The 57,671-nt window shown below is 36.3% G+C and carries 45 protein-coding genes, 9 tRNA genes, 7 rRNA genes and 1 other annotated feature (2 of these 62 running past the window's edge); of the genes, 59 read left to right on the top strand and 2 right to left on the bottom strand.

Annotation, left to right across the window (positions count from 1 at the left end; genetic code table 11):
• The 35 genes from glmU to rrf (NST35_RS11080) form a co-directional block, all read left to right on the top strand.
• On the top strand, positions 1-1,259 hold the 3' portion of the coding sequence (gene glmU / locus NST35_RS11250) for a bifunctional UDP-N-acetylglucosamine diphosphorylase/glucosamine-1-phosphate N-acetyltransferase GlmU (protein ID WP_002458674.1). 97 nt of this gene lie to the left of the window's left edge; only the last 1,259 of its 1,356 coding nucleotides appear in the window; its start codon lies off the left edge, out of view; the stop codon is at positions 1,257-1,259.
• 144 nt (positions 1,260-1,403) lie between these two features.
• The gene (locus NST35_RS11245; protein ID WP_001832233.1) at positions 1,404-2,369 is read left to right on the top strand and encodes a ribose-phosphate diphosphokinase; all 966 of its coding nucleotides are present in this window, start codon (positions 1,404-1,406) and stop codon (positions 2,367-2,369) included.
• Positions 2,370-2,538: 169 nt separating this feature from the next.
• Positions 2,539-3,198 (top strand): 50S ribosomal protein L25/general stress protein Ctc, encoded by a 660-nt coding sequence (locus NST35_RS11240; RefSeq protein ID WP_002458675.1) that lies wholly within the window; start codon positions 2,539-2,541, stop codon positions 3,196-3,198.
• Positions 3,199-3,457: 259 nt separating this feature from the next.
• Positions 3,458-4,030 (top strand): aminoacyl-tRNA hydrolase, encoded by a 573-nt coding sequence (gene pth, locus NST35_RS11235; protein WP_002458676.1) that lies wholly within the window; start codon positions 3,458-3,460, stop codon positions 4,028-4,030.
• A 5-nt stretch (positions 4,031-4,035) separates the two neighbouring features.
• Complete coding sequence (gene mfd, locus NST35_RS11230) at positions 4,036-7,536, top strand: transcription-repair coupling factor (protein WP_002458677.1); 3,501 nt, start codon at positions 4,036-4,038, stop codon at positions 7,534-7,536.
• Positions 7,526-9,067: a polysaccharide biosynthesis protein gene (locus NST35_RS11225; RefSeq protein ID WP_020363487.1), complete on the top strand. Its 1,542-nt coding sequence runs from the start codon at positions 7,526-7,528 to the stop codon at positions 9,065-9,067. The genes mfd and NST35_RS11225 overlap by 11 nt, the downstream gene beginning before the upstream one ends.
• Entirely contained in the window at positions 9,064-10,254 is a 1,191-nt protein-coding gene (locus NST35_RS11220; RefSeq protein ID WP_002458679.1) for a MazG nucleotide pyrophosphohydrolase domain-containing protein, read from the top strand. Before NST35_RS11225 ends, NST35_RS11220 begins: the two co-directional genes overlap by 4 nt.
• A complete protein-coding gene (locus NST35_RS11215; protein WP_002447891.1) occupies positions 10,251-10,514 on the top strand; it encodes an RNA-binding S4 domain-containing protein in 264 nt (87 codons plus the stop codon). Before NST35_RS11220 ends, NST35_RS11215 begins: the two co-directional genes overlap by 4 nt.
• A gap of 23 nt (positions 10,515-10,537) precedes the next feature.
• Positions 10,538-10,939, top strand: coding sequence for a cell division protein DivIC (gene divIC / locus NST35_RS11210; RefSeq protein WP_002458680.1), 402 nt, complete (start codon positions 10,538-10,540; stop codon positions 10,937-10,939).
• A 93-nt stretch (positions 10,940-11,032) separates the two neighbouring features.
• Entirely contained in the window at positions 11,033-11,434 is a 402-nt protein-coding gene (locus tag NST35_RS11205) for a S1 domain-containing RNA-binding protein (RefSeq protein WP_002447893.1), read from the top strand.
• A gap of 277 nt (positions 11,435-11,711) precedes the next feature.
• The gene (gene tilS / locus NST35_RS11200) at positions 11,712-13,007 is read left to right on the top strand and encodes a tRNA lysidine(34) synthetase TilS (protein WP_002458681.1); all 1,296 of its coding nucleotides are present in this window, start codon (positions 11,712-11,714) and stop codon (positions 13,005-13,007) included.
• Positions 13,007-13,546 (top strand): hypoxanthine phosphoribosyltransferase, encoded by a 540-nt coding sequence (hpt, locus tag NST35_RS11195; RefSeq protein WP_002458682.1) that lies wholly within the window; start codon positions 13,007-13,009, stop codon positions 13,544-13,546. The genes tilS and hpt overlap by 1 nt, the downstream gene beginning before the upstream one ends.
• 274 nt (positions 13,547-13,820) lie before the next feature.
• Entirely contained in the window at positions 13,821-15,923 is a 2,103-nt protein-coding gene (gene ftsH, locus NST35_RS11190; protein ID WP_002458683.1) for an ATP-dependent zinc metalloprotease FtsH, read from the top strand.
• A gap of 254 nt (positions 15,924-16,177) precedes the next feature.
• A complete protein-coding gene (hslO, locus tag NST35_RS11185) occupies positions 16,178-17,059 on the top strand; it encodes an Hsp33 family molecular chaperone HslO (RefSeq protein ID WP_002458684.1) in 882 nt (293 codons plus the stop codon).
• A gap of 336 nt (positions 17,060-17,395) precedes the next feature.
• Positions 17,396-18,328 (top strand): cysteine synthase A, encoded by a 933-nt coding sequence (gene cysK / locus NST35_RS11180; RefSeq protein ID WP_001832242.1) that lies wholly within the window; start codon positions 17,396-17,398, stop codon positions 18,326-18,328.
• A 296-nt stretch (positions 18,329-18,624) separates the two neighbouring features.
• Positions 18,625-19,443, top strand: coding sequence for a dihydropteroate synthase (gene folP, locus NST35_RS11175; protein WP_002458685.1), 819 nt, complete (start codon positions 18,625-18,627; stop codon positions 19,441-19,443).
• Positions 19,421-19,786 (top strand): dihydroneopterin aldolase, encoded by a 366-nt coding sequence (gene folB / locus NST35_RS11170; RefSeq protein ID WP_001832204.1) that lies wholly within the window; start codon positions 19,421-19,423, stop codon positions 19,784-19,786. Before folP ends, folB begins: the two co-directional genes overlap by 23 nt.
• Positions 19,787-20,266: a 2-amino-4-hydroxy-6-hydroxymethyldihydropteridine diphosphokinase gene (gene folK, locus NST35_RS11165; RefSeq protein WP_002458686.1), complete on the top strand. Its 480-nt coding sequence runs from the start codon at positions 19,787-19,789 to the stop codon at positions 20,264-20,266.
• A gap of 346 nt (positions 20,267-20,612) precedes the next feature.
• On the top strand, positions 20,613-22,100 hold the full coding sequence (lysS, locus tag NST35_RS11160; RefSeq protein ID WP_002458687.1) for a lysine--tRNA ligase: 1,488 nt from the start codon (positions 20,613-20,615) through the stop codon (positions 22,098-22,100).
• A 485-nt stretch (positions 22,101-22,585) separates the two neighbouring features.
• A 5S ribosomal RNA gene (gene rrf / locus NST35_RS11155) occupies positions 22,586-22,700 on the top strand.
• A gap of 10 nt (positions 22,701-22,710) precedes the next feature.
• Positions 22,711-22,786, top strand: a tRNA-Val gene (locus tag NST35_RS11150).
• A gap of 6 nt (positions 22,787-22,792) precedes the next feature.
• A tRNA-Thr gene (locus tag NST35_RS11145) sits at positions 22,793-22,868 on the top strand.
• Positions 22,869-22,874: 6 nt separating this feature from the next.
• Positions 22,875-22,947 (top strand) — tRNA-Lys (locus NST35_RS11140).
• A gap of 18 nt (positions 22,948-22,965) precedes the next feature.
• Positions 22,966-23,040: transfer RNA gene (locus NST35_RS11135), tRNA-Gly, on the top strand.
• An 11-nt stretch (positions 23,041-23,051) separates the two neighbouring features.
• A tRNA-Leu gene (locus NST35_RS11130) sits at positions 23,052-23,140 on the top strand.
• Positions 23,141-23,153: 13 nt separating this feature from the next.
• A tRNA-Arg gene (locus NST35_RS11125) sits at positions 23,154-23,230 on the top strand.
• 26 nt (positions 23,231-23,256) lie between these two features.
• Positions 23,257-23,330: transfer RNA gene (locus tag NST35_RS11120), tRNA-Pro, on the top strand.
• 14 nt (positions 23,331-23,344) lie between these two features.
• Positions 23,345-23,420: transfer RNA gene (locus NST35_RS11115), tRNA-Ala, on the top strand.
• A gap of 122 nt (positions 23,421-23,542) precedes the next feature.
• A 16S ribosomal RNA gene (locus tag NST35_RS11110) occupies positions 23,543-25,093 on the top strand.
• A 263-nt stretch (positions 25,094-25,356) separates the two neighbouring features.
• Positions 25,357-28,278 (top strand): 23S ribosomal RNA (locus NST35_RS11105).
• A 70-nt stretch (positions 28,279-28,348) separates the two neighbouring features.
• Positions 28,349-28,463: ribosomal RNA gene (gene rrf, locus NST35_RS11100) — 5S ribosomal RNA — on the top strand.
• 229 nt (positions 28,464-28,692) lie between these two features.
• Positions 28,693-30,243 (top strand): 16S ribosomal RNA (locus NST35_RS11095).
• A gap of 96 nt (positions 30,244-30,339) precedes the next feature.
• Positions 30,340-30,416: transfer RNA gene (locus tag NST35_RS11090), tRNA-Ile, on the top strand.
• 183 nt (positions 30,417-30,599) lie between these two features.
• Positions 30,600-33,521 (top strand): 23S ribosomal RNA (locus tag NST35_RS11085).
• 70 nt (positions 33,522-33,591) lie between these two features.
• Positions 33,592-33,706 (top strand): 5S ribosomal RNA (gene rrf, locus NST35_RS11080).
• Together the 16S, 23S and 5S rRNA genes with 9 tRNA genes alongside form the textbook arrangement of a ribosomal RNA operon.
• Positions 33,707-33,954: 248 nt before the next feature.
• Here rrf (NST35_RS11080) and pdxR read toward each other — a convergent pair.
• Complete coding sequence (gene pdxR, locus NST35_RS11075) at positions 33,955-35,319, bottom strand: MocR-like pyridoxine biosynthesis transcription factor PdxR (RefSeq protein WP_002458657.1); 1,365 nt, start codon at positions 35,317-35,319, stop codon at positions 33,955-33,957.
• Between the two features lie 96 nt (positions 35,320-35,415).
• On the opposite strand from pdxR, the gene pdxS reads away from it, so the two are divergent.
• Complete coding sequence (gene pdxS, locus NST35_RS11070) at positions 35,416-36,303, top strand: pyridoxal 5'-phosphate synthase lyase subunit PdxS (protein WP_001830030.1); 888 nt, start codon at positions 35,416-35,418, stop codon at positions 36,301-36,303.
• 2 nt (positions 36,304-36,305) lie between these two features.
• Positions 36,306-36,863, top strand: coding sequence for a pyridoxal 5'-phosphate synthase glutaminase subunit PdxT (pdxT, locus tag NST35_RS11065; protein ID WP_032594185.1), 558 nt, complete (start codon positions 36,306-36,308; stop codon positions 36,861-36,863).
• Positions 36,864-37,181: 318 nt separating this feature from the next.
• Here the strand turns inward: pdxT and NST35_RS11060 are convergent, their stop codons facing one another.
• Positions 37,182-38,396 (bottom strand): NupC/NupG family nucleoside CNT transporter, encoded by a 1,215-nt coding sequence (locus tag NST35_RS11060; protein WP_002438658.1) that lies wholly within the window; start codon positions 38,394-38,396, stop codon positions 37,182-37,184.
• Positions 38,397-38,552: 156 nt separating this feature from the next.
• On the opposite strand from NST35_RS11060, the gene NST35_RS11055 reads away from it, so the two are divergent.
• The 22 genes from NST35_RS11055 to rpoB form a co-directional block, all read left to right on the top strand.
• Complete coding sequence (locus NST35_RS11055; RefSeq protein ID WP_001832288.1) at positions 38,553-39,014, top strand: CtsR family transcriptional regulator; 462 nt, start codon at positions 38,553-38,555, stop codon at positions 39,012-39,014.
• A gap of 20 nt (positions 39,015-39,034) precedes the next feature.
• Positions 39,035-39,598, top strand: coding sequence for a UvrB/UvrC motif-containing protein (locus tag NST35_RS11050; RefSeq protein ID WP_002469112.1), 564 nt, complete (start codon positions 39,035-39,037; stop codon positions 39,596-39,598).
• Entirely contained in the window at positions 39,588-40,595 is a 1,008-nt protein-coding gene (locus NST35_RS11045; protein WP_002438663.1) for a protein arginine kinase, read from the top strand. Before NST35_RS11050 ends, NST35_RS11045 begins: the two co-directional genes overlap by 11 nt.
• 13 nt (positions 40,596-40,608) lie before the next feature.
• Positions 40,609-43,062, top strand: a complete 2,454-nt coding sequence (locus tag NST35_RS11040; protein WP_002445729.1) for an ATP-dependent Clp protease ATP-binding subunit — start codon at positions 40,609-40,611, stop codon at positions 43,060-43,062.
• A gap of 490 nt (positions 43,063-43,552) precedes the next feature.
• Complete coding sequence (gene radA, locus NST35_RS11035; RefSeq protein WP_002458651.1) at positions 43,553-44,926, top strand: DNA repair protein RadA; 1,374 nt, start codon at positions 43,553-43,555, stop codon at positions 44,924-44,926.
• A gap of 53 nt (positions 44,927-44,979) precedes the next feature.
• The gene (locus NST35_RS11030) at positions 44,980-46,038 is read left to right on the top strand and encodes a PIN/TRAM domain-containing protein (RefSeq protein ID WP_002458650.1); all 1,059 of its coding nucleotides are present in this window, start codon (positions 44,980-44,982) and stop codon (positions 46,036-46,038) included.
• 410 nt (positions 46,039-46,448) lie between these two features.
• Positions 46,449-47,903, top strand: a complete 1,455-nt coding sequence (gene gltX, locus NST35_RS11025; RefSeq protein ID WP_002438667.1) for a glutamate--tRNA ligase — start codon at positions 46,449-46,451, stop codon at positions 47,901-47,903.
• Positions 47,904-48,287: 384 nt separating this feature from the next.
• A complete protein-coding gene (gene cysE / locus NST35_RS11020; RefSeq protein ID WP_002438669.1) occupies positions 48,288-48,917 on the top strand; it encodes a serine O-acetyltransferase in 630 nt (209 codons plus the stop codon).
• Positions 48,901-50,301: a cysteine--tRNA ligase gene (gene cysS / locus NST35_RS11015; RefSeq protein WP_002445731.1), complete on the top strand. Its 1,401-nt coding sequence runs from the start codon at positions 48,901-48,903 to the stop codon at positions 50,299-50,301. Before cysE ends, cysS begins: the two co-directional genes overlap by 17 nt.
• Before the next feature lie 4 nt (positions 50,302-50,305).
• Entirely contained in the window at positions 50,306-50,692 is a 387-nt protein-coding gene (locus tag NST35_RS11010) for a Mini-ribonuclease 3 (protein ID WP_002469321.1), read from the top strand.
• A 7-nt stretch (positions 50,693-50,699) separates the two neighbouring features.
• A complete protein-coding gene (rlmB, locus tag NST35_RS11005; RefSeq protein ID WP_002458646.1) occupies positions 50,700-51,449 on the top strand; it encodes a 23S rRNA (guanosine(2251)-2'-O)-methyltransferase RlmB in 750 nt (249 codons plus the stop codon).
• The gene (locus tag NST35_RS11000) at positions 51,446-51,973 is read left to right on the top strand and encodes an NYN domain-containing protein (protein WP_001832317.1); all 528 of its coding nucleotides are present in this window, start codon (positions 51,446-51,448) and stop codon (positions 51,971-51,973) included. The genes rlmB and NST35_RS11000 overlap by 4 nt, the downstream gene beginning before the upstream one ends.
• Positions 51,974-52,042: 69 nt before the next feature.
• Positions 52,043-52,618, top strand: coding sequence for a sigma-70 family RNA polymerase sigma factor (locus NST35_RS10995; protein WP_002458644.1), 576 nt, complete (start codon positions 52,043-52,045; stop codon positions 52,616-52,618).
• Positions 52,619-52,741: 123 nt separating this feature from the next.
• On the top strand, positions 52,742-52,885 hold the full coding sequence (gene rpmG, locus NST35_RS10990; RefSeq protein WP_001832285.1) for a 50S ribosomal protein L33: 144 nt from the start codon (positions 52,742-52,744) through the stop codon (positions 52,883-52,885).
• A 62-nt stretch (positions 52,886-52,947) separates the two neighbouring features.
• Complete coding sequence (secE, locus tag NST35_RS10985; RefSeq protein WP_002438679.1) at positions 52,948-53,130, top strand: preprotein translocase subunit SecE; 183 nt, start codon at positions 52,948-52,950, stop codon at positions 53,128-53,130.
• A 10-nt stretch (positions 53,131-53,140) separates the two neighbouring features.
• Complete coding sequence (nusG, locus tag NST35_RS10980) at positions 53,141-53,689, top strand: transcription termination/antitermination protein NusG (protein WP_002458643.1); 549 nt, start codon at positions 53,141-53,143, stop codon at positions 53,687-53,689.
• A 330-nt stretch (positions 53,690-54,019) separates the two neighbouring features.
• The gene (gene rplK, locus NST35_RS10975; RefSeq protein ID WP_001832298.1) at positions 54,020-54,442 is read left to right on the top strand and encodes a 50S ribosomal protein L11; all 423 of its coding nucleotides are present in this window, start codon (positions 54,020-54,022) and stop codon (positions 54,440-54,442) included.
• Positions 54,443-54,654: 212 nt separating this feature from the next.
• Positions 54,655-55,350: a 50S ribosomal protein L1 gene (gene rplA, locus NST35_RS10970; RefSeq protein WP_001832314.1), complete on the top strand. Its 696-nt coding sequence runs from the start codon at positions 54,655-54,657 to the stop codon at positions 55,348-55,350.
• Positions 55,351-55,437: 87 nt separating this feature from the next.
• Positions 55,438-55,585 (top strand) — a sequence feature (ribosomal protein L10 leader region).
• Positions 55,586-55,624: 39 nt separating this feature from the next.
• Complete coding sequence (gene rplJ, locus NST35_RS10965; RefSeq protein WP_001832306.1) at positions 55,625-56,125, top strand: 50S ribosomal protein L10; 501 nt, start codon at positions 55,625-55,627, stop codon at positions 56,123-56,125.
• Between the two features lie 37 nt (positions 56,126-56,162).
• Positions 56,163-56,531 carry a 50S ribosomal protein L7/L12 gene (rplL, locus tag NST35_RS10960; protein WP_001832283.1) on the top strand — a complete coding sequence of 123 codons (369 nt, stop codon included), beginning with the start codon at positions 56,163-56,165 and terminating at the stop codon, positions 56,529-56,531.
• A gap of 191 nt (positions 56,532-56,722) precedes the next feature.
• On the top strand, positions 56,723-57,331 hold the full coding sequence (locus tag NST35_RS10955) for a class I SAM-dependent methyltransferase (RefSeq protein WP_002458642.1): 609 nt from the start codon (positions 56,723-56,725) through the stop codon (positions 57,329-57,331).
• Between the two features lie 215 nt (positions 57,332-57,546).
• A protein-coding gene (gene rpoB / locus NST35_RS10950) for a DNA-directed RNA polymerase subunit beta (RefSeq protein WP_001833083.1) crosses the window boundary here: on the top strand, positions 57,547-57,671 show its start. 3,427 nt of this gene lie beyond the right edge of the window; the window shows 125 of its 3,552 coding nt (coding positions 1-125); the start codon lies at positions 57,547-57,549; its stop codon lies off the right edge, out of view.

Below are 57,671 nucleotides of genomic sequence, written 5' to 3'. Positions count from 1 at the left end.
TTGAACATGTGCTTAACAACGTAAAACAAGCTGGCGTTGATCAAATTGTAACTATTATTGGTCATGGCGCCGAGAGTGTGAAAGATACATTGGGTAATCAATCATTATATAGTTTTCAGGATAAACAACTTGGAACAGCTCATGCTGTGAAAATGGCACATGAACATTTAGCAGATAAAGAAGGAACTACTTTAGTAGTATGTGGAGATACACCTCTTATTACATACCAAACTCTACAATCACTTATTGAACATCATGAAAGTACACAATCACAGGTTACTGTATTATCTGCTTCTACTATCAATCCTTATGGTTATGGACGAATTATAAGAAATCATAATGGAATATTAGAGCGTATTGTTGAAGAGAAAGACGCAAATGAATCAGAACGTGCGATTAAAGAAATTAGTTCAGGTATTTTTGCCTTTAATAATCGAGTTCTATTTGAGAAGTTAGAACAAGTTAAAAATGATAATGCTCAAGGAGAATATTATTTACCTGATGTTTTGTCTTTAATTTTAAAAGACGGAGGTAAAGCGGAAGTTTATTGTACCGAAGATTTTGATGAAATCATTGGTGTTAATGATCGTTTGATGTTAAGTGAAGCTGAAAAGGCTTTGCAACAACGTATTAATCGCTATCATATGGAAAATGGTGTGACCATCATTGATCCAAGTTCAACATTTATTGGAACAGATGTGAAAATTGGAATAGATACAACTATTGAACCAGGCGTGCGAATCGGAGGTCATACAACGATTGAAGAAGATGTGTGGATAGGCCAATACTCTGAAATTAATAACAGTACAATTCATTCGAATGCTAACATAAAACAATCGGTTATCAATGACTCTATTGTTGGAGAGAACACAACAGTTGGACCTTTCGCTCAACTACGTCCAGGATCTAATTTAGGTTCTGAAGTTAAAGTAGGAAACTTTGTTGAAGTGAAGAAAGCAGATATTAAAGATGGTGCTAAAGTATCACACTTGAGTTACATTGGAGATGCTGAAATAGGCGAGCGTACAAATATCGGATGTGGTTCTATCACTGTAAACTATGATGGTGCTAACAAATTTAAAACAATAGTAGGTAAAGATGCCTTTATAGGATGTAATACGAACCTTATAGCACCTGTAACAGTAGGCAATCATACTCTTATTGCAGCTGGATCCACAATTACAGATAATATTCCTGAAGATAGTTTAGCATTAGCGCGTGCAAGACAAGTAAATAAAGAAGGCTACTTAAAAAAATAGTTCTTGCCCTTGAATTGCTATCGTATATGCAGTTTTAAATGAATTTATAAAATTGTAATTATTTTGATTGTACATCTATCATAGTAAAAAAGCGCTATTTTCTATATAATATAAATGTCTAAGTAAATAATTGGAGGACTATAAATGTTAAATAATGAATATAAGAATTCATCAATGAAGATCTTTTCGCTCAAAGGAAATGAACCTTTGGCACAAGAAGTAGCAGATCATGTAGGGATTGAATTAGGTAAATGTTCTGTAAAACGTTTTAGTGATGGAGAAATTCAAATAAATATTGAAGAAAGCATTCGTGGTTGTGATGTTTTTATTGTTCAACCAACTTCATACCCAGTCAATCTTCATTTAATGGAGTTACTTATTATGATTGATGCGTGTAAACGCGCGTCAGCAGCAAATATTAACATCGTAGTACCATACTATGGTTACGCTCGACAAGATAGAAAAGCCCGTAGTCGTGAACCTATTACTGCTAAATTAGTAGCTAATTTAATCGAAACAGCAGGTGCCAATCGTATGATCGCATTAGACTTACATGCACCTCAAATCCAAGGATTTTTCGATATTCCTATTGATCATTTAATGGGTGTTCCTATCCTTGCACAACACTTTGAGAATGATCCTGATATTAATCCAGAAGAATGTGTAGTTGTGTCCCCTGATCATGGTGGGGTAACGCGAGCACGTAAATTAGCCGACATTTTAAAAACTCCAATTGCGATTATCGACAAAAGACGTCCGAAACCTAACGTGGCAGAAGTTATGAATATTGTGGGTGATATTGAAGGACGTACTGCAATTATTATAGATGACATTATTGATACTGCAGGAACAATTACTTTAGCTGCTCAAGCCTTAAAAGATAAAGGTGCTAAAGAAGTCTATGCTTGTTGTACACATCCAGTGCTTTCTGGGCCAGCAAAAGAAAGGATTGAAAACTCTGCAATCAAACAACTTATAGTAACAAACTCAATTCAATTAGAAGAGAATAGAAAACCTAATAATACAAAAGAACTTTCTGTTGCTGGTTTAATTGCTAAAGCAATTATTCGTGTATACGAAAGAGAATCAGTAAGTGTATTATTTGACTAAAATTTACAATTGAATTTGACGTATCCTATATCAACATGTATAATACTAACGTTCGTAGAATTGCGAACAAATAAACACTTACAAGCAACAGTAATGTTGATGGGTAAGTGAGGAGCAGGTTAGACGCATCTAATGTCTAAACCGCGAAATTCGAAAGGTGGAAATACGAATGGCTTCATTAAAGTCAATCATTCGTCAAGGTAAACAAACACGTTCTGACCTAAAACAATTAAGAAACTCAGGTAAAGTACCTGCAGTTGTGTATGGTTACGGTACAAAAAATACTTCAGTTAAAGTTGATGAAGTTGAATTTATCAAAGTAATCCGTGAAGTAGGACGTAATGGTGTTATCGATTTAGGCGTAGGTTCTAAAACAATTAAAGTAATGGTTTCAGATTATCAATTTGACCCATTAAAAAACCAAATCACTCATATCGACTTTTTAGCAATCAACATGAGTGAAGAACGTACTGTTGAAGTACAAGTTCAATTAGTTGGTGAAGCTGTAGGTGCTAAAGAAGGCGGCGTAGTTGAACAACCATTATTCAACTTAGAAGTTACAGCTACACCTGAAAATATTCCTGAAACTATCGAAGTAGATATCAGTGAATTACAAGTTAATGACAGCTTAGCAGTTTCTGATGTTAAAATCTCTGGTGATTTCACAATAGAAAATGATCCAGAAGATTCTATCGTAACAGTAGTTCCTCCAACAGATGAACCTTCTGAAGAAGAAGTTGAAGCTATGGAAGGCGAATCAGCAACTGAAGAACCTGAAGTTGTTGGTGAAGACAAAGAAGACGATGAAGAAGAAAATAAAGAAGACTAATCTTCGTGTCTCTTAAGTAGGTATTCTCATTAGTTGAGATTACAGATTTAAAGGCGAGCACTGTGCTTATGTTAATAAGCATAGTGCTTTTTGTGTTATTATAGGGAATGATTAATTATTTAAGACGGTTTTAGAGGTGGTTGACATATATCATATATCAGTGGTCAATCATTTTTACGTCCTTTATTTTAAAATAAACACAGCAATAGCATTTGAAAATATGTGAAGATACATAATATTAATAGTGGAGGTAACAATAATGAAATGCATTGTCGGTCTTGGCAACATTGGTAAACGTTTTGAATTAACAAGACATAATATTGGTTTCGAAGTTGTCGATGATATTCTAGAACGCCACCAATTTACTTTAGACAAACAAAAATTTAAAGGTGCATACACTATTGAACGTTTAAACGGCGAAAAGGTATTATTTATTGAGCCAATGACTATGATGAACTTATCTGGTCAAGCTGTAGCTCCTTTAATGGATTATTATAATGTCGATGTTGAAGATTTAATCGTTTTATATGACGATTTAGATTTAGAACAAGGACAAGTGCGTCTGCGCCAAAAGGGGAGTGCAGGCGGTCATAATGGTATGAAATCGATAATTAAAATGCTTGGTACAGATCAATTTAAACGTATTCGAATTGGTGTTGGCCGTCCAACAAATGGGATGTCTGTTCCGGACTATGTTTTACAAAAATTTTCAAAAGAAGAAATGATCATTATGGAAAAGGTAATTGAACATTCTGCAAAAGCTGTAGAATTTTTTATTGAAAGTTCTCGTTTTGATCATGTTATGAATGAATTTAATGGTGAAGTCAAGTGAAATCAATGATTGCAAATTACATTAGCGAAGATAAACGTTTTCAAGAATTAGATGAAGTCTTCGGCCAAGAGAATATTTTAGTTACGGGATTATCCCCGTCAGCGAAGGCAACAATTATTGCTGAAAAATATTTAAAAGATCATAAACAAATGCTACTCGTAACTAATAATTTATACCAAGCAGATAAAATCGAAACTGACATTTTACAATATGTAGATGACTCAGAAGTTTATAAATATCCTGTTCAAGATATAATGACTGAAGAGTTTTCTACTCAAAGTCCACAATTGATGAGTGAGCGTGTTAGAACGTTGACTGCGTTAGCCCAAGGCGAAAAAGGGTTATTTATTGTGCCTTTAAACGGATTTAAAAAATGGTTAACACCGGTTGATTTATGGAAAGATCATCAAATGACGATTAAAGTAGGCCAGGATATTGATGTTGATACGTTCTTAAATAAATTAGTTAATATGGGTTATCGTCGAGAAAGTGTAGTGTCACATATTGGTGAGTTTTCATTGCGTGGTGGAATTATAGATATATATCCATTGATAGGAACACCTGTGAGAATAGAGCTATTTGATACTGAAGTAGATTCCATCAGAGACTTTGATGTAGAAACACAACGTTCTAACGATAATATAAATCAAGTTGAAATCACAACAGCTAGTGATTACATTATTACTGATGAAGTGATACAACACTTACAAAATGAACTTAAAAAAGCATATGAATATACACGCCCTAAAATTGAGAAGTCCGTACGGAATGATTTAAAAGAGACATATGAAAGTTTCAAGTTATTTGAATCTACCTTTTTCGATCATCAATTGTTACGACGTCTTGTTGCATTTATGTATGAAAAACCATCAACCCTTATTGATTATTTCCAAAAAAACGCGATTGTTGTAGTTGATGAGTTTAATCGTATTAAGGAAACAGAAGAAACACTCACTACAGAAGTTGAAGATTTTATGAGTAACTTAATTGAGAGTGGAAATGGATTTATCGGACAAGGATTTATGAAGTATGAAAGTTTTGACGCATTACTAGAGAAACATGCCGTTGCATACTTCACATTATTTACATCTTCGATGCAAGTGCCATTACAACATATTATTAAGTTCTCTTGTAAACCAGTTCAACAATTTTATGGTCAATATGACATTATGCGCTCGGAATTTCAAAGATACGTGCATCAAGATTACACTGTCGTAGTTCTTGTTGAAACTGAAACAAAAGTTGAACGTATTCAATCAATGCTTAACGAAATGCATATTCCAACAGTATCAAATATTCATGAAGATATTGATGGTGGTCAAGTTGTAGTGACGGAAGGTAGTCTTTCTGAAGGCTTTGAATTACCTTATATGCAGTTGGTAGTCATCACAGAAAGAGAATTATTTAAAACGAGACAAAAGAAACAACGTAAACGTACAAAAACGATTTCTAATGCTGAAAAAATAAAATCATATCAAGACTTAAATGTGGGCGATTATATTGTGCATGTGCATCATGGTGTCGGACGATACTTAGGTGTTGAAACACTAGAAGTTGGAGATACACATCGCGACTATATTAAATTGCAATATAAAGGAACCGATCAATTATTTGTTCCAGTTGATCAAATGGATCAAGTTCAAAAGTATGTGGCTTCTGAAGATAAGTCGCCTAGATTAAATAAATTAGGCGGGACAGAATGGAAAAAAACAAAGGCGAAAGTTCAACAAAGTGTTGAAGATATAGCTGATGAATTAATTGATTTGTATAAAGAACGTGAAATGTCTGTAGGTTATCAATACGGCCAAGATACTGCAGAGCAATCAGCATTTGAGCATGATTTTCCATATGAATTAACGCCCGATCAAAGTAAGTCAATCGATGAAATTAAAGGTGACATGGAAAGAGCAAGACCTATGGACCGCCTTCTTTGTGGTGATGTGGGATATGGTAAAACTGAAGTGGCTGTTCGTGCAGCGTTTAAAGCTGTCATGGATGGTAAGCAAGTTGCGTTTTTAGTACCAACAACGATTCTTGCACAGCAACACTACGAAACACTACTTGAACGTATGCAAGATTTTCCGGTCGAAATTCAATTGGTAAGTCGATTCCGCACAGCTAAAGAAATAAGGGAAACTAAAGAAGGGCTCAAATCAGGATATGTTGACATTGTCGTAGGTACACATAAATTATTAGGTAAAGATATTCAATATAAAGATTTAGGATTGCTTATTGTTGATGAAGAACAACGTTTTGGAGTACGACATAAAGAACGCATTAAAACTTTGAAAAAAAACGTTGATGTACTGACGCTTACTGCAACACCAATACCAAGAACTTTGCATATGAGTATGTTAGGTGTACGTGACTTATCAGTGATTGAAACACCACCTGAAAATCGTTTTCCTGTACAAACTTATGTCTTAGAGCAGAATACGAACTTTATTAAAGAGGCATTAGAGCGTGAATTATCTCGTGATGGACAAGTATTTTATTTGTATAACAAAGTGCAGTCCATTTATGAAAAAAGAGAACAACTTCAAATGTTAATGCCTGACGCTAACATTGCTGTAGCACATGGCCAAATGACTGAACGCGATTTAGAGGAAACGATGTTAAGCTTTATTAATCATGAGTACGATATTTTAGTAACGACAACAATTATTGAAACAGGTGTAGACGTACCAAATGCTAATACTTTAATCATAGAAGAGGCCGATCGTTTTGGATTAAGCCAGCTATACCAATTAAGAGGGCGTGTAGGACGTTCAAGTAGAATCGGTTATGCTTATTTCTTACATCCAGCTAACAAAGTGTTAAATGAGACTGCTGAAGAGCGATTGCAAGCTATTAAGGAGTTTACCGAACTAGGTTCAGGTTTTAAAATCGCTATGCGAGATTTAAATATTCGTGGAGCAGGCAATTTACTCGGTAAGCAACAACATGGCTTTATTGATTCGGTTGGTTTCGATTTATACTCTCAAATGTTAGAAGAAGCTGTAAACGAAAAACGTGGCATTAAAGAAGAATCGCCGGATGCACCAGATATTGAAGTTGAATTGCACTTAGATGCTTATTTACCAGCTGAATATATACAAAGTGAACAGGCTAAAATTGAGATATACAAAAAACTTCGAAAAGTAGAAACAGAAGAACAACTTTTCGATGTCAAAGATGAATTAATAGATCGTTTTAATGATTATCCAATTGAAGTCGAACGATTATTAGATATTGTTGAAATCAAAGTCCACGCTCTACATGCGGGTGTCGAATTGATAAAAGACAAAGGAAAATCTATACAAATCATTTTATCACCTAAAGCGACTGAAGATATTAATGGAGAAGAATTGTTTAAACAGACGCAACCTCTTGGTAGAGCAATGAAAGTTGGCGTGCAAAATAATGCAATGAATGTAACGCTAACAAAATCAAAACAATGGTTAGATAGTTTGAAATTCTTAGTTAGATGTATTGAAGAAAGTATGGCGATTAAAGATGAAGACTAAGAGTGAGACGGCGTTTAACGGCGTCGTTATACTTACCTTAGCATTAATTATTGTGAAGACACTAAGTGCCATTTATCGCATTCCGTATCAAAATGTTTTAGGTGATGACGGTTTATATGCCTATCAACAAATATATCCTGTCGTAGCACTAGGAGTTATTTTATCTATGAATGCCATTCCAAGTGCTGTGACTCAAGTGATAGGTGTTAATCGACCCGATGAAGTCTATACAAGGGTTATGTTTCGATTACAATGCATAGGTTTTATTGTCTTTATTTTGCTTTATATGTTTGCGAATATGATTACCCGATGGATGGGCGATTCAAATTTAGCACCCATGTTAAAAATGGCCAGTTTTAGTTTTATTTTAATAGGTGTCTTAGGAGTGTTAAGAGGATTTTATCAATCAAAGCAAGTAATGACCATACCAGCAATTTCACAGGTTATAGAACAGGTAGTTAGAGTTAGTTTAATCATTGTTGCAATTATTATGTTTTCAATGAAACATTGGTCTATTTATCAAGCAGGAGCATTAGCTATATTGGCATCTTCGATTGGTTTTTTAGGTTCAATATTATATTTATTACTTAAAAAACCATTTAAACTTAAGTTAAACTATCGCTTTAATACTACTTCCATTCAATGGAAACAGTTGTTTATTTCCATATCCATCTTTGCATTGAGTCAACTTATCGTTATTTTATGGCAAGTTGTGGATAGTTTTACAATAATACGTTTATTACAACATAGCGGTATTGCTTTTAAAGAAGCAATTACTCAAAAAGGTATTTATGATCGAGGTGCTTCATTTATACAAATGGGTTTGATTGTAACTACGACTTTTAGTTTTGTTCTTATCCCATTACTTACGCAAGCAATTCGTGAACATAATCAAATTCATATGAATCGTTATGCAAATGCATCAATTAAAATCACAGTAGTAATAAGCACAGCAGCTAGTATAGGATTAATTAATCTGCTTCCACTCATGAATATTGTATTCTTTAAAAGTAATCATTTAACGTTAACCTTGAGTATTTATATGTTTACAGTGATATGTGTTTCATTAATAATGATGAACATCGCATTTTTACAAGTTCTAACCAGTATTCGTCCCATTATTATGGGCGTGATGATAGGAATACTGTCCAAGATTATTTTAAATGTTATATTAATACCTTTTTGGGGTATCGTGGGTGCAAGTGTGAGTACAGTCTTATCACTACTACTTTTTGTCATAATATTGCAAGTTGCAGTCTTAAAGTACTATCATTTTAATCGTATATCTTTATTTATCGTTAAACTTATTTTAGGTATGATAATTATGAGTATAGTTGTTCAAACTGTCATGCTTATCTTACCTTCGAAAGGTAGGATGTTAGGATTACTAGAACTTATAGTTAGCTCAATGATAGGCATAGTGATTATAATGTTGTATATTGTTATATTTAATGTACTAGGATACAAAGAAATAAAACACTTACCCTTTGGAGACAAATTATATCAAATGAAGAGAGGAAGACGGTCATGACCCATACAATTACAATAGTTGGTTTAGGTAATTATGGCATTGATGAGTTACCTTTAGGTATCTATCGTTTTTTAGAAAAAGAGACTAAAGTATATGCTAGAACTTTAAATCATCCTGTCATCAATACGCTGAAAAAAGAAATTGAATTCGAGAGTTTCGATAGTATTTATGAAGCACATGACCGTTTTGAAGATGTTTATGAAGCGATTGTTACATCATTAATAGAATTGGCACAATCTGAAGATATTGTTTATGCAGTTCCTGGTCATCCTAGAGTTGCTGAAACTACAACTGTAAAATTATTAGAGTATAGTCATTTTAATAAGGATATCTCTGTGAAGGTACTTGGAGGAAAAAGTTTTATTGATGACATTTTTGAAGCGGTTGATGTAGACCCCAATGATGGTTTTACACTGCTTGATGGTACGTCATTAAAAGAATCGGCCCTAAATGTTCGTACACACACAGTTATTACTCAAGTTTATAGCGTAATGATAGCTGCCGATTTAAAACTTACTTTAATGGAAAGATACCCTGATGATTTTAATGTGAAAATAATTACTGGTTCTCATAGTGATGGAGCTCACGTAATTGAATGTCCACTTTATGAAATTGATCGCTACGACGATTATTTTAATAATCTTACAAGTTTATTTATTCCACAAATTAATGAGGATACATTACTTTATCAAGATTTTGATTACGCAGTTCAAACTATTGATTTACTCGTTGATAATGAAAAAGGCTGTCCGTGGGATAAAGTACAAACTCACGACTCATTAAAACGGTATCTTTTAGAAGAAACATTTGAATTATTTGAAGCCATTGATAATGAAGATGATTGGCATATGATAGAGGAATTAGGAGATATACTTTTACAAGTATTATTACATTCTAGTATAGGTAAAAAAGAAGGATATATTGATATCAAAGAAATTATAGAAAGTCTCAACGCCAAGATGATTCGTAGACATCCGCATATCTTTAGTAATGCACATGTTACTTCACAAGAGGATTTAAAAGACATTTGGTCACATGCTAAAGAAAAAGAAGGTAAAGTGCCTCGTGTTAAATTTGAGAAAGTATTTGCAGACCACTTCTTGAAATTGTATGATGAAACAAAAAATAGGCAATTTGACGAAGATGATCTCAAACAATTTTTACAACAAGGAGAGAAAAATTCATGAGATTAGATAAATATCTAAAAGTGTCACGATTAGTTAAACGACGTACATTAGCTAAAGAAATTAGTGACCAAGGTCGAGTGACTGTCAATGGAAATGTGGCAAAAGCAGGCACAGACATCAAAGAAAACGATGAACTTATTATTCGTTTTGGACAAAAATTAGTCACAGTTAAAGTAACAGGATTAAGCGACCATGCTACAAAAGAAAATGCAAAAGGTATGTATGATTTGATTAAAGAAGAACGTATTAATGAAGAGTGAAATGCTTAAGGAGGTGACAAGCAATGAATAAAAAAGTAGAACATATCGGTAACCAATATACGTCACAAGAAAATAAGAAAAAACAACGACAAAAAATGAAAATGCGTGTTGTACGTAGACGTATTGCTTTATTCGGAGGTATTCTTTTAGCGATTATCCTCATTCTACTTGTATTGCTTGTCATTCAAAGACATAGTAACGATCAAGATGCAGTTGAAAGAAAAGAGAAAGAAACTGAGTTTCAAAAACAACAAGATGAAGAAATTGCTTTAAAAGAGAAACTTAATAATTTAAATGATAAAGACTATATCGAGAAAATAGCGAGAGATGATTATTATTTAAGTAATAAAGGTGAAGTCATCTTTAGATTACCTGATGATAAAAAATCCTCTCAGTCAAAGACTTCAAACGAAAAAGGCAATTAGAATAAAATAATATGATTATATCATTGTGAAATTACGTGAACAGGAATATAATAAGGATAAAATCGAATCTAACCAGGAGGATTTATTTAGAAAATGTCAATCGAAGTAGGAAACAAGCTTAAAGGTAAAGTTACAGGTATCAAAAAGTTTGGTGCATTTGTAGAATTACCTGAAGGAAAAAGTGGTTTAGTTCATATCAGTGAAGTTGCCGACAATTATGTTGAAAATGTTGAAGACCACTTATCAGTAGGTGACGAAGTAGAAGTTAAAGTTTTATCAATCGCGGATGATGGTAAAATTAGTTTATCGATAAAAAAAGCTAAAGACCGCCCTCGCAAGCCTCGTCACAATAAAGCTAATCACGGTAAACCAGTTCAAAAAACTGAAGACTTTGAGAAAAAATTAAGTAACTTCTTAAAAGATAGTGAAGATAAATTAACGTCAATTAAGCGTCAAACAGAATCACGCAGAGGCGGTAAAGGTTCTAGACGTTAATATGATATAGATTAAACGACCGTTAAAGTCAGAGTGATGATGTCTTTAGTACTTTGACAAATAGTGGGAAGACACTACGATGATGTTTAGTCCTTGATTAAACATATGCAACATCCACATGGGGTGGGAGGTAGAATTCAATTATATTACTTTGAATTCTCTCCTACTCCTATTTTTGTTGATGTTGAGTAAGCGATATTACGTTATGGAAGACGGATTTAATTGTATCACGTAGAATTCAATTTAGTGGCATCATTTAAAGTAACGAGGTGAATAAATGAATATCAAGACAGATGGTTGGTCTAAAAAAGCACATATTGTTGTGGCTGTCTCAACAGGCATTGATAGTATGAGTTTATTATATAGCTTATTAAACGACTATCAACATACATATCGTAAATTAACATGTGTTCATGTTAATCACGGATTGCGTGAACAGTCATATGAAGAAGAAGCGTTTTTGAGAGAGTATTGCCAACAACATCATATTGACATTTATATAAAGCGTTTAGACTTAAGTGATATTGTAGCAGACGGTAATAGTATTCAACAAGAAGCGCGTCAACGTCGTTATGAATGGTTTGGAGATATCATATCTCAATTAAGAGCAGATGTATTGTTAACAGCTCATCATCTTGATGATCAACTTGAAACGATTATATATCGTTTGTTTACAGGGAGATCAACACGTAATTCATTAGGTATGACATATGAGTCATATTTTAATCAATACAAAGTTTATCGTCCTATGTTAAATTTAAAAAAAACTGAAATATTAGCGTATCAGCATGCGAACCAAATTCCATACTATGAGGACATGTCTAATCAAGATAGAAAATATGTTAGAAATGACATTAGACAACGCATCATACCTGCAATTAACGAGAACCCGCATTTAAACGCGTATCAGTTACTCAAACTTAAGGATTGGCATGATATTGAATTGCAATCGTTAAAAGAACAAGCTGAAACGTTTATCAGTAACGAAGTTTCAAAGAGTAATTTAACCTATTCCTTTTCCAGAACTGCTTTTAATGAATTGAATGTGAATATCAAAAGCGTAGTTATGGATTTGTTATTCGAAAAATTAGACCGTCATTTAGCAATGCCACAACACGCTTATGACGAGTGGTTTGAACAGATTAGAAATGATAAATCTCAATTTAATATTCACGTAACAGATGAATGGATAATTCAAATTGCATATGATAAATTAATAATAATGGCTAAAAGTGAAATGGGTCAATATATATTAAAACGTATATGTATTAGAAAGCCAGGTACATATGAATTTAATGATTATCAAATTGATATTCATCCTGACTTACCACAACATTTATATCCACTTACTGTGCGTGTCCGACAAAATGGTGATGTGTTTAAATTAAATGGTCAAAAAGGTCATAAAAAAGTGAGTCGTTTATTTATCGATAAAAAAGTGACTCTTGCTGAACGTCAGCGCATCCCACTCATTATTAATCAAGAAAATGCAGTGTTAGCTATTGGCGATTTATATGTTAAAGAAAATTTTAAAGAATTTATTTTGATTTCGAATAATGGAGATGAATTATAATGCATAAGGATTTAAAGAATGTTTTGTTATCGGAAGAAGACATTCAAAATATTTGTAAAGAGATGGGAGCTATCATTACTGAGGATTATAAAGATCGCCCACTCGTTTGTATTGGTATTTTGAAGGGATCAGTCATGTTTATGGCAGACTTAATTAAACGTATTGATACACATTTATCAATCGATTTTATGGATGTTTCAAGTTATCATGGTGGAACGGAATCGACTGGGGAAGTTCAAATATTGAAAGATTTAGGTGCTTCTATAGAAAATAAAGACGTACTTATAATTGAAGATATATTAGAAACTGGTACAACTTTAAAATCTATTACAGAGTTATTGCAATCACGTAAAGTTAACTCTTTAGAAATAGCTACATTGTTAGATAAACCTAACCGTCGCAAAGCTGATATCGAAGCAAAATATGTTGGCAAAAAGATTCCAGATGAATTTGTAGTTGGTTATGGTTTAGATTATCGTGAGTTATATAGAAATCTGCCATACATAGGCACACTAAAAGCAGAAGTTTATTCTAAATAGATTTTAAAATTGGATCTGTATTAATTAATAAGTATGTTAGTATAATGAACTATGCGTAGATTTAGTGTAGACTCAAAGTAACAATTCAAAAGTGTTATGTATTGATTAATACTATTAAGATAATTAATGTTAATAGATAGTAAACAAAGAATAATGCATTTTAAAATCGACAAAATTGTAGAAGCAATACTAAAGTTGAAATACTAGCCTGAATATAAAGTGTTGTGTTACAATTTTTGTTAGTTTTATTATTGGAAGTAGGAGGAAATGACGCATGCAGAAAGCTTTTCGCAATGTGCTAGTTATCGCAATTATTGGCGTTATTATATTTGGCCTCTTTTCATTTTTAAATGGAAATGGGAATATGCCAAAACAACTTACATATACTCAGTTTGTTAATAAGTTGAATAAAGGCGATTTAAAAACTTTAGAAATTCAACCAGAGCAAAACGTATATATGGTAAGTGGTAAAACTAAAAAAGATGAAGATTACTCATCGACAATTTTATATAACAATGAAAAAGATTTACAAAAAATCACAGATACAGCTAAGAAACAAGATAATCTTAAATTTACAGTTAAAGAAGAAGAAAAACAAAGTGTATTCGTTAGTATTCTAACGACACTGATTCCTGTATTAATCATTGCATTATTATTTATTTTCTTCCTTAGCCAAGCCCAAGGTGGTGGCGGCGGTGGTCGTATGATGAACTTTGGAAAATCCAAAGCTAAAATGTACGACAGTAATAAACGTCGAGTTCGTTTCTCAGATGTAGCAGGTGCTGACGAAGAGAAACAAGAATTAATAGAAATTGTAGATTTCTTAAAAGATAACAAGAAATTTAAACAAATGGGTTCAAGAATTCCGAAAGGTGTCTTACTCGTTGGGCCTCCAGGTACAGGTAAAACATTATTAGCACGTGCGGTTGCAGGTGAAGCTGGTGCACCATTCTTCTCAATCAGTGGATCTGATTTCGTTGAGATGTTTGTTGGTGTTGGTGCGAGTCGTGTTCGTGATTTATTCGAAAATGCTAAGAAAAATGCCCCATGTATCATTTTTATTGATGAAATTGATGCTGTTGGACGTCAACGTGGTGCAGGTGTAGGTGGCGGTCATGATGAGCGTGAACAAACATTAAACCAACTATTAGTTGAGATGGATGGCTTTGGAGAAAATGAAGGTATTATTATGATTGCGGCTACAAACCGCCCAGATATCTTAGATCCTGCATTGTTACGTCCTGGTCGCTTTGATAGACAAATTCAAGTTGGACGCCCAGATGTTAAAGGTCGTGAAGCAATTCTTCATGTGCATGCGAAAAATAAACCTCTTGATGAAACAGTAGATTTAAAAGCTATTTCTCAAAGAACGCCAGGTTTTTCTGGTGCAGACTTAGAGAACTTGCTAAATGAGGCTTCTTTAATTGCAGCACGTGAGGGTAAAAATAAAATTGATATGCGCGATATTGAAGAAGCAACTGACCGTGTTATTGCAGGTCCAGCTAAAAAATCTCGTGTAATTTCTGAAAAAGAACGTAATATTGTAGCGCATCACGAAGCAGGTCATACTATCATCGGTATGGTGCTTGATGAAGCTGAAATTGTACACAAGGTAACAATTGTCCCTCGTGGACAAGCAGGCGGTTATGCAATGATGTTACCAAAACAAGATCGCTTCTTAATGACAGAACCAGAATTACTCGACAAAATATGTGGTTTATTAGGTGGACGAGTATCTGAGGATATTAACTTTGGTGAAGTATCAACAGGTGCTTCGAATGACTTTGAACGAGCAACGCAAATTGCAAGATCTATGGTTACAGAATATGGTATGAGTAAGAAATTAGGACCATTACAATTCTCAAGCAATAGTGGTGGACAAGTATTCCTTGGTAAAGATATGCAAGGTGAGCCAAACTATTCTGGTCAAATTGCTTATGAAATTGACAAAGAAGTTCAACGAATTGTTAAAGAGCAATATGAACGTTGTAAACAAATCTTGTTAGAACATGAAGAACAACTTAAACTAATTGCTAAAACACTACTTACAGAAGAAACATTAGTTGCAGAACAAATTCAATCATTATTCTATGATGGTGTTTTACCAGAAGTAGATTATGACTCTGCAAAAGTTGTGAAAAATGAAAATAGTGATTATAGTGATGGAAAGTATGGGAAATCATACAATGACATTCGTAAAGAACAGTTAGAAGATGACGATAAAGAAGATGATGACAACCATGAAAAAGATGAAGTAAATCAAGACAACACAGACAGTGAAGCTGATAATACTTCACATACGAATGAACCAGGTCATCAACAATCTCCGAACATCGATAAACCATACAATCCTAACGACCCAAATCATAGACAATAGTACAAGTTTTAGTAAGTCTCTTTTTGCTCATGTATGAATTGAGTGAAAAGGGACTTTTTTATGTATAGTTTATATCAATACATTTTTAAACTTTTGGTAAAAATATTGTTATCATCTCTCATGGTGATGTTACTCAATAAACATGTATGAGCAATAGATTTCATATTAGTCAATAAGAGATGTATAATAATCAACCAGTATTAAAAAATAAAAAGTTTTAAATTATAGATTATTTTTAAAAAGGAGATTTAACAATGACACATGATTATATAGTGAGAGGTTTAGCATACGGTGGTGAAGTTAGAGCATATGCTGCAATCACAACAGAGTCAGTACAAGAAGCACAAACACGTCATTATACATGGCCTACTGCTTCTGCTGCTATGGGAAGAACTATGACAGCTACTGTTATGATGGGTGCAATGTTAAAAGGAAATCAAAAGCTAACAGTTACTGTTGATGGCAAAGGCCCAATTGGCAGAATTATAGCTGACGCAGATGCTCAAGGAAATGTTCGTGCATATGTAGACCATCCACAAACGCATTTTCCACTCAACGATCAAGGTAAATTGGATGTACGACGAGCAGTCGGTACTGATGGTTCTATTCAGGTTGTTAAAGATGTTGGAATGAAAGACTACTTTTCTGGTGCGAGTCCAATAGTATCAGGTGAGCTAGGAGATGATTTCACATACTACTATGCCACAAGTGAACAAACACCATCATCAGTAGGGTTGGGTGTATTAGTTAATCCAGACAACTCAATCAAAGCAGCTGGAGGATTTATTATTCAAGTTATGCCAGGTGCTACTGATGAAACAGTGACTAAACTAGAAGAAGCCATTAGTCAAATGCAACCTGTATCGAAATTAATTGAGCAAGGACTTACACCTGAAGGAATATTAAATGAAATTTTAGGTGAAGGTAACGTTCAAATTTTAAATTCAACATCAGCGCAATTTGAATGTAATTGTAGTCATGAAAAATTTTTAAATGCTATTAAAGGTTTAGGAGAGGCAGAAATTCATAGCATGATTAAAGAGGATCATGGAGCTGAAGCTGTATGTCACTTCTGTGGTAATAAATATCAGTATAGTGAAAGTGAATTAGAAGATTTATTAGAAACAATGAAATAGCTCAAGAAATGATGAGTTAATATTATTTATAAAAAAACTAGATAATAAATTTTAAAAGTTGTGCGCTCAATTTTAATAGAAGATTGTCGTAGAGTAATGTAGAAGTCGTCGAAATAGAGGATTATTTGTTGTCCTTACTTTCGTTCGACTATCTTTTTTTACGTTTAACTTAGTCTTTTGTAGGAAATGTCTTATAGTAAAGACTAAAGTAGTATATAGTTTTATTTATAGTAAGACTATACGGTTTGTCTTTTTAGAAAATTCTGATAGAATAAGGTTATATCCGATAGAAAAACTAAGCATTGATAAATTGTAAAACTTAAAGGAGTGTTTTGGATGGCACAAAAACCTGTAGATTATGTTACACAAATTATTGGGAATACACCTGTAGTCAAATTAAGAAACGTTGTTGATGATGATGCAGCTGATATCTACGTTAAATTAGAATATCAAAACCCAGGTGGTTCAGTAAAAGATCGTATCGCTTTAGCGATGATTGAAAAAGCTGAACGTGAAGGGAAAATTAAACCTGGTGATACAATCGTTGAGCCTACGAGTGGTAACACTGGTATTGGTCTAGCGTTTGTATGTGCTGCCAAGGGATACAAAGCAGTTTTTACAATGCCTGAAACAATGAGTCAAGAGCGCCGCAATTTATTAAAAGCTTATGGTGCTGAGCTAGTATTAACACCAGGTTCAGAAGCTATGAAAGGTGCTATAAAAAAAGCTAAAGAATTAAAAGAAGAGCACGGCTATTTTGAACCACAACAATTCGAAAATCCAGCAAACCCTGAAATTCATGAACTTACAACTGGACCAGAACTAGTTGAACAATTTGAAGGTCGACAAATTGATGCATTTTTAGCTGGTGTAGGAACTGGTGGTACGTTATCTGGTGTTGGTAAAGTATTGAAGAAAGAATATCCAAATGTGGAAATTGTAGCTATTGAACCTGAAGCTTCTCCAGTATTAAGCGGTGGTGAACCAGGTCCTCATAAATTGCAAGGATTGGGAGCAGGTTTCGTACCTGACACTTTAAATACTGAAGTTTATGACAGCATCATCAAAGTAGGTAATGATACTGCTATGGATATGGCACGTCGTGTGGCTAGAGAAGAAGGTATATTAGCAGGTATTTCATCTGGTGCTGCAATATATGCTGCGATTCAAAAAGCAAAAGAATTAGGTAAAGGTAAAACAGTTGTAACAGTATTACCAAGTAATGGGGAACGTTACTTATCAACACCATTATATTCATTTGATAATTAAAAATTAAACTAAAAATCATTTTGGACGAAGATTTGTTTCTAAAGTTTTAAGATAGCGTGTATTTCACGTTGATTTTTAAACTTTTTATAAAATAAATCTTCGTTTTTTTATTTAATCAGACTAATCAATATTGTAGCTTCTATATAAGATAGACTACCTTTTTTAATATGACGATAATATATACTCAAAACTTATTGAAATGAATGATATCATGAAGTAGCAGATGTGTTTAGTAAAGTAGTTATTATTGAAAATTAAAAAAGATTTAAGATTTTGTTATTGAAAAAGGTGAAATTATGATTAAAACAAAAATAATGGGGATATTAAATGTGACACCTGACTCATTTTCTGACGGAGGACAGTACAACTCAGTTGATCAAGCTGTGAAGCGTGCTAAAGAGATGATAGATGAGGGTGTAGACATTATAGACGTTGGAGGTATCTCAACACGACCAGGTCATAAAGAAGTATCGCTTAAAGAAGTATCGCTTAAAGAAGAGATGAATCGTGTATTACCTGTGGTTGAGTCTATCGTTAAATATGATGTGCAAATTTCGGTTGATACATTTCGAAGTGAAGTTGCAGAAGCTTGTCTTAAACTTGGTGTTTCAATGATTAATGATCAGTGGGCAGGCCTATTTGATTCGAATATGTTTAATGTGGTATCTAAGTACGGTGCTGAAATTGTACTTATGCATAATGGTGATGGTTATAGAGATGAACCTGTTGTTGAAGAGATGCTTGTATCATTACTTGCACAAGCGAATAAGGCTGAATTGGCCGGTATACCACATAATAAAATCTGGTTAGATCCTGGAATAGGTTTTGCTAAAACACGAGAAGAAGAAAATGAGGTAATGGCAAGATTAGATGAATTGGTAGCGACCGACTATCCAGTTTTACTTGCAACAAGTCGAAAAAGATACATTAAAGAAATGATGAATCAAGAATCTTCTCCTTCGGATAGAGACGAGGCAACTGCAGCTACAACGGCTTATGGTATAATGAAAGGCGTTCGTGGGGTTCGAGTTCATAATGTATTATTAAATACGCGACTAGCCCAAAGTATGGATTTTCTAAAGGAGAATGAATATGAACGACATCATCTTTCTTAATGGAATGCGTTTTTATGGTTATCATGGAGTTTTAGCTGCAGAAAACGATATTGGACAAATTTTTGTTGTTGATATCACTTTAAAGGTTGATCTTAGTTATGCAGGTCAATCAGATGATGTAAAAGATACTGTAAATTATGGAGAGGTTTATAAAGATGTAAAGTCTATTGTTGAAGGTCCACGTTCATGCTTAATTGAGCATCTGGCTGAACGTATTGCAAAACATATAAATTCACACTATAATCGTGTAATGGAAACGAAAGTTAGAATCACTAAAGAAAACCCACCTATTCCTGGTCATTACGATGGTGTTGGGATTGAAATAGTGAGGGAGAATGACTAAATGGTTAAAGCTTATTTAGGATTAGGGAGCAATATTGGAAATAGAGAACTACAACTCAATGAGGCTATTAAAATACTTCATGCTTATCAAGGTATTCAAGTAACGCAAGTTTCTCATATTTATGAGACTGAACCAGTGGGATATACTAATCAACCGAAATTCTTAAACTTGTGCATTGAGATAGAAACTGAATTGAATCCACAATCTTTGTTAAAATGTTGTTTAGCAACGGAACAACAACTTCATCGTAAAAGAGAAATACGTTGGGGGCCTAGAACTTTAGATGTAGATATACTGTTGTTTGGTGATCAAATTATTGAACAAGATAATTTATCGGTGCCGCACCCTAGAATGAAAGAACGTTCGTTTGTTCTTATCCCATTAAATGATATAGCTACTAACCAAATAGAACCGATCTCTAATAAAAGTATCGGGCAACTAGTAGTAACTGATAATAGCGTGAAAAAATATAAGGATTAATAAAGTATAGTAATATGGTTTTAAAACTTAAATGAAACTTTTAATGAAAGAAATTCATATATTGCTAATCAATAAGTTTATAAAGCTTGCAACTATTCGATGAAAATATAAATTACTTTATTACATTTTGATGGTCTTGTAGAATAATAAAGTGAGCATATTTGCTTTGATTAGATGCAATATCAACCTTCATGGAATAACAATACATATGAAGATAAGAAGGAAATAATGAAAGGCTTAAATATAAATTAAAACTGATTGGGAAACAATATATAGCTCCTAAAGTTTTCAACAGAAAGACATGGAACAATAAATTGATAAATCAAAGTTCAAAGGAGAGAATTTTATGTCAGAAGAAATGAACGACCAAATGCAAGTTCGTCGTCAAAAATTACAAGAATTAATTGATTTAGGGATTGATCCTTTTGGTCATCGATTCGATCGCTCATCTACTTCAAGTGAGTTAAAAGAACAGTGGGACCAATTCTCTAAGGAAGAATTGCATGAAAAAGAAGACGAAAGCCACGTGTCAATTGCAGGTCGTCTTATGACTAAACGTGGTAAAGGTAAAGCGGGATTTGCACATATTCAAGACTTGAAAGGTCAAATTCAAATTTATGTAAGAAAAGATCAAGTTGGAGATGATCAATTTAACATTTGGAAAATGGCTGACTTAGGTGACATTATAGGTGTTGAAGGTGTCATGTTTAAAACTAATACGGGCGAGATTTCTGTCAAAGCTAAGTCGTTTACTTTACTATCCAAATCATTACGACCTTTACCTGATAAGTTCCATGGTTTACAAGACATAGAACAAAGATATCGACAACGTTATTTAGATTTAATTACAAATGAAGATAGTACGCAAACGTTTATTAATCGTAGTAAAATAATTCAAGAAATGAGAAACTATTTAAATAAACAAGGATTCTTGGAAGTAGAAACACCAATGATGCACCAAATTGCTGGAGGTGCTGCTGCAAGACCATTTGTTACGCATCATAACGCTTTAGATGCTACTCTTTATATGCGTATAGCTATAGAACTACATTTGAAAAGATTAATTGTCGGAGGTCTTGAAAAAGTCTACGAGATAGGCAGAGTCTTTCGTAATGAAGGTGTGTCTACAAGACATAACCCTGAATTTACAATGATTGAATTGTATGAAGCTTATGCTGATTATCATGATATAATGGATTTAACTGAAAATATGGTCAGACATATTGCTCAAGAAGTTTTTGGGTCAGCTAAAGTACAATATAATGGTGAAGAAATTGATTTAGAATCTTCATGGAAACGACTTCACATTGTTGATGCTGTTAAAGAAGCTACCGGTGTAGATTTTTATAATGTTAATTCTGATGAAGAAGCGATTAGATTAGCAAAAGAACATGATATTGAAATTACTGAAAATATGAAATATGGCCATATATTAAATGAATTTTTTGAACAGAAAGTTGAAGAAACACTTATTCAACCAACGTTTATTTATGGACACCCTATTGAAATTTCACCGTTAGCAAAGAAAAATCCAAATGATGAAAGATTTACTGATCGTTTTGAATTATTTATTGTAGGAAGAGAGCATGCAAATGCCTTCACGGAATTAAACGACCCGATTGATCAACGTCAACGTTTTGAAGCGCAACTTGTTGAAAAAGAACAAGGAAATGATGAAGCGCATGATATGGATGAAGATTACATCGAAGCATTAGAGTACGGAATGCCTCCAACTGGGGGTCTAGGTATCGGTATAGACAGATTGGTAATGCTATTAACTGATTCACCGTCAATTAGAGACGTATTACTATTCCCATACATGAGACAAAAATAGATTATATTAGTGATAATTGTTTAAAATTACAAACCATCATAATGTTTACAAATTTAATTGTATTGATTATGTTTTGGCGCTGCCTTCTTAATATTTAAAGGCAGCGCCTATTTTTCTAGCTTGAAATTATGCCCGTGAAAAATTACGGATTAAACTCGAATAAGAATACATATAAGGAGAAAGATGTATAAAGTTATAAATAGAGGATTATATAACAAAATTGCTAAAATAGTCATATAGCAATCAAAACTAATATATGCTAGAATATTTGAAGTGAAAAGAGAGAATTTCTCTATTTGATACAAAAAATATCAAAATAGCATAAAAAGTGTTGACATATATTGATAAGTGAAGTAACATATAAAAGTCGTCAAAAACGAGAACGATATGTTATGCAATTGCAAAGAAAATTTTAACAAAGTGTAAAATTAACCGTTGCATTAGCTTTGAAAAGTGTGTATCATTAATTAAGTAAGTTAATTTTGTCTGGTGACAATGGCAAGGAGGTCACACCTGTTCCCATGCCGAACACAGAAGTTAAGCTCCTTAGCGCCGATGGTAGTCGGACTGACGTTTCGCTAGAGTAGGACGTTGCCAGGCAATATAATGTGGAGAATTAGCTCAGCTGGGAGAGCATCTGCCTTACAAGCAGAGGGTCGGCGGTTCGAACCCGTCATTCTCCACCATTTATAGCCGGCCTAGCTCAATTGGTAGAGCAACTGACTTGTAATCAGTAGGTTGGGGGTTCAAGTCCTCTGGCCGGCACCATCTTTTGAGCCATTAGCTCAGTTGGTAGAGCATCTGACTTTTAATCAGAGGGTCAGAGGTTCGAATCCTCTATGGCTCATTACGATTTCTTGAAAACGCGGAAGTAGTTCAGTGGTAGAACACCACCTTGCCAAGGTGGGGGTCGCGGGTTCGAATCCCGTCTTCCGCTCCATCATTTATAGTGCCGGGGTGGCGGAACTGGCAGACGCACAGGACTTAAAATCCTGCGGTGAGAGATCACCGTACCGGTTCGATTCCGGTCCTCGGCACCATCTTTCTTACACTGCGCCCGTAGCTCAACTGGATAGAGCGTTTGACTACGGATCAAGAGGTTATGGGTTCGACTCCTATCGGGCGCGCCATTTTATGTATCGATTTAATTTACATACGGGAAGTAGCTCAGCTTGGTAGAGCACTTGGTTTGGGACCAAGGGGTCGCAGGTTCGAATCCTGTCTTCCCGATTTCTTTTGATAATGGGGGCTTAGCTCAGCTGGGAGAGCGCCTGCTTTGCACGCAGGAGGTCAGCGGTTCGATCCCGCTAGTCTCCACCATTTATTTAATTATTAATGAACATTGAAAACTGAATGACAATATGTCAACGTTAATTCCAATAAACAGTAACGAAACGTTACAAACTATTTAGTATTTATGAGCTAATCAAACATCATAATTTTTTATGGAGAGTTTGATCCTGGCTCAGGATGAACGCTGGCGGCGTGCCTAATACATGCAAGTCGAGCGAACAGACGAGGAGCTTGCTCCTCTGACGTTAGCGGCGGACGGGTGAGTAACACGTGGATAACCTACCTATAAGACTGGGATAACTTCGGGAAACCGGAGCTAATACCGGATAACATATTGAACCGCATGGTTCAATAGTGAAAGACGGTTTTGCTGTCACTTATAGATGGATCCGCGCCGCATTAGCTAGTTGGTAAGGTAACGGCTTACCAAGGCAACGATGCGTAGCCGACCTGAGAGGGTGATCGGCCACACTGGAACTGAGACACGGTCCAGACTCCTACGGGAGGCAGCAGTAGGGAATCTTCCGCAATGGGCGAAAGCCTGACGGAGCAACGCCGCGTGAGTGATGAAGGTCTTCGGATCGTAAAACTCTGTTATTAGGGAAGAACAAATGTGTAAGTAACTATGCACGTCTTGACGGTACCTAATCAGAAAGCCACGGCTAACTACGTGCCAGCAGCCGCGGTAATACGTAGGTGGCAAGCGTTATCCGGAATTATTGGGCGTAAAGCGCGCGTAGGCGGTTTTTTAAGTCTGATGTGAAAGCCCACGGCTCAACCGTGGAGGGTCATTGGAAACTGGAAAACTTGAGTGCAGAAGAGGAAAGTGGAATTCCATGTGTAGCGGTGAAATGCGCAGAGATATGGAGGAACACCAGTGGCGAAGGCGACTTTCTGGTCTGTAACTGACGCTGATGTGCGAAAGCGTGGGGATCAAACAGGATTAGATACCCTGGTAGTCCACGCCGTAAACGATGAGTGCTAAGTGTTAGGGGGTTTCCGCCCCTTAGTGCTGCAGCTAACGCATTAAGCACTCCGCCTGGGGAGTACGACCGCAAGGTTGAAACTCAAAGGAATTGACGGGGACCCGCACAAGCGGTGGAGCATGTGGTTTAATTCGAAGCAACGCGAAGAACCTTACCAAATCTTGACATCCTCTGACCCCTCTAGAGATAGAGTTTTCCCCTTCGGGGGACAGAGTGACAGGTGGTGCATGGTTGTCGTCAGCTCGTGTCGTGAGATGTTGGGTTAAGTCCCGCAACGAGCGCAACCCTTAAGCTTAGTTGCCATCATTAAGTTGGGCACTCTAAGTTGACTGCCGGTGACAAACCGGAGGAAGGTGGGGATGACGTCAAATCATCATGCCCCTTATGATTTGGGCTACACACGTGCTACAATGGACAATACAAAGGGCAGCGAAACCGCGAGGTCAAGCAAATCCCATAAAGTTGTTCTCAGTTCGGATTGTAGTCTGCAACTCGACTATATGAAGCTGGAATCGCTAGTAATCGTAGATCAGCATGCTACGGTGAATACGTTCCCGGGTCTTGTACACACCGCCCGTCACACCACGAGAGTTTGTAACACCCGAAGCCGGTGGAGTAACCATTTGGAGCTAGCCGTCGAAGGTGGGACAAATGATTGGGGTGAAGTCGTAACAAGGTAGCCGTATCGGAAGGTGCGGCTGGATCACCTCCTTTCTAAGGATATATTCGGAACATCTTCTACGAAGATGAGGAATAACGTGACATATTGTATTCAGTTTTGAATGTTTATTAACATTCTTTGTACATTGAAAACTAGATAAGTAAGTAAGATTTTACCAAGCAAAACCGAGTGAATAGAGTTTTAAATAAGCTTGAATTCATAAATAATCGCTAGTGTTCGGAAGAACACTCACAAGATTAATAACTAGTTTTAGCTATTTATTTTGAATTGTTATTCAAAATATGGTGGAAACATAGATTAAGTTATTAAGGGCGCACGGTGGATGCCTTGGCACTAGAAGCCGATGAAGGACGTTACTAACGACGATATGCTTTGGGTAGCTGTAAGTAAGCGTTGATCCAGAGATTTCCGAATGGGGGAACCCAGCATGAGTTATGTCATGTTATCGACATGTGAATTCATAGCATGTCAGAAGGCAGACCCGGAGAACTGAAACATCTTAGTACCCGGAGGAAGAGAAAGAAAAATCGATTCCCTGAGTAGCGGCGAGCGAAACGGGAAGAGCCCAAACCAACAAGCTTGCTTGTTGGGGTTGTAGGACACTCTATACGGAGTTACAAAAGAACATGTTAGACGAATCATCTGGAAAGATGAATCAAAGAAGGTAATAATCCTGTAGTCGAAAACATATTCTCTCTTGAGTGGATCCTGAGTACGACGGAGCACGTGAAATTCCGTCGGAATCTGGGAGGACCATCTCCTAAGGCTAAATACTCTCTAGTGACCGATAGTGAACCAGTACCGTGAGGGAAAGGTGAAAAGTACCCCGGAAGGGGAGTGAAAGAGAACTTGAAACCGTGTGCTTACAAGTAGTCAGAGCCCGTTAATGGGTGATGGCGTGCCTTTTGTAGAATGAACCGGCGAGTTACGATCTGATGCAAGGTTAAGCAGCAAATGTGGAGCCGCAGCGAAAGCGAGTCTGAATAGGGCGTTGAGTATTTGGTCGTAGACCCGAAACCAGGTGATCTACCCTTGGTCAGGTTGAAGTTCAGGTAACACTGAATGGAGGACCGAACCGACTTACGTTGAAAAGTGAGCGGATGAACTGAGGGTAGCGGAGAAATTCCAATCGAACTTGGAGATAGCTGGTTCTCTCCGAAATAGCTTTAGGGCTAGCCTCAAGTGATGATTATTGGAGGTAGAGCACTGTTTGGACGAGGGGCCCCTCTCGGGTTACCGAATTCAGACAAACTCCGAATGCCAATTAATTTAACTTGGGAGTCAGAACATGGGTGATAAGGTCCGTGTTCGAAAGGGAAACAGCCCAGACCACCAGCTAAGGTCCCAAAATATATGTTAAGTGGAAAAGGATGTGGCGTTGCCCAGACAACTAGGATGTTGGCTTAGAAGCAGCCATCATTTAAAGAGTGCGTAATAGCTCACTAGTCGAGTGACACTGCGCCGAAAATGTACCGGGGCTAAACATATTACCGAAGCTGTGGATTGTCCTTTGGACAATGGTAGGAGAGCGTTCTAAGGGCGTCGAAGCATGATCGCAAGGACATGTGGAGCGCTTAGAAGTGAGAATGCCGGTGTGAGTAGCGAAAGACGGGTGAGAATCCCGTCCACCGATTGACTAAGGTTTCCAGAGGAAGGCTCGTCCGCTCTGGGTTAGTCGGGTCCTAAGCTGAGGCCGACAGGCGTAGGCGATGGATAACAGGTTGATATTCCTGTACCACCTAGTATCGTTTTAATCGATGGGGGGACGCAGTAGGATAGGCGAAGCGTGCTGTTGGAGTGCACGTCCAAGCAGTAAGGCTGAGTGTTAGGCAAATCCGGCACTCATAAGGCTGAGCTGTGATGGGGAGAGGAAATTGTTTCCTCGAGTCGTTGATTTCACACTGCCGAGAAAAGCCTCTAGATAGATAACAGGTGCCCGTACCGCAAACCGACACAGGTAGTCAAGATGAGAATTCTAAGGTGAGCGAGCGAACTCTCGTTAAGGAACTCGGCAAAATGACCCCGTAACTTCGGGAGAAGGGGTGCTCTTTAGGGTTCACGCCCAGAAGAGCCGCAGTGAATAGGCCCAAGCGACTGTTTATCAAAAACACAGGTCTCTGCTAAACCGTAAGGTGATGTATAGGGGCTGACGCCTGCCCGGTGCTGGAAGGTTAAGAGGAGTGGTTAGCTTCTGCGAAGCTACGAATCGAAGCCCCAGTAAACGGCGGCCGTAACTATAACGGTCCTAAGGTAGCGAAATTCCTTGTCGGGTAAGTTCCGACCCGCACGAAAGGCGTAACGATTTGGGCACTGTCTCAACGAGAGACTCGGTGAAATCATAGTACCTGTGAAGATGCAGGTTACCCGCGACAGGACGGAAAGACCCCGTGGAGCTTTACTGTAGCCTGATATTGAAATTCGGCACAGCTTGTACAGGATAGGTAGGAGCCTTTGAAACGTGAGCGCTAGCTTACGTGGAGGCGTTGGTGGGATACTACCCTAGCTGTGTTGGCTTTCTAACCCGCACCACTTATCGTGGTGGGAGACAGTGTCAGGCGGGCAGTTTGACTGGGGCGGTCGCCTCCTAAAAGGTAACGGAGGCGCTCAAAGGTTCCCTCAGAATGGTTGGAAATTATTCATAGAGTGTAAAGGCATAAGGGAGCTTGACTGCGAGACCTACAAGTCGAGCAGGGTCGAAAGACGGACTTAGTGATCCGGTGGTTCCGCATGGAAGGGCCATCGCTCAACGGATAAAAGCTACCCCGGGGATAACAGGCTTATCTCCCCCAAGAGTTCACATCGACGGGGAGGTTTGGCACCTCGATGTCGGCTCATCGCATCCTGGGGCTGTAGTCGGTCCCAAGGGTTGGGCTGTTCGCCCATTAAAGCGGTACGCGAGCTGGGTTCAGAACGTCGTGAGACAGTTCGGTCCCTATCCGTCGTGGGCGTAGGAAATTTGAGAGGAGCTGTCCTTAGTACGAGAGGACCGGGATGGACATACCTCTGGTGTACCAGTTGTCGTGCCAACGGCATAGCTGGGTAGCTATGTATGGACGGGATAAGTGCTGAAAGCATCTAAGCATGAAGCCCCCCTCAAGATGAGATTTCCCAACTTCGGTTATAAGATCCCTCGAAGATGACGAGGTTAATAGGTTCGAGGTGGAAGCGTGGTGACACGTGGAGCTGACGAATACTAATCGATCGAAGACTTAATCAATTTTTTTAAAAGCGTTTTGCGACGCAAAACTTACTTACTATCTAGTTTTGAATGTATAATCATTCATTTGTCTGGTGACAATGGCAAGGAGGTCACACCTGTTCCCATGCCGAACACAGAAGTTAAGCTCCTTAGCGCCGATGGTAGTCGGACTGACGTTCCGCTAGAGTAGGACGTTGCCAGGCAATCTACTTTTGACCTGTTGGTCATTTTTTTGTGGATTAATAGAATATATTAATAAATTAGCTTGAATTTTTTATTGACTTAACTGTATCAAAGGTGTATAATTAATTCTTGTTGGTTAGAGATGAACATTGAAAACTGAATGACAATATGTCAACGTTAATTCCAATAAACAGTAACGAAACGTTACAAACTATTTAGTATTTATGAGCTAATCAAACATCATAATTTTTTATGGAGAGTTTGATCCTGGCTCAGGATGAACGCTGGCGGCGTGCCTAATACATGCAAGTCGAGCGAACAGACGAGGAGCTTGCTCCTCTGACGTTAGCGGCGGACGGGTGAGTAACACGTGGATAACCTACCTATAAGACTGGGATAACTTCGGGAAACCGGAGCTAATACCGGATAATATATTGAACCGCATGGTTCAATAGTGAAAGACGGTTTTGCTGTCACTTATAGATGGATCCGCGCCGCATTAGCTAGTTGGTAAGGTAACGGCTTACCAAGGCAACGATGCGTAGCCGACCTGAGAGGGTGATCGGCCACACTGGAACTGAGACACGGTCCAGACTCCTACGGGAGGCAGCAGTAGGGAATCTTCCGCAATGGGCGAAAGCCTGACGGAGCAACGCCGCGTGAGTGATGAAGGTCTTCGGATCGTAAAACTCTGTTATTAGGGAAGAACAAATGTGTAAGTAACTATGCACGTCTTGACGGTACCTAATCAGAAAGCCACGGCTAACTACGTGCCAGCAGCCGCGGTAATACGTAGGTGGCAAGCGTTATCCGGAATTATTGGGCGTAAAGCGCGCGTAGGCGGTTTTTTAAGTCTGATGTGAAAGCCCACGGCTCAACCGTGGAGGGTCATTGGAAACTGGAAAACTTGAGTGCAGAAGAGGAAAGTGGAATTCCATGTGTAGCGGTGAAATGCGCAGAGATATGGAGGAACACCAGTGGCGAAGGCGACTTTCTGGTCTGTAACTGACGCTGATGTGCGAAAGCGTGGGGATCAAACAGGATTAGATACCCTGGTAGTCCACGCCGTAAACGATGAGTGCTAAGTGTTAGGGGGTTTCCGCCCCTTAGTGCTGCAGCTAACGCATTAAGCACTCCGCCTGGGGAGTACGACCGCAAGGTTGAAACTCAAAGGAATTGACGGGGACCCGCACAAGCGGTGGAGCATGTGGTTTAATTCGAAGCAACGCGAAGAACCTTACCAAATCTTGACATCCTCTGACCCCTCTAGAGATAGAGTTTTCCCCTTCGGGGGACAGAGTGACAGGTGGTGCATGGTTGTCGTCAGCTCGTGTCGTGAGATGTTGGGTTAAGTCCCGCAACGAGCGCAACCCTTAAGCTTAGTTGCCATCATTAAGTTGGGCACTCTAAGTTGACTGCCGGTGACAAACCGGAGGAAGGTGGGGATGACGTCAAATCATCATGCCCCTTATGATTTGGGCTACACACGTGCTACAATGGACAATACAAAGGGCAGCGAAACCGCGAGGTCAAGCAAATCCCATAAAGTTGTTCTCAGTTCGGATTGTAGTCTGCAACTCGACTATATGAAGCTGGAATCGCTAGTAATCGTAGATCAGCATGCTACGGTGAATACGTTCCCGGGTCTTGTACACACCGCCCGTCACACCACGAGAGTTTGTAACACCCGAAGCCGGTGGAGTAACCATTTGGAGCTAGCCGTCGAAGGTGGGACAAATGATTGGGGTGAAGTCGTAACAAGGTAGCCGTATCGGAAGGTGCGGCTGGATCACCTCCTTTCTAAGGATATATTCGGAACATCTTCTACGAAGATGAGGGATAACGTGACATATTGTATTCAGTTTTGAATGTTTATTTGCATTCAAATTATATAATGGGCCTATAGCTCAGCTGGTTAGAGCGCACGCCTGATAAGCGTGAGGTCGGTGGTTCGAGTCCACTTAGGCCCACCATTCATTTGTACATTGAAAACTAGATAAGTAAGTAAGATTTTACCAAGCAAAACCGAGTGAATAGAGTTTTAAATAAGCTTGAATTCATAAATAATCGCTAGTGTTCGGAAGAACACTCACAAGATTAATAACTAGTTTTAGCTATTTATTTTGAATTGTTATTCAAAATATGGTGGAAACATAGATTAAGTTATTAAGGGCGCACGGTGGATGCCTTGGCACTAGAAGCCGATGAAGGACGTTACTAACGACGATATGCTTTGGGTAGCTGTAAGTAAGCGTTGATCCAGAGATTTCCGAATGGGGGAACCCAGCATGAGTTATGTCATGTTATCGACATGTGAATTCATAGCATGTCAGAAGGCAGACCCGGAGAACTGAAACATCTTAGTACCCGGAGGAAGAGAAAGAAAAATCGATTCCCTGAGTAGCGGCGAGCGAAACGGGAAGAGCCCAAACCAACAAGCTTGCTTGTTGGGGTTGTAGGACACTCTATACGGAGTTACAAAAGAACATGTTAGACGAATCATCTGGAAAGATGAATCAAAGAAGGTAATAATCCTGTAGTCGAAAACATATTCTCTCTTGAGTGGATCCTGAGTACGACGGAGCACGTGAAATTCCGTCGGAATCTGGGAGGACCATCTCCTAAGGCTAAATACTCTCTAGTGACCGATAGTGAACCAGTACCGTGAGGGAAAGGTGAAAAGTACCCCGGAAGGGGAGTGAAAGAGAACTTGAAACCGTGTGCTTACAAGTAGTCAGAGCCCGTTAATGGGTGATGGCGTGCCTTTTGTAGAATGAACCGGCGAGTTACGATCTGATGCAAGGTTAAGCAGCAAATGTGGAGCCGCAGCGAAAGCGAGTCTGAATAGGGCGTTGAGTATTTGGTCGTAGACCCGAAACCAGGTGATCTACCCTTGGTCAGGTTGAAGTTCAGGTAACACTGAATGGAGGACCGAACCGACTTACGTTGAAAAGTGAGCGGATGAACTGAGGGTAGCGGAGAAATTCCAATCGAACTTGGAGATAGCTGGTTCTCTCCGAAATAGCTTTAGGGCTAGCCTCAAGTGATGATTATTGGAGGTAGAGCACTGTTTGGACGAGGGGCCCCTCTCGGGTTACCGAATTCAGACAAACTCCGAATGCCAATTAATTTAACTTGGGAGTCAGAACATGGGTGATAAGGTCCGTGTTCGAAAGGGAAACAGCCCAGACCACCAGCTAAGGTCCCAAAATATATGTTAAGTGGAAAAGGATGTGGCGTTGCCCAGACAACTAGGATGTTGGCTTAGAAGCAGCCATCATTTAAAGAGTGCGTAATAGCTCACTAGTCGAGTGACACTGCGCCGAAAATGTACCGGGGCTAAACATATTACCGAAGCTGTGGATTGTCCTTTGGACAATGGTAGGAGAGCGTTCTAAGGGCGTCGAAGCATGATCGCAAGGACATGTGGAGCGCTTAGAAGTGAGAATGCCGGTGTGAGTAGCGAAAGACGGGTGAGAATCCCGTCCACCGATTGACTAAGGTTTCCAGAGGAAGGCTCGTCCGCTCTGGGTTAGTCGGGTCCTAAGCTGAGGCCGACAGGCGTAGGCGATGGATAACAGGTTGATATTCCTGTACCACCTAGTATCGTTTTAATCGATGGGGGGACGCAGTAGGATAGGCGAAGCGTGCTGTTGGAGTGCACGTCCAAGCAGTAAGGCTGAGTGTTAGGCAAATCCGGCACTCATAAGGCTGAGCTGTGATGGGGAGAGGAAATTGTTTCCTCGAGTCGTTGATTTCACACTGCCGAGAAAAGCCTCTAGATAGATAACAGGTGCCCGTACCGCAAACCGACACAGGTAGTCAAGATGAGAATTCTAAGGTGAGCGAGCGAACTCTCGTTAAGGAACTCGGCAAAATGACCCCGTAACTTCGGGAGAAGGGGTGCTCTTTAGGGTTCACGCCCAGAAGAGCCGCAGTGAATAGGCCCAAGCGACTGTTTATCAAAAACACAGGTCTCTGCTAAACCGTAAGGTGATGTATAGGGGCTGACGCCTGCCCGGTGCTGGAAGGTTAAGAGGAGTGGTTAGCTTCTGCGAAGCTACGAATCGAAGCCCCAGTAAACGGCGGCCGTAACTATAACGGTCCTAAGGTAGCGAAATTCCTTGTCGGGTAAGTTCCGACCCGCACGAAAGGCGTAACGATTTGGGCACTGTCTCAACGAGAGACTCGGTGAAATCATAGTACCTGTGAAGATGCAGGTTACCCGCGACAGGACGGAAAGACCCCGTGGAGCTTTACTGTAGCCTGATATTGAAATTCGGCACAGCTTGTACAGGATAGGTAGGAGCCTTTGAAACGTGAGCGCTAGCTTACGTGGAGGCGTTGGTGGGATACTACCCTAGCTGTGTTGGCTTTCTAACCCGCACCACTTATCGTGGTGGGAGACAGTGTCAGGCGGGCAGTTTGACTGGGGCGGTCGCCTCCTAAAAGGTAACGGAGGCGCTCAAAGGTTCCCTCAGAATGGTTGGAAATTATTCATAGAGTGTAAAGGCATAAGGGAGCTTGACTGCGAGACCTACAAGTCGAGCAGGGTCGAAAGACGGACTTAGTGATCCGGTGGTTCCGCATGGAAGGGCCATCGCTCAACGGATAAAAGCTACCCCGGGGATAACAGGCTTATCTCCCCCAAGAGTTCACATCGACGGGGAGGTTTGGCACCTCGATGTCGGCTCATCGCATCCTGGGGCTGTAGTCGGTCCCAAGGGTTGGGCTGTTCGCCCATTAAAGCGGTACGCGAGCTGGGTTCAGAACGTCGTGAGACAGTTCGGTCCCTATCCGTCGTGGGCGTAGGAAATTTGAGAGGAGCTGTCCTTAGTACGAGAGGACCGGGATGGACATACCTCTGGTGTACCAGTTGTCGTGCCAACGGCATAGCTGGGTAGCTATGTATGGACGGGATAAGTGCTGAAAGCATCTAAGCATGAAGCCCCCCTCAAGATGAGATTTCCCAACTTCGGTTATAAGATCCCTCGAAGATGACGAGGTTAATAGGTTCGAGGTGGAAGCGTGGTGACACGTGGAGCTGACGAATACTAATCGATCGAAGACTTAATCAATTTTTTTAAAAGCGTTTTGCGACGCAAAACTTACTTACTATCTAGTTTTGAATGTATAATCATTCATTTGTCTGGTGACAATGGCAAGGAGGTCACACCTGTTCCCATGCCGAACACAGAAGTTAAGCTCCTTAGCGCCGATGGTAGTCGGACTGACGTTCCGCTAGAGTAGGACGTTGCCAGGCAAATATTGTATGGATGCGATGAGCCTAATCGAGACCGAAAGGTCTCTTTTTTTATATGAAAAGAGTTCTAAAAGGAAAGTATTGATAAATAAATTAGCTACTTAATAACTTTTATAAGAGGTGAGGTAATTTCATTTGTGGCTTATAAAGGTTAAGTAGCATATCTAACCTTAACCTTAAATGCTTTAATTACTGTTGTGTATCGTAACAATAATTAAAGCATTTTAAAGTTTCTTAAAGTCTATTATTTATATAACGAGTGAATGAATTAATGCATTAACATGATCTTCTAATTCTTCTTTTTTTATCCCTCCAAATCCTAAAATAAATTTTGGATAAGCTTTAGAATAATTTTCGTAATGATAAGGTTTTAATTTTAAATTATTTTTTTTCGCATTTTTTAAACATTGTTTCATCGACATTCCATTATTAACAGTTATTGTAAAATGCATTCCAGTTAGTGCGCCTTCAATCTTTATTTGAGTATTGTATGGCTCTAATCGTTTTAAAATATAATCAAGTTTATCTCTATAAATCTTTCGCATTTTATTCAAATGTCTTTCAAATTTCCCACTTATCATGAATTGAGCAACCATGTGTTGAATGTGCACTGGCACTGTATTTCCCTCTTTATATTTTTGATTATTATATTTGTTCATTAAATTTTGTGGCAAAACAATATATGCAATCCTACAGCTTGGATATAAAGATTTTGAGAAAGTACTAATATAAATGACTTTTCCTTTTGTGTCTAAACTTTGTAATGCAGGTATGGGTTTGCCAAAATATCTAAATTCTGAATCATAATCATCTTCAATAATATATCTTTGCTTTGCTTGATGCGACCAATTGATTAATTGCGTTCTTTTTTTTAAATTGGTGACATAACCAGTTGGAAATTGATGAGAAGGTGTTATATATAAAATATTGTTATTTGTATGTAAAATAGGATCGATTTGTATTCCATTTTGTTCAACTGGTACCTGAATATAACTTATACCTTTTTTATCAAGCGTATGTTTAATTGGTGGATAACTTGGCTGTTCAATAATAAACTCTTCTTTTTTTAGTAAATTGGTTATCATATCGAGTAACTGGCTTGTTGATGATCCAATAATAACTTGATTTGGGTGACAAGTGACGCCACGACTATTAAATAAGTAATGTGAAATTTGTTGCCTTAAAATATATTCTCCTTGACGCTCACCTCGTTGTAATAGTGATAGCTGATGATCTTCAAAAACGTCTTTCGCATATTTTCTAAAAATATGCATAGGAAAACTTTCAGAATCAATTTCAGCTAAATTAAAAGCATATTTATATTGTCGTTGCTTCTTTTCTAAGTTATCAGTGTTTAATTGATTTGTTTGTCGATGTATCACTGGCAATGATTCTATATCGGAAACGAAGTATCCAGATCTAGGTTTCGAATAAATGAAACCTTCATCTACAAGTAATTGATATGCATGTTCTATTGTAGTGTGGCTAACAGATAAATAGTTACTTAACTGTCGTTTAGATGGAAATCTATCATTTGATTGATATTGACCTTCGATAATTTGATTTTTTAACTTTTCATATAACGATAAATAAAGTGGTTGATTTACTTTCAATTAACTGACCCCTATCTTTATGTACAAATTGAACCTTTTTAAATATCAGTTTATCTCGTAAAATATATTTAATCAATAAGAAAAGGGGTAAGTAGTATGTCTAAAATAGTAGGATCAGATCGAGTGAAAAGAGGAATGGCTGAAATGCAAAAAGGCGGTGTCATTATGGACGTCGTTAATGCAGAACAAGCGAAAATTGCAGAAGAAGCCGGAGCTGTTGCCGTAATGGCATTAGAACGTGTACCATCAGATATTCGTGCTGCTGGTGGTGTTGCACGTATGGCGAATCCTAAAATAGTTGAAGAAGTTATGAATGCTGTTTCAATTCCTGTTATGGCTAAAGCCAGAATTGGTCATATTACAGAAGCGAGAGTTTTAGAATCGATGGGTGTTGACTATATAGATGAATCTGAAGTACTAACGCCTGCAGACGAAGAATATCATTTAAGAAAAGATCAATTTACAGTTCCTTTTGTGTGTGGCTGTCGTAACTTAGGTGAAGCAGCACGACGCATTGGTGAAGGTGCGGCGATGTTGCGTACGAAAGGTGAACCTGGTACTGGTAATATTGTTGAAGCTGTTCGTCATATGCGACGTGTTAATTCTGAAGTTAGCCGTTTAACAGTTATGAACGATGATGAAATTATGACATTTGCAAAAGATTTGGGTGCACCTTATGAAGTATTAAAACAAATTAAAGATAATGGACGTCTTCCTGTAGTTAATTTTGCAGCTGGTGGTGTTGCTACGCCTCAGGATGCAGCACTAATGATGGAATTAGGTGCAGATGGTGTATTTGTTGGTTCAGGTATATTTAAATCTGAAGATCCTGAAAAATTTGCTAAAGCTATCGTTCAAGCTACTACACATTATCAAGATTATGAGTTAATTGGAAAATTGGCAAGTGAGTTAGGTACGGCTATGAAAGGTCTAGATATTAATCAAATTTCACTAGAAGAAAGAATGCAAGAGCGTGGTTGGTAATGATTAAAATTGGTGTTTTAGCCTTACAAGGTGCTGTACGTGAACATATTCGTCATATTGAATTAAGTGGTTATGAAGGCATTGCTATAAAAAGAGTAGAGCAGCTAGATGAAATTGATGGTCTAATATTACCTGGTGGAGAGTCAACAACATTACGTCGTTTAATGGATTTATATGGATTTAAAGAAAAGTTACAACATTTAGATATGCCAATGTTTGGAACATGTGCTGGACTAATCGTTCTTGCAAAAAATGTTGAAAATGAGTCTGGTTATTTAAAGAAATTAGACATAACTGTTGAGCGTAATTCATTCGGTAGACAAGTCGATAGCTTTGAATCTGAACTTGATATTAAAGGGATAGCAAATGATATTGAGGGAGTATTTATTAGAGCACCTCATATTGCTAAAGTGGATAACGGAGTGGAAATACTTAGTAAAGTTGGAGATAAAATAGTAGCTGTCAAACAAGGACAATATCTCGGTGTTTCTTTCCATCCAGAACTAACTGATGATTATCGTATCACTAAGTATTTTATTGAACATATGATTAAACATTAATCATTTTGTAATATTTGATTTACAAATTACTCTCTATAAAATTTAACAATTTATTTTGAAAGAAGTTTTATAAATTGTAGATTATTTTACTCTACGTATGAGATAACGATTGATTGTTCTAATTATTTGTCAAAATTCTAATATTTAAATCATTTAAAGAAGCCTGGGACAAACACTTGTCTCAGGCTTTTTCAATACATTGACAGATTGAGTGTCATTGAAGAAGCTCAGAATTTAAAAAAATGTATCTTTACGATTTGAATTAAAATAAAAGCAAGAGAAACAAAACGTTACTCTTGCTTAAATCTACGTATGTTATTAGATGAAGAATCCTGCAATAGCCGCTGATATAAACGAAACAAGTGTTGCACCAAATAATAATTTTATTCCGAAACGAGCAACAACGTCACCTTTTTCATCATTCAATGATTTAATAGCTCCTGAAATAATACCAATTGAACTAAAGTTTGCGAATGATACTAAGAAGACAGAGGTAATTCCTTTAGCATGTTCCGATAATCCAGTCGCTTTACCTAAATCTTGCATTGCTACAAATTCATTAGATAGTAATTTTGTAGCCATTACTGAACCAGATTGAACTGCATCTTGCCACGGTATTCCAGTTAGGAAAGCGAAAGGTGCAAAAATAAATCCAATAAGCGTTTGGAAGTTCCATTGAATAGCACCACCAGACATAAAGCTTAAGATTCCACTCACCATTCCATTTAATAAAGCAATAATTGCAATATAACCTATCAGCATAGCGCCTACAATAACTGCTACTTTAAATCCATCTAGTATATACTCCCCAAGCATTTCAAAGAAAGATTGTTTTTTTGTTTCGTTCTCATCAATTAATAATTTGTCGTCTTCCTCATTGACTTTATAAGGATTAATGATAGATGCAATGATAAAACCACCAAACAAGTTAAGCACTACTGCAGTAACAACATATTTTGGTTCAATAAGTGTAAAATAAGCGCCTATAATTGATGCTGATACCGTTGACATCGCTGAAGCAGTTAATGTATATAAGCGTTGTTTAGGTATGTAAGGTAATTGTTTTTTTAATGAGATAAAGACTTCAGATTGTCCTAGAATTGCTGCCGCGACCGCATTGTAAGATTCTAAACGGCCCATTCCATTAATTTTTGAAATTAAAAAGCCCAGTAAGTTAATAATTAGTGGAAGTATTCGTGTATATTGTAATATACCAATCAATGCTGAAATAAAAACAATAGGTAACAAAACGCTAAAGAAGAATGGTGGTTGTTTAGGATCAATAAATTTAAAGCCACCAAATACAAAATTGACACCGACCGCTGCTTTAGCTAATAAATAATTAAAACCATCTGAAATACTCCCAATAACTGAAATTCCCAAATTAGTTTTAAGTAATATAAATGCAAATATTAGTTGAATTACTAATAGCAATCCAACATATCGCCAGCGAATATTTTTTCTGTCTGAACTAAATAAAACTGCGAGTGCTAAAAAGAAAATGATTCCTAATATCCCAATCACAATATGCATATTTCTTCATTCCTTTAAATTTTTTCTATTTTCTATCATACAACAAAATGAACACGCTAACATCATTAATTTGAAATTTTAAAATCAAATTGGTTGAAAAAGGTCAAAGATGGTCATATAATATAGTCAAAGAAGGTCAAAAAAGAGGTGATATCTATGCACAATATGTCCGACATCATAGAACAATACATTAAGCGGTTATTTGAAGAAGCAGATGAAGATGTTGTAGAAATACAACGCGCTCATATTGCTCAACGTTTCGATTGTGTTCCTTCTCAACTTAACTATGTTATTAAGACACGTTTTACTAATGAACATGGTTATGAAATAGAAAGTAAACGTGGTGGCGGTGGTTACATTCGAATCACTAAAATTGAAAATAAAGATGCTACAGGTTATATTAATCACTTACTACAATTAATAGGTCCATCTATTTCTCAACAACAAGGGTATTATGTCATAGATGGTTTGTTAGATAAAGGTTTGATCAATGAAAGAGAAGCTAAAATGATACAGACCATTATTGATAGAGAAACTTTAAAAATGGATGTTGTTGCACGCGATATTATTAGAGCTAATATCTTAAAACGATTACTACCAGTTATTAATTATTACTAGGTTAGGTGAGGTGTTTAAAATTGCTTTGTGAAAATTGCCATTTTAATGAAGCGGAAGTTAAACTTACTGTTAAAGGTATAGATAGTACGCATGAAAAATGGGTATGTTCAGTATGTGCCCAAGGAGAAAACCCCTGGTTACATTCTAACGATGATAATACGTATCATACACACCAAGACGATATAGAAGAAGCATTTGTAGTGAAACAGATACTTCAACACCTTGCTGCAAAACATGGTATTAATTTTCATGAGATGGCATTTAAAGAAGAAAAAAAATGCCCAACGTGTCAGATGACACTTAAGGATATTGCACATGTTGGTAAGCTTGGGTGTGCTGATTGTTATGCTACGTTTAAAGAAGACATCATTGATATAGTTCAACGTGTTCAAGGTGGTCAATTTGAACATGTAGGAAAAACACCACAATCATCGTATAAGAAACTTGCAATAAAAAAGCAAATTGAAGAAAAATCAAAATATCTAAATAAATTGATAGATGGTCAAGAGTTTGAAGAGGCAGCGATTGTTCGTGATGAAATTAAAGCTTTAAAAAGTGAGAGCGAGGTGTCTCATGATGAGTAATATCCATACTAATATTAGTGAGTGGATGAAGATGTCTGAGGAGACACCTGTTATTATTTCTTCCAGAATTCGATTAGCTAGAAATCTTGAAAACCATGTCCACCCACTTATGTTCCCTTCAGAGCAAGAAGGATATCGAGTGATAAATGAAGTTCAAGATGCGCTTTCCAACTTAACTTTAAATCGATTAGATACGATGGATCAACAAAGTAAAATGAAATTGGTTGCGAAACATCTTGTGAGTCCTGAACTAGTGAAACAACCTGCTTCAGCAGTAATGTTAAATGATGATGAATCGGTAAGTGTTATGATAAACGAAGAAGATCATATACGAATACAGGCTCTAGGAACTGATTTATCGCTAAAGGATTTATATCAACGCGCTTCTAAAATTGATGATGAATTAGATAAAGCGTTAGACATTAGTTATGATGAGCATTTAGGATATTTAACTACCTGTCCTACTAATATTGGTACAGGAATGCGTGCAAGTGTGATGTTACATTTACCTGGACTCTCCATTATGAAAAGAATGAACAGAATTGCACAAACAATTAATCGTTTTGGATTTACAATTCGAGGTATATACGGAGAAGGGTCACAAGTATATGGTCACATTTATCAGGTTTCAAACCAACTTACACTAGGGAAAACAGAAGAAGACATTATCGATAACTTAACTGAAGTTGTAAATCAAATTATAAATGAAGAAAAGCAAATAAGAGAAAGACTTGATAAACACAATTCTGTAGAGACACTGGATAGAGTTTATCGATCATTAGGTGTACTACAAAACAGTAGAATTATTTCTATGGAAGAAGCCTCATATCGTTTGAGCGAAGTGAAACTAGGTATTGATTTGAATTATATTTTGCTTGAAAATTTTAAATTTAATGAATTAATGGTAGCAATACAGTCACCATTTTTAATAGATGACGATGATAATAGAACAGTAAATGAAAAAAGAGCTGATTTATTAAGAGAACATATAAAATAGGAGGTATTTATACATGTTATTTGGTAGATTGACAGAGCGTGCACAACGTGTGTTGGCACATGCACAAGAGGAAGCAATTCGTTTGAACCATTCTAATATTGGAACAGAACATCTTTTGCTTGGTTTAATGAAAGAGCCAGAAGGTATAGCAGCAAAGGTATTAGTAAGTTTTAATATTACTGAAGATAAAGTCATCGAAGAAGTTGAAAAACTTATCGGTCACGGTCAAGAGCAAATGGGCACACTACATTATACACCGAGAGCAAAAAAAGTAATTGAACTGTCTATGGATGAAGCTCGAAAGCTACATCATAACTTTGTAGGAACAGAGCATATACTATTAGGTTTAATTAGAGAAAATGAAGGTGTTGCAGCACGTGTATTTGCAAACCTAGATTTAAATATTACTAAAGCACGTGCCCAAGTTGTAAAAGCTTTAGGAAGTCCAGAAATGAGTAATAAAAATGCGCAAGCTAATAAGTCTAATAACACGCCTACTTTAGATGGATTAGCTAGAGATTTAACTGTTATTGCTAAAGATGGAACGTTAGATCCAGTCGTAGGACGAGATAAAGAAATTACTCGTGTAATTGAAGTTTTAAGTCGTCGTACTAAAAATAATCCTGTGCTAATTGGTGAACCCGGTGTTGGTAAAACAGCAATTGCTGAAGGGCTTGCGCAAGCAATTGTTAAAAATGAAGTACCAGAAACTTTAAAAGACAAACGTGTAATGTCATTAGATATGGGTACAGTCGTAGCTGGCACTAAATATCGTGGTGAATTTGAAGAAAGATTGAAAAAAGTTATGGAGGAAATCCATCAAGCTGGTAATGTTATTCTATTTATCGATGAACTTCATACTTTAGTTGGCGCTGGTGGCGCAGAAGGAGCAATTGATGCATCTAATATTTTAAAACCTGCTTTAGCTCGTGGAGAATTGCAATGTATAGGTGCCACAACATTAGATGAATATCGTAAAAATATAGAAAAAGACGCTGCATTAGAACGTCGTTTTCAACCAATTCAAGTGGATGAACCTACAGTTGAAGACACGATTGAAATCTTAAAAGGATTACGTGACCGTTATGAGGCTCATCACAGAATTAATATCTCAGATGAAGCTTTAGAAGCGGCTGCTAAATTGAGTGATCGCTATGTTTCAGATCGTTTCTTGCCAGATAAAGCCATTGACTTAATTGATGAGGCAAGTTCAAAAGTTAGACTTAAAAGTCATACAACGCCAAGTAATTTAAAAGAGATTGAACAAGAAATTGATAAAGTAAAAAATGAAAAAGATGCTGCAGTTCATGCTCAAGAATTTGAAAATGCCGCTAATTTAAGAGATAAGCAATCTAAACTTGAAAAGCAATATGAAGATGCTAAAAATGAATGGAAAAATGCACAAGGTGGTTTAGATACTGCCTTATCTGAAGAAAATATCGCTGAAGTAATAGCTGGTTGGACAGGTATTCCTTTAACTAAAATTAATGAAACTGAATCAGATCGTTTATTGAATCTTGAAGATACACTTCATAAACGTGTCATTGGACAAAACGATGCTGTCAATTCAATTAGTAAAGCTGTTAGAAGAGCTCGTGCTGGTCTTAAAGATCCAAAACGTCCAATCGGTAGTTTTATTTTCTTAGGACCTACAGGTGTGGGTAAAACTGAATTGGCTCGTGCTTTAGCTGAATCTATGTTTGGTGAAGACGATGCAATGATTCGCGTAGATATGAGTGAATTTATGGAGAAACATGCTGTCAGTCGATTAGTTGGTGCACCTCCAGGATATGTAGGACATGATGACGGCGGTCAATTGACTGAAAAAGTTAGACGTAAACCATACTCTGTGATTTTATTTGATGAAATTGAGAAAGCACATCCTGACGTATTTAATATTCTTCTACAAGTTTTAGATGATGGTCATTTAACAGATACTAAAGGTCGTACTGTGGACTTCCGTAATACTGTGATTATTATGACTTCTAATGTGGGAGCTCAAGAATTACAGGACCAACGCTTTGCTGGTTTTGGAGGTGCTTCAGAAGGTAGTGACTACGAAACTGTCAGAAAAACAATGATGAAAGAATTAAAAAATTCATTCCGACCAGAATTCTTAAACCGTGTTGATGACATTATTGTCTTCCACAAACTTACAAAAGATGAATTAAAAGAAATTGTTACAATGATGGTAAATAAACTTACTCACCGTCTTTCAGAGCAAAATATTAATATTGTTGTTACTGATAAAGCGAAAGAAAAAATTGCAGAAGAAGGATATGATCCTGAATATGGTGCTAGACCACTCATTAGAGCAATTCAAAAAACGGTTGAAGATAATTTAAGCGAATTGATTTTAGATGGAAATAAAATTGAAGGTAAAGAAGTAACAATTGATCATGATGGTAAAGAATTTAAGTATGATATTTATGAAATTACAGCTAAAAAAGAAACAACAGAATCATAATTAAATTATTATAACTTTAATTTCGCATATTGAGTTACTACAATTATAACGTTAAATATTAAATTAAGAAGAGTGAGATAGAAAGCGTAAGTAATTCGCTGTCTCACTTGGTAATGAGGACTAGAGTTGAAAATTGAGATTAGCCCAAGTTCAACTCGGTTGTCAATTGCCAATAAATAAAATGCCTGGGACAATCATTGTCTCAGGCATTTTCTATACTAAGATAATCACTTAAATATATAATAATAAACAATGAATGAGGTAAATCAATTTAAAATTTTACTTATATTTTTGCTGAATCATCATTAGTATAATTGCCAGAATGTTTAAACAGATAAGCATATGATGAATGTTATAGGTTCATTATAGAAATATTATGAAAGGGTTATAGACTTATAAGTGTTATCAACATCATTATTTAATTTTAATTTGTCAGATTCAACTTGTCAGTTTAAAATAGATTTGTTCATATTAAATCGGAGGTGTCTCAATGGCCAAGAAAAAAGTAATATTCGAATGTATGGCATGTGGCTATCAATCTCCTAAGTGGATGGGCAAGTGCCCTAACTGCGGTGCGTGGAATCAAATGGAAGAAATAGTAGAAAAGGTTGCTCATCCTAAACATGGTGTAAAAACAAAAGAAACAGCAGGTAAGGTACAAAAGTTAAATAGTGTTAAGCATGAAGCTACCCCTAGATTACTTACAGAATCAAAGGAATTTAACCGTGTTTTAGGTGGAGGTATTGTAAGTGGTTCGTTAGTACTAATAGGTGGAGACCCAGGTATTGGTAAGTCGACTTTATTGCTACAAATTTGTGCTGCGCTGTCACAAAATAAGAATGTTTTATATATTACTGGTGAGGAATCTATTAATCAAACTAAGTTGCGCGCTGATCGTTTAGAAGAAGATTCTAGTCATCTTAATGTTTTAGCTGAAACTGATTTAGAAGTGATACATCAAACTGTAAAAGAAGAGAGACCTGACTTACTTGTTGTTGATTCGATTCAAACAATCTATCATCCGGAAATTAGTTCCGCACCTGGATCGGTATCACAAGTAAGAGAGAGTACGCAGAGTTTAATGAACATTGCTAAACAGATGAATATTGCCACATTTATTGTGGGACACGTAACAAAAGAAGGACAAATCGCCGGACCAAGATTATTGGAACATATGGTTGATACAGTTCTTTATTTTGAAGGAGACGAGCATCACGCTTATCGTATCCTTAGAGCAGTAAAAAATAGATTCGGTTCTACAAATGAGATGGGGATTTTCGAAATGAAGCAAAGTGGATTAAAAGGTGTACTTAATCCTTCTGAAATGTTTTTAGAGGAACGTTCTACAAATGTTCCGGGCTCTACAATCGTCCCCACTATGGAAGGAACAAGACCACTACTCATTGAAGTCCAAGCGCTTGTTACACCAACTACATTTAATAATCCTAGACGAATGGCTACAGGTATAGATCATAATCGATTAAGTTTACTTATGGCGGTTCTAGAAAAAAAGGAAAACTATTTACTCCAACAACAAGATGCCTATATTAAAGTAGCAGGTGGCGTCAAATTAACAGAACCTGCTGTTGATTTAAGTATTATTGTTGCGACAGCATCAAGTTTTAAAGATCAAGCTGTTGATGGATTAGATTGTTTTGTGGGTGAAGTTGGATTAACAGGTGAAGTACGCAGAGTATCTCGCATAGAGCAACGTGTTCAAGAAGCGGCCAAACTAGGGTTTAAAAGAGCTATTATTCCACAGACAAATATTGGAGGTTGGACATTCCCAGAAGGCATCCAAGTCGTTGGTGTTTCATCAGTACATGAAGCTTTAAAATATGCATTACATTCAAAACCGAGGTAAGCCGTATTATTAAGCCATACTAGGATATAACATCAATGGAAGGAGGATATAAGTTGAATATAACAAAAGCAATTGTTGTAGCAATCTATATCATTGTTGGTGCAGCTCTTGGTGTTATAATTATACCCGAAGTTGTTAAAGATCTTGGCATTCATCAGCATGCGGTTATCACTAATTATTATGTAGATAGTTTCATAGGCATTATTATATTTTTTATTATATTTGGATTATTCATTAATAAAGTAACATATGCTTTTAAACAATTTGAACAATTAATCATGAGACGCAGTGCGGTAGAAATATTATTTGCTACAATTGGTTTAATTATTGGTTTATTTATTTCAGTGATGGTTTCTTTTATCTTAGAAATGATAGGTAATTCCATATTAAATCACTTTGTACCTATGATTATCACTATTATTTTATGTTATTTAGGCTTTCAATTTGGTCTGAAAAAAAGAGATGAAATGCTTATGTTTTTACCAGAGAATATGGCACGTTCCATGTCTAATAATACACGAAGAGCGACACCTAAGATTGTAGATACAAGTGCAATTATCGATGGAAGGATATTAGATATTATACGTTGCGGATTTATCGATGGTGATATATTAATACCACAAGGCGTTATAAATGAATTACAAGTTATAGCGGATGCTAAAGATAGCGTGAAACGTGAAAAAGGTCAAAGAGGATTAGATATTTTGAATCAACTTTATGATTTAGATTACCCTACACGCGTTATACATCCAACTCAATCCCATAGTGATATAGATACATTATTAATTAAATTAGCACAACAGTATCACGCACATGTGATTACGACTGATTTTAATTTAAATAAAGTATGTCATGTTCAAGGAATTACTGCACTCAACGTTAATGATTTATCGGAAGCAATCAAACCTAATGTACATCAAGGCGACCAGTTAAGTATTTTATTAACGAAGATAGGTAAAGAGCCAGGACAAGGCGTAGGATATTTAGATGATGGTACAATGGTGGTTGTTGATAACGCGAAGAGTTACATTGGTCAACAGGTTGATTTAGAGGTCGTAAGTTTGTTACAAACATCATCAGGAAGAATTGTTTTTGCGAAATTTGTTGACTGAAAATTTTATAGATTATCTTTGTTAGAATAAGGGTTTCATGTGAAACGTACCTTACGAATTTAGGTGCTATATTTAATTGAAATATTTCAAATTGGTTTTATTTAACAAGGTTATACATATTAAACATGTGACTTATCAAAGAGGCCTTTAAGTGCTACAATATTATTGAAATGTTAGGTGGATTAGAATATTCAATATTTAATCAAGTTATTCATCAAGGTATACTTTAGGGTATCTTTATCGTTTGAATAACTTTTTTAAAATTAAACCACTTACAATAAACTACCGCATTTATTTGCATATTTTGATAGTGGTCATAGTTATCATTTTATTGATGTATAATTTGCAAAGTATTTTAATTAATATTTGGCTATTTATTATCCACACAATTAATAGTAGGAGTGAAAATAATGAGTGAACGTATCAGAGTAAGATATGCGCCAAGTCCAACAGGATATTTGCATATTGGTAATGCAAGAACAGCATTATTCAATTATTTATTTGCTAAACATTATAATGGTGATTTTGTTGTTCGCATCGAAGATACAGATAGTAAACGTAATTTAGAAGATGGTGAATCTTCACAATTCGATAATCTAAAATGGTTAGGTTTGGATTGGGATGAATCTGTCGATAAAGATAAAGGTTTTGGACCTTATCGTCAATCTGAACGTGCAGAAATCTATAATCCACTAATTCAACAGCTATTAGAGGAAGACAAAGCATATAAATGTTATATGACTGAAGAAGAGTTAGAAGCAGAGCGTGAAGCTCAAATTGCTCGTGGAGAGATGCCAAGATATGGTGGACAACATGCGCACTTAACAGAAGAACAGCGTCAACAGTACGAAGCGGAAGGGCGTAAACCATCAATTCGTTTCCGTGTGCCTAAAGATCAAACATATACTTTCAATGACATGGTTAAAGGAGAAATTTCCTTTGAATCTGACAATATCGGAGACTGGGTAATTGTAAAAAAAGATGGTGTTCCGACTTATAATTTTGCAGTTGCCGTAGATGATCATTATATGCAAATATCAGATGTTATACGTGGTGATGACCATGTTTCAAATACACCTAAGCAGTTAATGATATATGAAGCATTTGGATGGGAAGCACCTCGTTTTGGTCATATGTCACTCATTGTTAATGAAGAGCGTAAAAAATTAAGCAAGCGAGATGGTCAAATCCTACAATTTATCGAGCAATATCGTGACTTAGGATATCTTCCAGAAGCATTATTTAACTTTATTACATTGTTAGGTTGGTCACCTGAAGGTGAAGAGGAAATCTTTTCTAAAGAAGAATTTATAAAGATTTTTGATGAAAAACGCTTGTCTAAGTCTCCAGCTATGTTCGATAGACAAAAACTTGCTTGGGTTAACAATCAGTATATGAAAACAAAAGATACAGAAACAGTATTCGAACTTGCATTACCTCATTTAATCAAGGCTAATCTTATACCTGAAAACCCATCAGAAAAGGATAGAGAATGGGGACGTAAATTAATAGCGTTGTATCAAAAAGAAATGAGTTACGCTGGTGAAATTGTTCCATTATCAGAAATGTTCTTCCATGAAATGCCGGAACTTGGAAAAGATGAACAAGAGGTATTACAAGGAGAACAAGTGCCAGAACTAATGAACCATTTATATGGTAAATTAGAATCTTTAGAATCGTTTGAGGCAACTGAAATTAAGAAAATGATTAAAGAAGTTCAAAAAGAAACTGGTATTAAAGGTAAACAATTATTTATGCCTATTCGTGTTGCTGTTACTGGACAAATGCATGGTCCTGAATTACCTAACACAATTGAAGTATTAGGCAAAGATAAAGTATTGTCACGCTTAAAAAACCTTGTTTAAATAAATATTAAGTCATAAAGTGTTTACGACTTGAAATTTTACAAGTGACAACATATGATTATAAATATAAAGTGATTCAAAGGATTAGTAGTTAAATGTTTATGTGTCAGAGAGTGTGCGGTAGCTGTGAGCACATCATAAATATTAATGAATGCACCTTTGTTAATAAAAATAAATAATTGAGATGAGAATAGTAATAAATCAAATATGAGTATTGCTATTAAATGAAGAGTGGAACCGTGCGAGAGCGCCTCTAGCAACAAATGTTAGAGGTGCTCTTTTCATATTTTTAAACTTATGATACCGATGATATTCCGCATAGTGATTTAAACGTGTTGAAATTAATTTGATTAGACTGAGGGGGAGACGTTCGTGTTAAAAAGAATGAGAGACGATATAAAGATGGTGTTTGAACAGGATCCTGCAGCGCGCTCGACTTTAGAAGTAATAACTACTTACGCTGGATTACATGCAGTTTGGAGTCACTTAATTGCCCATAAATTATATAAAAATAGACGCTATGTAGCAGCCAGAATGATTTCTCAACTATCACGTTTTTTTACCGGAATTGAAATACATCCAGGTGCAAAAATCGGTAAGCGTTTATTTATCGACCATGGCATGGGTGTAGTTATTGGAGAAACATGTACAATTGGTGATAATGTTACTATTTATCAAGGAGTTACTTTAGGTGGTACAGGCAAAGAAAAAGGAAAACGCCATCCTGATATTGGTGATAATGTTTTGATAGCAGCTGGATCTAAGATATTAGGTAATATAAAAATTGAATCAAATGTGAATATTGGAGCTAATTCCGTAGTATTACAGTCTGTTCCTAGTTATACAACTGTAGTAGGTATACCAGGTCACATTGTTAAACAAGAAGGTAGACGTATTGGTAAAACATTTGATCACCGTAACTTACCTGATCCACTTTACGAACAAATTAAACACTTAGAAAGACAGCTTGAAAAAGCTAAGAATGGAGAGATTCAAGATGATTACATTATATAATACCTTAACACGTCGGAAAGAGACGTTTGAGCCCATTGAACCAGGTAAGGTCAAAATGTATGTATGTGGGCCAACAGTTTACAATTATATTCATATTGGAAATGCACGACCAGCTATTAATTATGATGTAGTCAGAAGATATTTCGAATATAAGGGATATGAAGTCATCTATGTTTCTAATTTCACAGACGTTGATGATAAACTCATTAATCGCTCTAAAGAACTTAATGAAAGTGTTCCTGAAATTGCTGAAAAGTATATTAAAGCTTTTTATGAGGACGTTGGTGCTTTGAATGTGAAAAAGGCTACATCTAATCCGCGTGTGATGCATCATATGGGTGAAATTATTGATTTTATTAAAGAATTAGTAGATGAAGGTTATGCATATGAAAGTGACGGTGATGTCTATTTTAGAACACGTCAATTTGATGGATATGGTAAATTAAGTCATCAATCATTAGATGATTTGAAAGTTGGCGCTCGTATTGAAGCTGGAGAACAAAAAGAAGATGCGCTAGATTTTACTTTATGGAAGAAAGCTAAACCAGGTGAAATTAGTTGGAATAGTCCATTTGGTAAAGGTAGACCAGGTTGGCACATTGAATGTTCAGTAATGGCTTATCATGAACTAGGGTCTACAATAGATATTCACGCAGGTGGTTCAGATTTACAATTTCCGCATCATGAAAATGAAATTGCTCAATCAGAGGCTCATAATCATGCACCTTTCGCAAATTATTGGATGCATAATGGTTTTATTAATATTGATAATGAGAAAATGAGTAAGTCTCTAGGAAATTTCATTTTAGTTCACGATATCATTAAAGAAGTCGATCCAGACGTATTACGATTCTTTATGATTAGTGTGCATTATCGTAGCCCAATAAACTACAATTTAGAATTAGTAGGTGCGGCGCGAAGTGGTCTTGAACGTATACGTAATAGCTACAAGTTAATTGAGGAAAGAGAACAAATTGCCTCAGATTTGGAAGAACAATCAGAATATATACAACAAATAGATAAAATACTAAATCAATTTGAAACGGTAATGGATGATGACTTTAATACTGCTAATGCAGTAACTGCATGGTATGACTTAGCTAAACTTGCAAATAAATATGTATTAGAAAATACAACTTCAACAAAAGTTTTAAATAGATTTAAAGAAGTGTACAGCATTTTTAGTGACGTCCTTGGTGTACCACTTAAGAGTAAAGAAACTGAAGAGTTACTAGATGAAGACATTGAACAATTGATTGAGGAGCGTAATGAAGCACGTAAAAATAAAGATTTCGCTCGAGCAGATGAAATTAGAGATATGTTAAAAGCACGTCATATCATTTTAGAAGATACCCCCCAAGGTGTAAGATTTAAACGTGGCTAAACATATGAACGTAAAACTTCTTAATCCTTTAACATTGGCATATATGGGTGATGCAGTACTTGATCAACATGTGCGTGAATATATCGTGCTAAAATTACAAAGTAAACCTCATCGTTTGCACCAAGTATCGAAAAGTTACGTTTCAGCGAAAAGTCAAGCTAAGACTTTAGAGTATTTGTTAGATATTGACTGGTTTACAGAGGAAGAGCTAAGTGTTTTAAAACGAGGACGTAACGCTAAAAGTTATACAAAAGCTAAAAATACTGACATTCAAACTTATCGTAAAAGTTCAGCGTTAGAAGCTGTTATCGGATTTTTATATTTAGACCATCAATCAGAACGATTAGAAAACTTATTAGAAACAATTGTTAGGATAGTGGATGAAAGGTAGTGTGAATGTGGAAGATATAGTGATAGTAGGTAGACACGCAGTTAAAGAAGCAATTATATCAGGTCACGCCATAAATAAGATTTTGATTCAAGATGGTATAAAAAAGCAACAAATTAACGACATTTTAAAAAATGCAAAATCACAAAAATTAATTGTACAAACGGTACCAAAATCTAAATTAGATTTTTTAGCAAATGCACCTCACCAGGGTGTGGCTGCTTTAGTAGCCCCATATGAATATGCAAACTTCGATGAATTTTTACAAAAACAAAAGAAAAAAGACCGTTATTCAACTGTTATCATTTTAGATGGTTTAGAAGATCCGCATAATCTTGGCTCTATATTAAGAACAGCAGATGCTTCTGGTGTTGATGCGGTTATTATACCTAAAAGACGATCAGTTGCGTTAACACAGACCGTTGCCAAAGCTTCTACAGGAGCGATTCAGCATGTTCCGGTCATAAGAGTTACTAATCTTTCGAAAACTATCGATGAATTAAAAGACAGTGGCTTTTGGATTGCGGGTACAGAAGCTAGTAATGCAACGGATTATAGAGATTTACAAGCAGATATGTCACTAGGTATTGTTATAGGTAGTGAGGGGCAAGGTATGAGTCGGTTAGTGAGTGATAAGTGTGATTTTCATATTAAGATTCCAATGGTTGGACATGTCAATAGCTTGAACGCTTCTGTGGCTGCAAGTTTAATGATGTATGAAGTATATCGTAAACGTCATCAGTTAGAGGAAAAGTCATGAAGAAAAGATACTTAATTATAGATGGCTACAATATGATTGGCCAATCCTCAACACTTAGCACTGTTGCTAAAGAGAATTTAGAAGAAGCTAGAGAGCAATTATTAGACACAATTGCCAACTACAATGCATTAATAGCAGATGAAATTGTCTGTGTATTTGATGCCTATGAACAGTCAGGGATAGAAAGGGAATACTTCTATCATGGCGTCAAAACAATCTTTACTAAAGAAAAAGAAACTGCAGATAGTTTTATAGAACGCTACGTGTATGAACTATATAATAAACACACAACACACATTACCGTTGTAACAAGTGATATGAGTGAACAACATGCTATTTTTGGTTCAGGTGCATATCGTATTTCTTCAAGAGAAATGTGGCGTGAATTAAAAGAAAATGAGGTTGTTGTTAACAAGTCACTTGATGATTTTAGCGAAAAGAAACCAAGAATTAGAATTCCGTTATCTAATGAGATACTTGAAGAATTTGAAAAGATTAGACGTGGCAATCAGAAAAAAGACTAATTTTGCTCTGTTGTGATTTTAGATAGATTTCATATAAACTAATTTCAACTTACTCGAAAGGTTAGATATATGAATCTGAATAAACAGCAACAAGAATATACAGCAATGTGTCTATCGCAAACAGAAAATAAATGTTCTGAAGAACTATTTGAGTCTTTAATAGAAGAACTAAAGCCACTGATTTACAAAAAAATAAGGTATATCTCCCATAATAAGTATGACATTGAGGACATGTATCAAGAGATTGTTATTAAATTCTACCGTGCCTTGCATAAATTCGACCATCAACAAGGTGTACCAATAGAACACTATATTTACTTCTTAATTCGTTCGGTTAAATATGACTATCTTAGAAAAGTAAGAGCGAATTATAAACGTCAACCGCTACTTGTTAATGAATGTATTGTTGAATATAATGCTACTTTGGCATTAAACGATATAGAAAGATCGATAATTAGAAAAGAATTAACATTAGCTTTTAAAAGAAGCGAAGACAAACTCAGTCGAATGGAAAGACGTATTATTCGATTACTACTTAATGATTACAAGCCAAAAGAGATTGCCATGGTTTTAAATTTAGAATCCAAAGTTGTTTATAATGCGATTCAACGTAGTAAATGGAAACTTAAAAGAAGTTTTAAATAAGAAAATAATATGTAAATAGTATACTGTATAGTGAGGAAATTATAGCGTGGCGTATAAGTTTGACATTTAATACAATACTTATGTATAGTATATTGGTATTATAATGAGTAAAGGTGAATAATTGTGAAGAAAGTACCTTTGAATTGTGAGAATTGTGGCAATCGGAATTACAATGTTCCTAAAAAAGAAGGCTCAGCAACGAGACTTACTTTAAAAAAATACTGTCCAAGATGTAACGCGCATACAGTTCATAAAGAATCAAAATAAGATGATATCAATTAATTGAATATGACTTTCATTAGAAAGTCATAGAGTGTGGAGGTCTTATGATGGCTAAAAAAGAAAGTTTCTTTAAAGGCGTTAAGTCAGAAATGGAAAAGACGAGTTGGCCAACTAAGGAAGAATTATTTAAATATACAATAATAGTTGTATCTACAGTGATATTCTTCTTAGTCTTTTTCTATGCCTTAGACATAGGAATTAATGCATTAAAACAATTATTTTTAGGTTAGGAGTGAAGACATGTCTGAAGAAGTAGGCGCTAAGCGTTGGTATGCTGTACATACCTATTCTGGATATGAAAATAAAGTTAAAAAGAATTTAGAAAAAAGAGTAGAATCTATGAATATGACTGAACAAATTTTCAGAGTTGTCATACCAGAAGAGGAAGAAACTCAAGTTAAGGACGGGAAAGCTAAAAAGCTTGTGAAGAAAACATTTCCTGGATATGTGTTAGTTGAGTTAATCATGACAGATGAGTCGTGGTATGTAGTTAGAAATACTCCTGGAGTTACAGGATTTGTCGGATCTGCAGGTGCAGGCTCAAAACCTAACCCACTACTTCCTGAAGAAGTACGCTTCATTCTTAAGCAAATGGGTCTTAAAGAGAAAACAATAGATGTTGAACTCGATGTTGGAGAACAAGTTCGTATCCAATCAGGTCCTTTTGCTAATCAAGTTGGAGAAGTACAAGAGATTGAAGCGGATAAATTCAAGCTTACTGTACTTGTGGATATGTTTGGTCGTGAAACACCTGTAGAAGTTGAATTTGACCAAATTGAAAAATTATAAAACCATTTTGTTTAAATTTATTCAAAACACATTTGAATAGATTAAAAAAGATATTCATTAAAAGAAAATAGAATTGTAGGTTAGAAAAGTATATCCCTTTATTTATAAGTGATGGATGTACATAAACAAACGATATGAATGTATAAAATAAAACAAATAATAATAGCGTAGTTAGTAAAGATGAAATTTTACTATTGATTTTTTATCAATATGAGTGTTAAAATAATGTGGTCGCGCTTTTATAGCGCTCATTTCGTCACGAAATGTTTAAGAGTGGGAGGGCAAAACTAAGCCCTGTGACCACATCACGATATCAAGGAGGTGCACATCGTGGCTAAAAAAGTAGAAAAAGTAGTTAAATTGCAAATTCCTGCAGGTAAAGCGAATCCAGCACCACCAGTTGGTCCAGCATTAGGTCAAGCAGGTGTGAACATTATGGGATTCTGTAAAGAATTCAATGCTCGTACGCAAGAACAAGCAGGTTTAATCATTCCGGTAGAAATCAGTGTTTATGAAGACCGTTCATTTACATTCATTACAAAAACTCCGCCGGCTCCAGTACTACTTAAAAAAGCAGCTGGTGTTGAAAAAGGTTCTGGTGAACCTAATAAAACTAAAGTTGCAACAGTAACTAAAGATCAAGTACGCGAAATTGCTCAAACAAAAATGCAAGACTTAAATGCTGCAGACGAAGAAGCAGCAATGCGTATTATTGAAGGTACTGCACGTAGCATGGGTATCACTGTACAATAATAAAGCGAAACTTTTTAAATTAATTTGAAATAAACTTAATTTAGACGATAAAAAGCAGGTAACAGATAGGGTATACAATGAATATTGTCTATTGGTTTGTTAACATTGCAAAGTAGTGATGTTAACGTTCATCTGTTATCTGCTCTTAACTTGCAAGGCGCAAGTGAATGTGGGAGGAAATTCCGCTAAAACCACTAAAGGAGGAACTATAAATGGCTAAAAAAGGTAAAAAGTATCAAGAAGCAGCTAGTAAAGTTGACCGCACTCAATACTATAGTGTTGAAGAAGCAATCAAATTAGCTAAAGAAACTAGCGTTGCTAATTTCGACGCTTCTGTTGAAGTTGCATTCCGTTTAGGAATTGATACACGTAAAAATGACCAACAAATCCGTGGTGCAGTAGTATTACCACACGGTACTGGTAAATCACAACGTGTACTCGTTTTCGCTAAAGGCGATAAAATCACTGAAGCTGAAGAAGCAGGTGCAGATTATGTAGGTGAAGCAGATTACGTACAAAAAATCCAACAAGGTTGGTTTGATTTTGATGTAGTTGTAGCTACACCTGACATGATGGGTGAAGTTGGTAAACTTGGTCGAGTATTAGGACCTAAAGGTTTAATGCCTAACCCTAAAACTGGCACTGTAACAATGGATGTTAAAAAAGCAGTTGAAGAAATCAAAGCAGGTAAGGTAGAATACCGTGCTGAAAAAGCAGGTATTGTACATGCGTCAATTGGTAAAGTGTCATTCGATGAAGAAAAATTAGTTGATAACTTCAGAACTTTACAAGATGTATTAGCGAAAGCTAAACCAGCTTCTGCTAAAGGTACTTACTTCAAATCTGTTGCTGTTACAACAACAATGGGTCCTGGAGTGAAAGTCGATACTTCATCTTTCAAACTATAAATTTTAAATAGAAAACAAATTACAGGCTAACTATCAATTTTAGTCTGTAATTTTTTGTTGACTTTTTATACTAAAGCAGTTATATTAATACTTGTGATTATTTTACCTAAGACAGTAGGAGTTATTAATAACTTAAAACAATATCCTACCGAGGCTAAAATTGACTTGAACGTGATGATTAATGATCTTTCAAGCACTTTTTGCCGTGGGTAGAAAGTGCTTTTTTTATTGTGATTAAAAAAAGCACCCAATAAATTTAAATGGAGGTGTCTGAATGTCTGCTATCATTGAAGCAAAAAAACAACAAGTCGATACTATCGCTGAACAACTTAAAAATTCAGTTTCAACAGTTATCGTTGACTACCGTGGTTTAACTGTAGCAGAAGTTACTGAATTACGTTCACAATTACGTGAAGCTGGTGTTGAGTATAAAGTATACAAAAATACTATGGTTCGTCGTGCTGCTGAACAAGCAGGTATCGAAGGCTTGGATGAATTCTTAACAGGTCCTACAGCAATCGCAACTTCTACTGAAGATGTTGTTGCACCAGCAAAAGTTATTGCAGGATTTGCAAAAGAACATGAAGCTTTAGAAGTTAAAACAGGCGTTATGGAAGGTAACGTTATCTCTGCTGAAGAAGTTAAAACAGTTGGTTCATTACCTTCACACGATGGTCTTGTATCTATGCTTTTATCTGTATTACAAGCACCTGTACGCAACTTCGCTTATGCAGTTAAAGCTGTTGGAGAACAAAAAGAAGAAAGCGCTGAATAATTGCGCATAAAAATTAAATTAATGGAGGAAATATAAAATGGCTAATCAAGAACAAATCATTGAAGCAATTAAAGAAATGTCAGTATTAGAATTAAACGATTTAGTAAAAGCAATTGAAGAAGAATTTGGTGTAACTGCAGCAGCTCCAGTAGCAGCAGCAGGTGCAGCTGGTGGCGGAGATGCTGCAGCTGAAAAAACTGAATTTGATGTTGAATTAACTTCAGCTGGATCTTCAAAAATTAAAGTTGTTAAAGCAGTTAAAGAAGCAACTGGCTTAGGATTAAAAGATGCTAAAGAATTAGTAGATGGAGCTCCTAAAGTAATTAAAGAAGCTATGCCTAAAGAAGATGCTGAAAAACTTAAAGAACAATTAGAAGAAGTTGGAGCTAGCGTAGAATTAAAATAGTTTCTACTTTCTAATTAAATAGTTAGGTTGAAAATGTATGTTTAACCTATTTAATATAGATTTCAATACAAATACAACCTGAATTCTTTGAGAAGTTAAAACCCCGTTATTCTAATAACGGGGTTTTTCAATTAATTAATACAAGCATACTAAATGCTTTTGGATTGAATGATAAAAATAGAGGTGAAGAAATGAGTCATTATTACGATGAGCAACCTGATGTTAAAAGTAACCCAAAAAGAATTAGTTATCAAATAAAAAATGTGCAACTAGAACTTACTACTGACGCTGGAGTGTTTTCAAAAGATAGTGTGGATTTTGGATCAGACTTACTAATTAAAACATTTTTAAAAGAACATCCTCCAGGTCCAAGTAAAACCATTGCGGATGTAGGATGTGGATATGGTCCTATCGGTTTAGCAATAGGAAAAGCATCTCCACACCATCAGATTACAATGTTGGATATTAACAATAGAGCCTTGGCGTTGGCAGAAATGAATAAGACGAAAAATCAAGTGGATAATGTAACGATTATGGAAAGTAATTGTTTATCTGCTGTCAATCATCAGTGCTTTGATTACATTTTAACTAATCCCCCTATTAGAGCTGGTAAGGACATTGTTCATCGAATCTTTGAACAAGCGTTTGACAGACTCAAGACTACAGGTGAACTTTATGTCGTCATTCAAAAAAAGCAAGGTATGCCTTCAGCTAAAAAGAAAATAGAAGAACTATTTGGCAATGTAGAAATCATAGATAAGAGTAAAGGATATTATATTTTGAAAAGTATAAAAGGTTGATTTCGAAATGGTATTCTGATATAGTTATAAAATGTAAAAATTTATGTTCAATAAGTGTGTACTTTTACGTAAAATGGATAAATTAATTAAGTGTAAATAGAAATCGAAAATGGTGTCATCATATGTGTTGCCGTTTTCTTTTTGTCTTTTATATTATTTATTATATTCAATTGAAAAGTAAGGGTGAACACACAATTTTTGAGGGGTGAATCTGTTTGGCAGGTCAAGTTGTCCAATATGGAAGACATCGTAAACGTAGAAATTACGCGAGAATTTCAGAAGTATTAGAATTACCAAACTTAATAGAAATTCAAACAAAATCTTATGATTGGTTCCTTAA

The sequence above is a fragment of the Staphylococcus sp. FSL W8-0304 genome (assembly GCF_038006565.1).
GTDB lineage: Bacteria > Bacillota > Bacilli > Staphylococcales > Staphylococcaceae > Staphylococcus > Staphylococcus epidermidis.
The sequence above is the reverse complement of the archived record's forward strand: the minus strand, read 5'-3'. Positions and strand labels throughout refer to the sequence as shown.

Coding starts and splice junctions, on each gene's coding strand:
- hslO (WP_002458684.1), top strand. CDS start 16,178: ATGACACATGATTATATAGTGAGAGGTTTAGCATACGGTGGTGAAGTT.
- radA (WP_002458651.1), top strand. CDS start 43,553: ATGGCCAAGAAAAAAGTAATATTCGAATGTATGGCATGTGGCTATCAA.
- folK (WP_002458686.1), top strand. CDS start 19,787: ATGGTTAAAGCTTATTTAGGATTAGGGAGCAATATTGGAAATAGAGAA.
- nusG (WP_002458643.1), top strand. CDS start 53,141: ATGTCTGAAGAAGTAGGCGCTAAGCGTTGGTATGCTGTACATACCTAT.
- lysS (WP_002458687.1), top strand. CDS start 20,613: ATGTCAGAAGAAATGAACGACCAAATGCAAGTTCGTCGTCAAAAATTA.
- NST35_RS11055 (WP_001832288.1), top strand. CDS start 38,553: ATGCACAATATGTCCGACATCATAGAACAATACATTAAGCGGTTATTT.
- NST35_RS11010 (WP_002469321.1), top strand. CDS start 50,306: ATGAACGTAAAACTTCTTAATCCTTTAACATTGGCATATATGGGTGAT.
- rplL (WP_001832283.1), top strand. CDS start 56,163: ATGGCTAATCAAGAACAAATCATTGAAGCAATTAAAGAAATGTCAGTA.
- folP (WP_002458685.1), top strand. CDS start 18,625: ATGATTAAAACAAAAATAATGGGGATATTAAATGTGACACCTGACTCA.
- ftsH (WP_002458683.1), top strand. CDS start 13,821: ATGCAGAAAGCTTTTCGCAATGTGCTAGTTATCGCAATTATTGGCGTT.
- NST35_RS11205 (WP_002447893.1), top strand. CDS start 11,033: ATGTCAATCGAAGTAGGAAACAAGCTTAAAGGTAAAGTTACAGGTATC.
- rplA (WP_001832314.1), top strand. CDS start 54,655: ATGGCTAAAAAAGGTAAAAAGTATCAAGAAGCAGCTAGTAAAGTTGAC.
- NST35_RS11215 (WP_002447891.1), top strand. CDS start 10,251: ATGAGATTAGATAAATATCTAAAAGTGTCACGATTAGTTAAACGACGT.
- cysS (WP_002445731.1), top strand. CDS start 48,901: ATGATTACATTATATAATACCTTAACACGTCGGAAAGAGACGTTTGAG.
- NST35_RS11040 (WP_002445729.1), top strand. CDS start 40,609: ATGTTATTTGGTAGATTGACAGAGCGTGCACAACGTGTGTTGGCACAT.
- hpt (WP_002458682.1), top strand. CDS start 13,007: ATGCATAAGGATTTAAAGAATGTTTTGTTATCGGAAGAAGACATTCAA.
- NST35_RS10955 (WP_002458642.1), top strand. CDS start 56,723: ATGAGTCATTATTACGATGAGCAACCTGATGTTAAAAGTAACCCAAAA.
- NST35_RS11245 (WP_001832233.1), top strand. CDS start 1,404: ATGTTAAATAATGAATATAAGAATTCATCAATGAAGATCTTTTCGCTC.
- secE (WP_002438679.1), top strand. CDS start 52,948: ATGGCTAAAAAAGAAAGTTTCTTTAAAGGCGTTAAGTCAGAAATGGAA.
- rplJ (WP_001832306.1), top strand. CDS start 55,625: ATGTCTGCTATCATTGAAGCAAAAAAACAACAAGTCGATACTATCGCT.
- NST35_RS11060 (WP_002438658.1), bottom strand. CDS start 38,396: ATGCATATTGTGATTGGGATATTAGGAATCATTTTCTTTTTAGCACTC.
- tilS (WP_002458681.1), top strand. CDS start 11,712: ATGAATATCAAGACAGATGGTTGGTCTAAAAAAGCACATATTGTTGTG.
- folB (WP_001832204.1), top strand. CDS start 19,421: ATGAACGACATCATCTTTCTTAATGGAATGCGTTTTTATGGTTATCAT.
- cysK (WP_001832242.1), top strand. CDS start 17,396: ATGGCACAAAAACCTGTAGATTATGTTACACAAATTATTGGGAATACA.
- NST35_RS11045 (WP_002438663.1), top strand. CDS start 39,588: ATGATGAGTAATATCCATACTAATATTAGTGAGTGGATGAAGATGTCT.
- NST35_RS11220 (WP_002458679.1), top strand. CDS start 9,064: ATGACCCATACAATTACAATAGTTGGTTTAGGTAATTATGGCATTGAT.
- NST35_RS11000 (WP_001832317.1), top strand. CDS start 51,446: ATGAAGAAAAGATACTTAATTATAGATGGCTACAATATGATTGGCCAA.
- NST35_RS10995 (WP_002458644.1), top strand. CDS start 52,043: ATGAATCTGAATAAACAGCAACAAGAATATACAGCAATGTGTCTATCG.
- pdxS (WP_001830030.1), top strand. CDS start 35,416: ATGTCTAAAATAGTAGGATCAGATCGAGTGAAAAGAGGAATGGCTGAA.
- cysE (WP_002438669.1), top strand. CDS start 48,288: ATGAGAGACGATATAAAGATGGTGTTTGAACAGGATCCTGCAGCGCGC.
- divIC (WP_002458680.1), top strand. CDS start 10,538: ATGAATAAAAAAGTAGAACATATCGGTAACCAATATACGTCACAAGAA.
- NST35_RS11225 (WP_020363487.1), top strand. CDS start 7,526: ATGAAGACTAAGAGTGAGACGGCGTTTAACGGCGTCGTTATACTTACC.
- mfd (WP_002458677.1), top strand. CDS start 4,036: ATGATTGCAAATTACATTAGCGAAGATAAACGTTTTCAAGAATTAGAT.
- pth (WP_002458676.1), top strand. CDS start 3,458: ATGAAATGCATTGTCGGTCTTGGCAACATTGGTAAACGTTTTGAATTA.
- gltX (WP_002438667.1), top strand. CDS start 46,449: ATGAGTGAACGTATCAGAGTAAGATATGCGCCAAGTCCAACAGGATAT.
- NST35_RS11240 (WP_002458675.1), top strand. CDS start 2,539: ATGGCTTCATTAAAGTCAATCATTCGTCAAGGTAAACAAACACGTTCT.